48 protein-coding genes and 5 tRNA genes are annotated in these 51978 nt (G+C 60.2%); 25 read left to right on the plus strand and 28 right to left on the minus strand.

The window, feature by feature from the left end:
* Window positions 1–56: 56 nt before the first annotated feature.
* Both KGB24_RS17590 and KGB24_RS17595 read right to left on the minus strand, forming a co-directional pair.
* On the minus strand, window positions 57–992 hold the full coding sequence (locus KGB24_RS17590) for a 1-aminocyclopropane-1-carboxylate deaminase/D-cysteine desulfhydrase (RefSeq protein ID WP_223414995.1): 936 nt from the start codon (window positions 990–992) through the stop codon (window positions 57–59).
* A gap of 181 nt (window positions 993–1173) precedes the next feature.
* Complete coding sequence (locus KGB24_RS17595) at window positions 1174–3213, minus strand: FAD-dependent oxidoreductase (RefSeq protein WP_223414997.1); 2040 nt, start codon at window positions 3211–3213, stop codon at window positions 1174–1176.
* 282 nt (window positions 3214–3495) lie between these two features.
* Between KGB24_RS17595 and KGB24_RS17600 the strand changes: the two genes are divergently transcribed.
* The 15 genes from KGB24_RS17600 to KGB24_RS17670 all read left to right on the plus strand — a co-directional run bounded on the left by KGB24_RS17600 (window position 3496) and on the right by KGB24_RS17670 (window position 18884).
* The gene (locus KGB24_RS17600) at window positions 3496–4167 is read left to right on the plus strand and encodes a GntR family transcriptional regulator (protein WP_008029632.1); all 672 of its coding nucleotides are present in this window, start codon (window positions 3496–3498) and stop codon (window positions 4165–4167) included.
* Between the two features lie 114 nt (window positions 4168–4281).
* Entirely contained in the window at window positions 4282–5214 is a 933-nt protein-coding gene (locus KGB24_RS17605; protein WP_223414999.1) for a 4-hydroxyproline epimerase, read from the plus strand.
* Window positions 5211–6326: an NAD(P)/FAD-dependent oxidoreductase gene (locus KGB24_RS17610; RefSeq protein WP_223415000.1), complete on the plus strand. Its 1116-nt coding sequence runs from the start codon at window positions 5211–5213 to the stop codon at window positions 6324–6326. The genes KGB24_RS17605 and KGB24_RS17610 overlap by 4 nt, the downstream gene beginning before the upstream one ends.
* Window positions 6319–6555 carry a 2Fe-2S iron-sulfur cluster-binding protein gene (locus KGB24_RS17615; RefSeq protein ID WP_008024651.1) on the plus strand — a complete coding sequence of 79 codons (237 nt, stop codon included), beginning with the start codon at window positions 6319–6321 and terminating at the stop codon, window positions 6553–6555. The genes KGB24_RS17610 and KGB24_RS17615 overlap by 8 nt, the downstream gene beginning before the upstream one ends.
* Window positions 6552–7808: an FAD/NAD(P)-binding oxidoreductase gene (locus KGB24_RS17620; protein ID WP_223415001.1), complete on the plus strand. Its 1257-nt coding sequence runs from the start codon at window positions 6552–6554 to the stop codon at window positions 7806–7808. Before KGB24_RS17615 ends, KGB24_RS17620 begins: the two co-directional genes overlap by 4 nt.
* 74 nt (window positions 7809–7882) lie before the next feature.
* Window positions 7883–8632 (plus strand): AraC family transcriptional regulator, encoded by a 750-nt coding sequence (locus tag KGB24_RS17625; RefSeq protein ID WP_192229187.1) that lies wholly within the window; start codon window positions 7883–7885, stop codon window positions 8630–8632.
* Window positions 8633–8861: 229 nt separating this feature from the next.
* Complete coding sequence (locus KGB24_RS17630) at window positions 8862–9680, plus strand: transporter substrate-binding domain-containing protein (RefSeq protein ID WP_008024648.1); 819 nt, start codon at window positions 8862–8864, stop codon at window positions 9678–9680.
* A gap of 10 nt (window positions 9681–9690) precedes the next feature.
* Window positions 9691–11469, plus strand: coding sequence for an aconitase X (locus KGB24_RS17635; RefSeq protein WP_223415002.1), 1779 nt, complete (start codon window positions 9691–9693; stop codon window positions 11467–11469).
* Window positions 11462–12127 (plus strand): amino acid ABC transporter permease, encoded by a 666-nt coding sequence (locus tag KGB24_RS17640; RefSeq protein WP_008024646.1) that lies wholly within the window; start codon window positions 11462–11464, stop codon window positions 12125–12127. The genes KGB24_RS17635 and KGB24_RS17640 overlap by 8 nt, the downstream gene beginning before the upstream one ends.
* 10 nt (window positions 12128–12137) lie before the next feature.
* Window positions 12138–12788 carry an amino acid ABC transporter permease gene (locus KGB24_RS17645; RefSeq protein WP_008024645.1) on the plus strand — a complete coding sequence of 217 codons (651 nt, stop codon included), beginning with the start codon at window positions 12138–12140 and terminating at the stop codon, window positions 12786–12788.
* A complete protein-coding gene (locus KGB24_RS17650) occupies window positions 12781–13503 on the plus strand; it encodes an amino acid ABC transporter ATP-binding protein (protein ID WP_008042626.1) in 723 nt (240 codons plus the stop codon). Before KGB24_RS17645 ends, KGB24_RS17650 begins: the two co-directional genes overlap by 8 nt.
* A gap of 119 nt (window positions 13504–13622) precedes the next feature.
* Window positions 13623–14651, plus strand: a complete 1029-nt coding sequence (locus tag KGB24_RS17655; protein WP_192229185.1) for a trans-3-hydroxy-L-proline dehydratase — start codon at window positions 13623–13625, stop codon at window positions 14649–14651.
* 128 nt (window positions 14652–14779) lie between these two features.
* Window positions 14780–15697, plus strand: coding sequence for a dihydrodipicolinate synthase family protein (locus KGB24_RS17660; protein ID WP_008024642.1), 918 nt, complete (start codon window positions 14780–14782; stop codon window positions 15695–15697).
* 71 nt (window positions 15698–15768) lie between these two features.
* Window positions 15769–17166 carry a fosfomycin efflux MFS transporter AbaF gene (gene abaF / locus KGB24_RS17665; RefSeq protein WP_192229184.1) on the plus strand — a complete coding sequence of 466 codons (1398 nt, stop codon included), beginning with the start codon at window positions 15769–15771 and terminating at the stop codon, window positions 17164–17166.
* A 137-nt stretch (window positions 17167–17303) separates the two neighbouring features.
* Window positions 17304–18884: an aldehyde dehydrogenase (NADP(+)) gene (locus tag KGB24_RS17670; RefSeq protein ID WP_223415003.1), complete on the plus strand. Its 1581-nt coding sequence runs from the start codon at window positions 17304–17306 to the stop codon at window positions 18882–18884.
* Between the two features lie 39 nt (window positions 18885–18923).
* Here KGB24_RS17670 and KGB24_RS17675 read toward each other — a convergent pair whose 3' ends face one another.
* On the minus strand, window positions 18924–19931 hold the full coding sequence (locus KGB24_RS17675; RefSeq protein WP_008024639.1) for an Ldh family oxidoreductase: 1008 nt from the start codon (window positions 19929–19931) through the stop codon (window positions 18924–18926).
* A gap of 264 nt (window positions 19932–20195) precedes the next feature.
* Between KGB24_RS17675 and KGB24_RS17680 the strand changes: the two genes are divergently transcribed.
* Together KGB24_RS17680 and KGB24_RS17685 are read left to right on the plus strand one after the other, a co-directional pair.
* The gene (locus tag KGB24_RS17680) at window positions 20196–21326 is read left to right on the plus strand and encodes a carbon-nitrogen hydrolase family protein (protein WP_223415004.1); all 1131 of its coding nucleotides are present in this window, start codon (window positions 20196–20198) and stop codon (window positions 21324–21326) included.
* 3 nt (window positions 21327–21329) lie between these two features.
* On the plus strand, window positions 21330–22370 hold the full coding sequence (locus tag KGB24_RS17685) for an AraC family transcriptional regulator (RefSeq protein ID WP_223415005.1): 1041 nt from the start codon (window positions 21330–21332) through the stop codon (window positions 22368–22370).
* A gap of 349 nt (window positions 22371–22719) precedes the next feature.
* Here KGB24_RS17685 and KGB24_RS17690 read toward each other — a convergent pair whose 3' ends face one another.
* From KGB24_RS17690 to tig, 8 genes are all read right to left on the minus strand, one after another.
* Complete coding sequence (locus KGB24_RS17690) at window positions 22720–23553, minus strand: DUF2242 domain-containing protein (protein WP_223415006.1); 834 nt, start codon at window positions 23551–23553, stop codon at window positions 22720–22722.
* Window positions 23554–23783: 230 nt separating this feature from the next.
* Entirely contained in the window at window positions 23784–25655 is a 1872-nt protein-coding gene (locus KGB24_RS17695) for a SurA N-terminal domain-containing protein (protein WP_223415007.1), read from the minus strand.
* A 102-nt stretch (window positions 25656–25757) separates the two neighbouring features.
* A tRNA-Leu gene (locus KGB24_RS17700) sits at window positions 25758–25835 on the minus strand.
* Window positions 25836–25888: 53 nt separating this feature from the next.
* Complete coding sequence (locus tag KGB24_RS17705; RefSeq protein WP_002552737.1) at window positions 25889–26161, minus strand: HU family DNA-binding protein; 273 nt, start codon at window positions 26159–26161, stop codon at window positions 25889–25891.
* Window positions 26162–26308: 147 nt separating this feature from the next.
* Complete coding sequence (gene lon / locus KGB24_RS17710; protein WP_008034103.1) at window positions 26309–28705, minus strand: endopeptidase La; 2397 nt, start codon at window positions 28703–28705, stop codon at window positions 26309–26311.
* A 162-nt stretch (window positions 28706–28867) separates the two neighbouring features.
* Entirely contained in the window at window positions 28868–30151 is a 1284-nt protein-coding gene (gene clpX, locus KGB24_RS17715) for an ATP-dependent Clp protease ATP-binding subunit ClpX (RefSeq protein ID WP_007946893.1), read from the minus strand.
* A gap of 112 nt (window positions 30152–30263) precedes the next feature.
* Entirely contained in the window at window positions 30264–30899 is a 636-nt protein-coding gene (clpP, locus tag KGB24_RS17720) for an ATP-dependent Clp endopeptidase proteolytic subunit ClpP (RefSeq protein WP_008034105.1), read from the minus strand.
* A 93-nt stretch (window positions 30900–30992) separates the two neighbouring features.
* On the minus strand, window positions 30993–32303 hold the full coding sequence (gene tig, locus KGB24_RS17725) for a trigger factor (RefSeq protein WP_032832734.1): 1311 nt from the start codon (window positions 32301–32303) through the stop codon (window positions 30993–30995).
* 140 nt (window positions 32304–32443) lie between these two features.
* Here tig and KGB24_RS17730 point away from each other — a divergent pair, with 140 nt between their 5' ends.
* On the plus strand, window positions 32444–32659 hold the full coding sequence (locus tag KGB24_RS17730) for a hypothetical protein (RefSeq protein WP_223415008.1): 216 nt from the start codon (window positions 32444–32446) through the stop codon (window positions 32657–32659).
* Between the two features lie 45 nt (window positions 32660–32704).
* Here KGB24_RS17730 and KGB24_RS17735 read toward each other — a convergent pair.
* The 4 genes from KGB24_RS17735 to KGB24_RS17750 form a co-directional block, all read right to left on the minus strand.
* Window positions 32705–32780, minus strand: a tRNA-His gene (locus KGB24_RS17735).
* A 77-nt stretch (window positions 32781–32857) separates the two neighbouring features.
* Window positions 32858–32942: transfer RNA gene (locus KGB24_RS17740), tRNA-Leu, on the minus strand.
* Window positions 32943–32996: 54 nt separating this feature from the next.
* Window positions 32997–33072, minus strand: a tRNA-His gene (locus KGB24_RS17745).
* A 32-nt stretch (window positions 33073–33104) separates the two neighbouring features.
* Window positions 33105–33181, minus strand: a tRNA-Arg gene (locus KGB24_RS17750).
* 275 nt (window positions 33182–33456) lie between these two features.
* Between KGB24_RS17750 and folD the strand changes: the two genes are divergently transcribed.
* Both folD and pbpG read left to right on the plus strand, forming a co-directional pair.
* Complete coding sequence (gene folD / locus KGB24_RS17755) at window positions 33457–34311, plus strand: bifunctional methylenetetrahydrofolate dehydrogenase/methenyltetrahydrofolate cyclohydrolase FolD (protein WP_008034109.1); 855 nt, start codon at window positions 33457–33459, stop codon at window positions 34309–34311.
* A gap of 238 nt (window positions 34312–34549) precedes the next feature.
* Window positions 34550–35488 carry a D-alanyl-D-alanine endopeptidase gene (pbpG, locus tag KGB24_RS17760; RefSeq protein ID WP_008034113.1) on the plus strand — a complete coding sequence of 313 codons (939 nt, stop codon included), beginning with the start codon at window positions 34550–34552 and terminating at the stop codon, window positions 35486–35488.
* Window positions 35489–36437: 949 nt separating this feature from the next.
* Here pbpG and KGB24_RS17765 read toward each other — a convergent pair.
* The 3 genes from KGB24_RS17765 to KGB24_RS17775 form a co-directional block, all read right to left on the minus strand.
* Window positions 36438–36632 (minus strand): hypothetical protein, encoded by a 195-nt coding sequence (locus KGB24_RS17765; RefSeq protein ID WP_223415010.1) that lies wholly within the window; start codon window positions 36630–36632, stop codon window positions 36438–36440.
* A 19-nt stretch (window positions 36633–36651) separates the two neighbouring features.
* Complete coding sequence (locus tag KGB24_RS17770; protein ID WP_008033692.1) at window positions 36652–36858, minus strand: DUF6021 family protein; 207 nt, start codon at window positions 36856–36858, stop codon at window positions 36652–36654.
* A 96-nt stretch (window positions 36859–36954) separates the two neighbouring features.
* Window positions 36955–37683, minus strand: a complete 729-nt coding sequence (locus KGB24_RS17775) for a peptidase C39 family protein (RefSeq protein ID WP_223415012.1) — start codon at window positions 37681–37683, stop codon at window positions 36955–36957.
* A gap of 167 nt (window positions 37684–37850) precedes the next feature.
* Here KGB24_RS17775 and KGB24_RS17780 point away from each other — a divergent pair, with 167 nt between their 5' ends.
* Window positions 37851–38021: a hypothetical protein gene (locus tag KGB24_RS17780; protein WP_177318192.1), complete on the plus strand. Its 171-nt coding sequence runs from the start codon at window positions 37851–37853 to the stop codon at window positions 38019–38021.
* An 82-nt stretch (window positions 38022–38103) separates the two neighbouring features.
* Here KGB24_RS17780 and KGB24_RS17785 read toward each other — a convergent pair whose 3' ends face one another.
* Both KGB24_RS17785 and KGB24_RS17790 read right to left on the minus strand, forming a co-directional pair.
* Entirely contained in the window at window positions 38104–38853 is a 750-nt protein-coding gene (locus KGB24_RS17785) for a TerC family protein (RefSeq protein ID WP_008044163.1), read from the minus strand.
* A 29-nt stretch (window positions 38854–38882) separates the two neighbouring features.
* Window positions 38883–39125 carry a hypothetical protein gene (locus KGB24_RS17790; protein WP_008033695.1) on the minus strand — a complete coding sequence of 81 codons (243 nt, stop codon included), beginning with the start codon at window positions 39123–39125 and terminating at the stop codon, window positions 38883–38885.
* A gap of 135 nt (window positions 39126–39260) precedes the next feature.
* Here KGB24_RS17790 and nhaR point away from each other — a divergent pair, with 135 nt between their 5' ends.
* The gene (gene nhaR, locus KGB24_RS17795) at window positions 39261–40160 is read left to right on the plus strand and encodes a transcriptional activator NhaR (RefSeq protein ID WP_008033698.1); all 900 of its coding nucleotides are present in this window, start codon (window positions 39261–39263) and stop codon (window positions 40158–40160) included.
* Between the two features lie 3 nt (window positions 40161–40163).
* On the opposite strand, the gene KGB24_RS17800 is transcribed toward nhaR, so the two are convergent.
* Entirely contained in the window at window positions 40164–41318 is a 1155-nt protein-coding gene (locus KGB24_RS17800) for an MFS transporter (protein WP_008033699.1), read from the minus strand.
* Between the two features lie 279 nt (window positions 41319–41597).
* On the opposite strand from KGB24_RS17800, the gene sstT reads away from it, so the two are divergent.
* On the plus strand, window positions 41598–42830 hold the full coding sequence (gene sstT / locus KGB24_RS17805) for a serine/threonine transporter SstT (protein ID WP_008033700.1): 1233 nt from the start codon (window positions 41598–41600) through the stop codon (window positions 42828–42830).
* Window positions 42831–43821: 991 nt separating this feature from the next.
* Here the strand turns inward: sstT and KGB24_RS17810 are convergent.
* Genes KGB24_RS17810 through KGB24_RS17830 form a run of 5 tightly spaced genes read right to left on the minus strand, consistent with a single transcriptional unit; the run spans window position 43822 to window position 47935 of the window.
* Complete coding sequence (locus tag KGB24_RS17810; RefSeq protein ID WP_008030762.1) at window positions 43822–44331, minus strand: DUF1993 family protein; 510 nt, start codon at window positions 44329–44331, stop codon at window positions 43822–43824.
* A 40-nt stretch (window positions 44332–44371) separates the two neighbouring features.
* The gene (locus KGB24_RS17815; RefSeq protein WP_223413809.1) at window positions 44372–45892 is read right to left on the minus strand and encodes an ArnT family glycosyltransferase; all 1521 of its coding nucleotides are present in this window, start codon (window positions 45890–45892) and stop codon (window positions 44372–44374) included.
* Between the two features lie 3 nt (window positions 45893–45895).
* Window positions 45896–46174, minus strand: a complete 279-nt coding sequence (locus KGB24_RS17820) for a lipid-A-disaccharide synthase N-terminal domain-containing protein (RefSeq protein ID WP_008030764.1) — start codon at window positions 46172–46174, stop codon at window positions 45896–45898.
* On the minus strand, window positions 46171–46911 hold the full coding sequence (locus KGB24_RS17825) for a glycosyltransferase family 2 protein (RefSeq protein ID WP_223413810.1): 741 nt from the start codon (window positions 46909–46911) through the stop codon (window positions 46171–46173). Before KGB24_RS17825 ends, KGB24_RS17820 begins: the two co-directional genes overlap by 4 nt.
* Window positions 46912–46957: 46 nt before the next feature.
* Window positions 46958–47935: an NAD-dependent epimerase gene (locus tag KGB24_RS17830; protein ID WP_223413811.1), complete on the minus strand. Its 978-nt coding sequence runs from the start codon at window positions 47933–47935 to the stop codon at window positions 46958–46960.
* Between the two features lie 309 nt (window positions 47936–48244).
* Between KGB24_RS17830 and KGB24_RS17835 the strand changes: the two genes are divergently transcribed.
* Window positions 48245–48892 (plus strand): YceH family protein, encoded by a 648-nt coding sequence (locus tag KGB24_RS17835; RefSeq protein ID WP_008030770.1) that lies wholly within the window; start codon window positions 48245–48247, stop codon window positions 48890–48892.
* Between the two features lie 139 nt (window positions 48893–49031).
* Here the strand turns inward: KGB24_RS17835 and KGB24_RS17840 are convergent, their stop codons facing one another.
* Window positions 49032–49550 carry a cupin domain-containing protein gene (locus KGB24_RS17840; protein WP_008042813.1) on the minus strand — a complete coding sequence of 173 codons (519 nt, stop codon included), beginning with the start codon at window positions 49548–49550 and terminating at the stop codon, window positions 49032–49034.
* A 215-nt stretch (window positions 49551–49765) separates the two neighbouring features.
* Window positions 49766–50584 (minus strand): shikimate 5-dehydrogenase, encoded by an 819-nt coding sequence (locus KGB24_RS17845; RefSeq protein WP_223413813.1) that lies wholly within the window; start codon window positions 50582–50584, stop codon window positions 49766–49768.
* Between the two features lie 245 nt (window positions 50585–50829).
* Between KGB24_RS17845 and KGB24_RS17850 the strand changes: the two genes are divergently transcribed.
* On the plus strand, window positions 50830–51195 hold the full coding sequence (locus KGB24_RS17850; RefSeq protein WP_008030776.1) for a hypothetical protein: 366 nt from the start codon (window positions 50830–50832) through the stop codon (window positions 51193–51195).
* Window positions 51196–51978: the final 783 nt, after the last annotated feature.

A 51978-nucleotide genomic window follows, 5' to 3' on the forward strand; every position in this document is an offset into this window, starting at 1 on the left:
ATGGTGTGTCAGTCGACACCTTTTTAACTGACACACCATCGCGAGCAGGCTCGCTCCTACAGGGGTATGAGTTGCGACGAAAATCCGCGGCGGCCCTGCAAGCCGCCGGTGTGGATAAAGATCAGTCGCGTACCCTGTGCGAATCGTCCGGCTTCGACTTGCTGCTTGAGCGCCAGCAGCGCTTTGCCGGTGTACAGCGGTTCAAGGGGAATGCCGCTCGCCCGTTCGGTTTGCTCGATGAATTCCACCAGCAATGGATCAACTTTGGCGAAACCGCCGCGACTGGCATCCAGCAATTCATAAGCCGCATTCTGCAAGCCCGCTTCCTGCACGATCGATACGATTTGCTGCGCCACGCCATGATCGTCGGGCACCGCCAGCGCGCCATAAACCGGATGATCCCCCGCTTCAGCCAACGCCAGGCCGGCCAGCGTGGTGCCCGTTCCGCAGGCCAGCCACCAGCCGTCGTAGTCGCTCCAGCCCAGACCGTTCAGTTGCGCGCCGACCATCGACATCAGTTGCATGCAGCCCTTCGCCCCCGACAAACCGCCGCCACCTTCCGGCACCGCAAACAGATCAGGGTATTGCGCCTGCCAGGGTTCCCAGAAACCCGCATCATGCCGCGCGCGATAACCGCCATAACCGAGCCAGTGCAACTGCATGCCGAAGGCTTGCAAGTCGCTCACTGTGGGCGTTTCCTGCGGATGGCCGCGCAATAAACCAACGGTCGTGAAACCGAAGCGCTTGCCGGCGGCAGCCAGTGCGTGAAGATGATTGGAGTGAGCACCGCCGAGGCTGATGATGCCTTTGGCAGCGGCAAGGTCAGCCGCTTTGAGGTGTTCGATGAGCTTGAACCACTTGTTGCCGCTGATCAGCGGGTCGATCTGGTCCAGGCGCAGGATGGCGACTTCGATGCCGGTGCTTTCGAGCCAGTCGAGATGAAGGTGGTCGAGGGGGGCTTTGGGGAGCCAGTCGTTGGGCGGGAGAAGCATTGGTGCTGGCTCTGGGTAAAGAGCCGGCATATTAGCAGCCTTGAGGACGCCTTCGCGGGCAAGCCTCGCTCCTACAGGTGCTGTGTCGTTTATCAATTTTGTGAACGACACAGCACCTGTAGGAGCGAGCGGGCGGCGATCCGACTTGCCCGCGAAGGCCATTGGCACGCTGGACCTGCTGTTAAAGCTCAGCAGCCAACCGCGAACCCTGATTGATCGCCCGCTTCGCATCCAGCTCCGCCGCCACGTCCGCGCCGCCAATCAGATGCACGTTCTGCCCTGCCGCAACCAACCCGTCTTGCAACTCGCGCAACGGATCCTGCCCGGCGCAGATCACGATGTTGTCCACCGGCAGCACTTGCGGCTCGCCGGTTTCGCCGATGCGGATGTGCAAACCTTCGTCGTCGATCTTCAGGTATTCGACGCTGTTGAGCATCTGCACTTGCTTGTTCTTCAGACCGGTGCGGTGAATCCAGCCGGTGGTTTTGCCCAGGCCATCGCCGACCTTGGATTTCTTGCGTTGCAGCAGGAACACTTCACGCGCCGGTGCATGCGGCTCAGCCTTGATGCCGGCGACACCGCCACGCGCCTGAAGAAGCGTGTCGATGCCCCACTCTTTCCAGAACGCTTCACGGTCCAGGCTGGTGGCAACGCCCTGATGCACCAGGAACTCGGACACGTCGAAACCAATCCCGCCCGCGCCGATCACGGCGACCCGTTTGCCCACCGGCTTACGCTCAAGAATCACGTCCAGGTAGCTCAACACCTTGGCGTTCTCGACGCCCGGAATCGCCGGCACACGCGGCGCGATGCCGGTGGCGAGGATGATTTCGTCGTAACCGCCTTCAACCAGTTTCGCCACATCGACCCGAGTGTTCAGGCAGACCTCGACGTTGGTGGTTTGCAACTTGCGGTTGAAGTAGCGCAGGGTTTCAAAGAACTCTTCCTTGCCCGGCACGCGTTTGGCGATGTTGAACTGACCGCCGATTTCGCTGGCCGAATCGAACAGCGTCACCTGATGACCACGCTCGGCAGCCACGGTTGCGGCCGACAGACCCGCAGGGCCGGCACCGACCACGGCGATTTTCTTGATCTGCTGCACCGGCAGGTAGTTGAGTTCGGTTTCATGGCAGGCCCGCGGGTTCACCAGGCAAGTGGTCAACTTGCCGCCAAACGTGTGATCGAGGCACGCCTGGTTGCAACCGATGCAGGTGTTGATTTCATCGGCACGGCCCTCAGCGGCCTTGTTGACGAAATCGGCGTCGGCGAGGAACGGCCGCGCCATGGAGACCATGTCGGCATCGCCTTCGGCGAGAATCTGCTCGGCGATTTCCGGGGTGTTGATGCGGTTGGTGGTGATCAGCGGAATGCTCACCGAGCCGCGCAGCTTGGCGGTGACTTTGCTGAACGCCGCACGCGGCACTTTGGTGGCGATGGTCGGAATCCGCGCTTCGTGCCAGCCGATGCCGGTGTTGATGATGGTTGCACCGGCCTGTTCGATGGCCTTGGCCAGGGTCACGATTTCTTCCCAGCTGCTGCCGCCTTCCACCAGGTCGAGCATCGACAGGCGGAAGATAATGATGAAATTCGGGCCTACGGCTTCGCGTACACGGCGGACGATTTCCACCGGCAGGCGCATGCGGTTTTCGTAGCTGCCGCCCCAGCGGTCGGTGCGGTGGTTGGTGTGAGCCGCGAGGAACTGGTTAATGAAATAACCTTCGGAGCCCATGATCTCGACGCCGTCGTACTCGGCTGTTTGCGCCAGGGTCGAGCAGGTGACGAAATCGTTGATCTGCTTCTCGATGCCTTCCTCGTCCAGCTCTTTGGGCTTGAACGGGTTGATCGGCGCCTGAATGGCGCTCGGCGCAACTTGCTTCGGGCTGTAGGCATAACGGCCGGCATGCAGGATCTGCATGCAGATCTTGCCGCCCGCCTCGTGCACCGCGCGGGTCACGATCTGATGCTTGAGCGCTTCTTCGAGGGTGGTCAGTTTGGCCGCGCCGGAATACACACCGCCTTCGTCGTTCGGGCCGATACCGCCAGTGACCATCAGGCCGACACCGCCACGGGCGCGCTCGGCGAAGAAAGCAGCCATGCGTTCAAAGCCGCCGGGCTTTTCCTCAAGACCGGTGTGCATCGAACCCATCAGGGTGCGGTTGCGCAACGTGGTAAAACCCAGGTCCAACGGAGCCAACAGGTGCGGGTAATGAGCGGCGGTCATCGGTAACTCCACAACGAGCGTTCACGGAAAAAGTGTGGGCGCTCTTTGGCGCCCCTCTGTCATGTGTAACAGACTATGAGCACTCCCCCGGCCGCTCAATGACCGAAACTGACAACTTAATGATCCAAATGCGCAACGGCCCGGGTATAGGACGTTTGCGCCATCTCCTCTGCAATTAACCCCGGGGAGTCAGGGTGCGGCTGTCGAAAGGCAGCGCAAGTGCACTGAACCCAATGAAAATTCGTATACCATATCTCCAACTCAATCCGAACGACTGCCGCCGTGACCCTACCCAAATTCAATGCTCCAGACTTGGGCAATGCGCCTTCGACATCTGAAATCATCACCCGCCATCTGCGTGACGCCATCGTCGCCGGGCATTTCGCCGAGGACGAGCCGATTCGCCAGGACGACATCGCCCGGCAGTTCAACGTCAGCAAGATCCCGGTGCGTGAGGCCCTCAAGCGCCTGGAAGCCGAAGGTCTGGTGATGTTCCAGCGCAATCGCGGGGCGATGGTCACACGGGTGTCCGATGCCGAGCTGGCGCAGATGTTCGAAGTGCGCATGTTGCTCGAAGACAAGGTGCTTCGCCTGGCCATTCCCAACATGACCGAAGACACCTTCGCCCGGGCCGAACGCATCTGCCAGGAGTTCGTCGGCGAAGATGATGTGGGACGTTGGGCCGAGCTCAATTGGGAACTGCACGCCTGCCTCTATGAACCGGCACAACGTCCGTTTCTGGTGAGCCTGATCCGTTCGGTGAACGACAAACTGGAACGTTACCTGCGCATGCAAATGAGCCTTTCCGCAGGCAAGGAGCGCGCCGATCACGAACACCGGGAGATCCTCGAAGCCTGTCGCGCCGGTGACGTCGACCGGGCGGTGAAGCTGCTGGACGAACACATCGCCGGGGTCTGCAAAACCCTGTTCGAGCACCTGCCCCACCACCACTGACAGACCGCGACACTGTGCCGATTTCGTCATCGGCACCGGGTAAAACCATCAAGCCTGCAAGCCCCCGCACGGGCCACTCTTGCGTTCACTCATCTGAACGGACGTGGCCCACTCATGAAACGTATCACCGTGATTGACTCCCACACCGGCGGCGAACCCACCCGCCTGGTGACCTCCGGTTTTCCCGAATTGGGCAACGGCAGCATGGCCGAACGTCTTCAACGGCTGGCTGAACACCATGACCAATGGCGCACCGCCTGCGTGCTCGAACCGCGAGGCAGTGATGTGCTGGTCGGCGCACTGCTGTGCGAACCGGTTGACCCAGCGGCGTGTGCCGGGGTGATCTTCTTCAATAACTCGGGTTACCTCGGCATGTGTGGCCACGGCACCATCGGCCTGGTGGCGTCGCTTGCTCACCTTGGCAAAATCGGACCGGGCGTGCACAGCATCGAAACGCCGGTCGGCACGGTGCAGGCAACCTTGCACGATGACCACTCCGTCAGCGTGCGCAACGTGCCGACTTACCGTTATCGCAAAGCCGTGGCGTTGCAGGTGCCGGGAATTGGCGAGGTGGTCGGTGATATTGCCTGGGGTGGCAACTGGTTTTTCCTGATCGCCGAGCATGGTCTGCGCATCACCAGCGACAACCTTGATGCGTTGACCGCCTACACCTTCGCCGTGCAGCAAGCACTGGACGTTCAAGGGATACGAGGCGAAGACGGCGGGTTGATCGACCACGTCGAACTGTTCGCCGAGGATGAGCAGGCCGACAGCCGCAACTTTGTGCTCTGCCCCGGCAAGGCCTACGACCGCTCGCCTTGCGGTACCGGCACCAGTGCAAAACTGGCGTGCCTGGCGGCCGATGACAAATTGCAGCCGGGCCAGATCTGGCGCCAGGCGAGCGTCATCGGCAGCGAGTTCGAAGGCTCCTACGAACAGCACGGCGAGCGCATCGTACCGACGATTCGTGGCCGCGCCTTCATCAGCGCCGAGGCCAGCCTGATCATCGACCAGGACGACCCGTTCGCCTGGGGCATTCGTCCATGAGCCAAGGCCTGGTGGCCGATGTCATCGTGATCGGTGCCGGCATCATCGGTGCCGCGTGCGCCCAGGCGCTGGCCCGGCGCGGCTTGCGCGTGCTGGTGCTGGACGCTGGTTTGCACAGCGCGACGGCCGCCGGTATGGGCCACTTGCTGGTGCTCGACGACAACCCGGCCGAGCTGGCCCTGAGCCAATACTCGCTGCAACGCTGGCGCGAACTGGCGCCGGACTTGCCGCAAGGCTGCGCTTACCGCAGCAACGGGACGTTGTGGCTGGCAGCCAATGCCGAAGAAATGGCCGTGGCCCACAGCAAATATCTGAACCTTCAGACCCAGGGCGTTGCCTGCGAGTTGATCGCTCGTAACGCCTTGCGCGCCCGTGAACCTGAACTGCGCGAAGACCTCGAAGGCGGTTTGTTGATCAACGGCGACGGCATTCTCTACGCTCCGGCGACCGCCAACTGGATGCTCGACACCGCCGACATAGAACAACGTCGGGCGCGGGTCAGCGAGGTCGATGGCAATCGCGTGCGACTTGATGACGGCCAGTGGTTGAGCGCTGAAGCAGTCATATTGGCCAATGGCATCCAGGCCAACGACCTGTGCCCCGAGTTGCCGATCGAGCCGAAAAAAGGCCACTTGCTGATCACCGACCGCTACCCCGGCAAGGTCACCCACACGCTGGTGGAGCTGGGTTATGTCACCAGCGCCCACAACGCCACAGGGCCCTCGACCGCCTGCAACATTCAGCCCCGGCCGACCGGGCAACTGTTCATCGGCGCCTCGCGACAATTCGGCACCACCGACCCACAAGTCGAAGGCTGGATGCTCGCGAAAATGCTCAAGCGCGCCACCGAGTACATGCCGGGGCTGGCTCAGCTCAACGGCATCCGCGCCTGGACCGGCTTTCGCGCCGCCAGCCCCGACGGGCTGCCACTGATTGGTGAGCATCCATCACGCAAAGGTTTGTGGCTGGCAGTCGGTCACGAGGGACTGGGGGTCACCACGGCCCCCGGCACCGCCGATTTGCTGGTCGCGCAACTGTTCAATGAGACGCCGCCATTGGCGGCGCAAGCCTATCTGCCGCAACGTTTTCTCGGGGAGGCCGTGTATGCCTGATTTGGTCCTGGACGGCCGCACCCTGCGGGTCGCCGAAGGTACGACTGTCGCCGCGGCATTAGCCTTGGCCAGCGACGGTTGCAGTCGCACTTCGGTCAGCGGTCAGCGGCGCGCACCGCTGTGCGGCATGGGCATCTGCCAGGAATGCCGGGTGACCATCGACGGACGCCGCCGACTGGCCTGCCAGACGCTGTGTCATGACGGCATGCAGGTGCGGACCCGACCATGAACGAATTCGCCGACTTACTGATCATCGGTGCCGGCCCCGCCGGCATGAGCGCCGCCCTCGCCGCCGCGCCCAGTGGCGCACGCATTATCGTGCTCGACGACAACCCGCTGCCGGGAGGCCAGATCTGGCGCGACGGGCCTCAGGCCAGCCTGCCGAATCAGGCACGGCAGATGCGCGAGCGCCTGCATGCCAACAGCAACATCCGACACCACAGCGGCACTCGTGTGATCGCCTGTTCCGGCCCCAAACAATTGCTGGTGGAAGACGCCGATCACGGATGGCAGATCGGCTACGACAAACTGATTCTGTGCACCGGCGCCCGTGAGTTGCTGCTGCCCTTCCCCGGCTGGACATTGCCGGGTGTGACGGGGGCCGGAGGACTCCAGGCGTTGATCAAGGGCGGCCTGCCGGTGCAGGACGAACGCGTGGTGATCGCCGGTAGCGGGCCGTTGTTGCTGGCCAGTGCGGCCACCGCGAAACACAACGGCGCCCACGTGCTGAGTATTGCCGAGCAAGCCTCCTCGGTTGCGGTCACCGGGTTCGCCCTGCAACTGCCACGCTGGCCGGGCAAGCTTGTGCAATCCTTCAGCCTGTTTGATCGTCATTACCGCACCGGCTCCCACGTCGTGGCAGCCTTGGGTAATGAACGGCTGGAAGGTGTGCGTCTGCGGCAACAGGGCAAAATCGTCGAACTGGCCTGTGATCGCCTGGCCTGTGGTTTCGGCCTGATTCCCAATACACAACTCGGTCAGGCGCTGGGTTGCACACTCGACGGCACGGCGCTCGCGGTCGATGCCTGGCAAGCCACGAGCCTTGCCGATCATTACGCCGCTGGCGAATGCACCGGTTTCGGCGGCAGTGAACTGGCGTTGGTCGAAGGTGCCATTGCCGGGCATGCCGCCGTCGGTAACACCGCAGCGGCACGCCAATTGTGGCCGCGTCGGACGCGTTGGCAGGGTTTCGCCAAGGCGTTGAACAACGCGTTCAGCCTCAGCCCGCACCTCAAGTCACTGGCGCAGGCCGACACGCTGGTCTGTCGCTGCGAAGACGTGCCCTACGCGGCACTGGCCGGGCACGCTGACTGGCGTGCGGCAAAACTGGCCAGCCGCTGCGGCATGGGCGCCTGTCAGGGGCGAGTGTGTGGCGGCGCCTTGCAGTACCTGTTCGATTGGCAACCCTCGGCCCCGCGACCGCCGTTCAGCCCGGCACGAATCGAAACCCTGATGTGCCTGGACGACACCCCGCCCGCGTAAACGCTCGCTCCGGGGTTTCGGGGGCACTGCCGAGTCTTTATGATCCCGGTAGTTGCCACCAGGCCCCCAGCGCTATGTTCCCCTTACTCAATCAGTTCAAACCCTGCGATTTGCCCACGCTGCTGAGCAGTCTGCAGCCCATCGCGACGCTGCTCGACACCCTGGCAGACGTGGTGTTCTTCATCAAGGACAGCGAGGCGCGCTATGTCTTCGTCAACCAGACCCTGGCTCGACGGTGTGGTTTCAAGCACAGCGGGCAACTGCTCGGGCTGACGGCAGACCAGGTCTTCCCGGCACGATTTGGACCGCTGTACACCGAGCAGGATCGGCGCGTGCTGTCCACCGGCCGTGAACTGGCGGATCAACTGGAACTGCACCTGTATTTCGGCAACCAGCCAGTCTGGTGCCTGACCCACAAACTCGCCCTGCATGACGAACAAGGGCGGATCGTCGGCCTCGCCGGCATTTCCCGCGACCTGCAACTGCCCCAGTCCAACCATCCGGCGTTCCAGAAACTGGCAGCGGTGGACGCACACATTCGCCGTCATTTCGCCCGACCGATCAGCCTGGCCGAACTGACGGCCATCGCCGGTTTCTCTGTGGCGCAACTGGAACGCCATTGCAAACGGGTGTTCCAGCTCACGCCACGGCAGATGATCCACAAGTCCCGCCTGGAAGAAGGCTCGCGCCTGTTGCTCGACACCGACCTGCCGATCACCGAAATCGCTCTGCGCTGCGGCTACACCGACCACAGTGCGTTCAGCCGCCAATTCCGCGCCCTCACCAGTCTTTCGCCAAGCCAGTACCGCGATAGCCGTCGTTAAAATGTTCCTTTAAGGGGCGCTGCGCACCCTGCGTGCTCCCTTCCGTAACACCTCCTTGACCCACACCGTCGTAGCGTTGCCCCGCTCGCTTGCGCTGAGCCGCCCTGCTTCAAGGGTTGGCAAAAATTCGGCGGCAAAAGCAAAACCGGCACGGCCATTGCTATTGTTAATATCGTATACGAAATCCCCAATACGATATTCAACAGCACTTCCACAGAACGAGGCCTCTATGAAAAACCCCGCATTTGCCGTAGCCCTCAGCGCTGTTCTCAGTACCTCCTTCATTGCCACCGCGCAGGCTGACAAGCTCGACGACATTATCGGTTCCGGCAAGCTGCGCTGCGCCGTGACCCTGGACTTCCCGCCCATGGGTTTCCGCGATGCCAGCAACGCTCCTGCCGGTTTCGACGTGGACTATTGCAACGACCTGGCGAAGATCCTCGGGGTCGAGGCCGAAGTGGTGGAAACGCCGTTCCCGGACCGCATTCCGGCGCTGATCTCCGGACGGGCTGACGTGATCGTCGCCTCGACTTCCGACACCCTCGAACGGGCCAAGACCGTTGGCCTGACCGTACCGTACTTCGCCTTCCAGATGGTCGTGCTGACCCGCGACAACACTGGCATCAACAGCTTCAACGACATCAAGGGCAAAGCGCTGGGCAACACCAGCGGCACTTTTGAAGCCATCGCGCTGGAGGGCGATGTGAAGAAATGGGGCAGCGGCACCTTCCGCGCCTACCAGTCACAAAACGACACGCTGCTGGCGGTGGCCCAAGGTCACATCGACGCCACGGTGGTGACCAATACCGTGGCCGCCGCGACGATCAAGTCGGGCAAATACAAAAACCTGAAAATCGCCGGCAACGCGCCTTACACCATCGACTACGTGTCCCTGGGTGCCAAGCGCAATGAGTACGGCCTGCTCAACTACCTCAACCTGTTCGTCAACCAGCAGGTGCGCAGCGGTCGCTACAACGAGTTGTTCACCAAATGGGTCGGCACTGAAATCCCGCCGACTGACCTGACCGTGCCAAAGGTCTACTACTAAGGTGTCCGGCATGCCTGGGTCCACTGCTCTCATCGGTCGTAACCTAGTCCCGGGCTCCGCCCAGGGCGCGCTGCTGTTTGCCGATGTCGGGCTGAGCTTCTGGGGCGGCGTCGACCCTTGTACGGGTGAAGTCATCGACCGTCACCATCCGCTCAGCGGCGAACATCTGCGCGGTCGTGTGCTGGCCATTCCCAGTGGTCGAGGTTCGTGCACCGGCAGCAGCGTGCTGATGGAGTTGATCAGCAACGGTCATGCACCGGCCGCTTTGGTCCTGGTCGAAGCCGATGAGATTCTGACCTTGGGCGTGCTGGTGGCACAGACCATTTTCGAGCGTTCCCTGCCGGTGCTGTGCATCGGCCGGGAGGCCTTCGCTACCTTGCGCGGCAAAGCCTTCGCCCGAGTCGAAGGCGCCTCGCTGGCGATGTTCGATCACGTGCCCATCGATGGCTGGCAGCCAACCGAAACACTGATGCACACAGGCGAAACCCACGAGTCGATTGAGCTCACCGGGTTCGACCGTTCGCTGCTCGACGGCGAGCATGGCAAAGCCGCGCAGATGGCCATGCAGATTGTCCTGCGCATGGCCGAACTGCAAGGCGCCCACCAACTGGTGGATATCGCTCAGGCCCACATCGACGGTTGTATTTACACGGGCCCGGCGAGCCTGCGTTTTGCCGAACAACTGGTGCACTGGGGCGCAAAGGTTCGCGTGCCCACCACCCTCAATTCAATTTCCGTGGACCAGCGCCGCTGGCGAGAGTTGGGCATCGACCCGTTGCTCGGCGAACCGGCCAGCGCCTTGGGCGATGCCTACATGGCGATGGGTGCGCAGCTCAGTTTCACCTGTGCCCCCTACTTGCTCGACACCGCACCGAAGGCCGGCGAGCAGATCGTCTGGGCTGAATCCAACGCGGTGGTCTACGCCAACAGCGTGCTTGGTGCGCGCACGTTGAAGTACCCGGATTACCTGGATATCTGCATCGCCCTGACCGGACGCGCGCCCCTGATCGGTTGTCATCTGGAGGCACCACGCAAAGCCCGCCTGCGCGTTGAATTACCGGACCTGGGCGAACTCGACGATGCGTTTTACCCCTTGCTCGGCTACCACATTGGTGCCCTCGCGGGCAGTCGGATCCCGCTGGTGTTCGGGCTGGAACAGTACCAGCCAGACCTCGACGACCTGAAAGCCTTCGGCGCAGCGTTCGCCACCACGTCGGCCGCGCCGTTGTTTCATATCGCCGGGGTCACACCGGAAGCACTCGACCCTGCACAAGCACTGGAAGCCGGCGTCCCGATACCTGTGGAAACAATCCGCCTGGCGGACCTGCTGGGCAGTTGGCGCGAGCTCAACAGTGCCCGTGACAACCGCGTGGAGGTGGTCTCGCTGGGTAACCCGCACTTCTCGCTCAGCGAGTTCGCCCGACTCGCGCGGCTGTGTCACGGCCGGCACAAACACCCCGAGGTGGTGCTCGCCATCACGTGCGGTCGTGCGGTGCTGGAACAGGCGCGCGACGCCGGACACATCGGCGTCATTGAAGCCTTCGGCGCCACCCTGGTGACGGACACCTGCTGGTGCATGCTCGGTGAGCCGGTGATTCCGCCAGCCGCCACAACCTTAATGACCAACTCGGGCAAATACGCCCATTACGCACCGGGTCTGGTGGGGCGAAAAGTGCACTTCGCCAGCCTCGCCGAGTGCGTTGAATCCGCTTGCACCGCCAGCGCCAGCGGGCGACTGCCGAGCTGGTTGCAACCTGCCTTGCTGATGGAGAGCCTCGCGCATGTTTGATTACACCTTCCAATGGCGCGCCACCCTGCGCGCCTTGCCGGACATGCTCGCCGGCGCCTGGGTCACGTTCGAGACCGCCGCGCTGTCGATGATTTTCGGCGTATTGATCGCCCTGGCCCTGACAGTCATGCGTGAAACCAGACACCCGCTGCTGCGCGGCATCGGCAACGGCTGGGTGTCGATTGCCCGTAATACCCCGTCGCTGTTCCAGATCTACATCCTGTACTTCGGCCTCGGCTCAATGGGCCTGCACGTCAGCTCCTGGCTCGCGTTGTTGGCCGGGATCACCTTCAACAATGCCGGCTATCTCGCGGAAAACTTTCGCGGCGGGCTCAAGGCGGTGCCCGGCACGCAGGTGCGGGCTGCGCGCTCGCTGGGCATGAGTGCCTTCCAGGCCTACCGGATGATCATCGTCCCGCAACTGTTGCGGATCGTGTTCTACCCGTTGAGCAACCAGATGGTCTGGGCGGTGTTGATGACGTCGCTGGGGGTGATTGTCGGGCTCAACAACGACCTCACCGGCGTGACCCAGGACTACAACGTCAAAACGTTCCGCACCTTCGAATATTTCACCATCGCCGCGGTGCTGTATTACCTGATTGCCAAGGCGATCGTCGCGACAGCCCGGCTGATGGCCTGGCGGCTGTTCCGTTACTGAGGACGTGACTATGTTTTCCACCGGTTTTTCCTGGAACGACCTGCTGTTCCTGCTTAACGGCGCCTGGATCACGCTGCAACTGACTTGCTGGGCGATCCTGCTCGGCACGTTCGCCGGGCTGGTGTTCGGCCTGCTGCGTGCGCTATTGCCACGGGCCAGCCTGCCACTGGCGTGGGTGCTGGACGTGTTTCGCAGCGTGCCGCTGCTGATCCAGTTCGTGCTGTTCAACTCGCTCAAGAGCATCGTCGGCCTGAACATCAGTGCTTTCAGCGTGGGCTGCATCGTGCTCGGGGTTTACGCCGCCGCTTACTTCACCGAGATCGTGCGCGGCGGCGTGCTGTCGGTACCGCTGACCCTGCGCCGGGCCAGCCGTTCGCTGGGCCTGAGTTTCTTCCAGGACCTGCGCTGGATCGTCCTGCCGATGGCCTCGCGGGTGGCCTTCCCCGGCTGGCTGAACCTGGTGCTCGGGGTGATGAAAGACACCGCGCTGGTGATGTGGATCGGCATCGTCGAACTGCTCCGCGCCTCGCAAACCATCGTGACCCGCATTCAGGAACCGCTGCTGGTGCTGTGCATCGCGGGCCTTATCTACTACGTCATGAGCCTGGTGGTCGCACGCCTCGGCGCTCGTCTGGAAAGAAGGTGGCAAGAAAATGATTGAGATCGACAACGTACACAAATCCTTCGGCGACCTTGATGTGGTCAAGGGTGTCAGCCTGACCGTGAACAAGGGCGAAGTGGTGTCCATCATCGGCGGCTCCGGCTCGGGAAAATCGACCCTGCTGATGTGCATCAATGGCCTGGAACCGATCCAGAAAGGCAACATCCGCGTGGATGGCGTCGAGGTGCATCACCGCGCAACCGACCTCAATCACCTGCGGCAGAAGATCGGCATCGTGTTCCAGCAATGGAACGCCTTCCCGCACCTGACCGTGCTGGAAAACGTGATGCTCGCGCCGCGTAAGGTCCTGGGCAAAAGCAAGGCCGAAGCCGAGGCGCTGGCCGTGCAGCAACTGACTCACGTTGGCCTGGGCGACAAGCTCAAGGTGTTCCCCGGCAAGCTTTCGGGCGGCCAGCAACAACGCATGGCCATTGCCCGCGCCCTGGCCATGTCACCGGACTACATGCTGTTCGACGAAGCCACCTCGGCCCTCGATCCACAGCTGGTCGGCGAAGTGCTGGACACCATGCGCATGCTCGCCGAAGACGGCATGACCATGGTGCTGGTGACGCACGAGATCCGCTTCGCCCGTGACGTGTCCGACCGCGTGGCGTTCTTTCGCAATGGCCTGGTGCATGAGATCGGCTCGCCGGATCAGGTGATTGGTAATCCGGTACATGCCGAGACCGCGGCGTTTCTCAAATCGGTGAAATAACCATCGGCCCCATCGCGAGCAGGCTCACTCCTACACTGGATCTCTGCCACACAGAAAATCCCCTGTAGGAGTGAGCCTGCTCGCGATGAGGCCTGCATAGACAACAAAAGGAGCAAACCATGCGCTCATCGAAAGTCATCCACATCGTCAGCTGCCACGCCGAAGGCGAAGTCGGCGACGTGATTGTCGGCGGCGTCGCACCACCGCCCGGCGCCACAGTCTGGGAACAATCACGCTGGATCGCCAGGGATGAAACCCTGCGCAACTTCGTGCTCAACGAGCCGCGTGGCGGGGTGTTCCGCCACGTCAACCTGCTGGTGCCGGCCAAGGACCCGCGGGCGCACATGGCCTGGATCATCATGGAACCGGCGGATACCCCGCCGATGTCCGGCTCCAATTCCCTGTGCGTGGCCACCGTGTTGCTCGACACCGGTATCGTGCCAATGACCGAACCGCAAACCCGGCTGGTGCTCGAAGCCCCCGGCGGCCTGATCGAGGCCGTGGCCGATTGCCGTGACGGCAAGGTCGAACGGGTGGAAATCAAAAACGTGCCGTCCTTCGCCGATCGCCTCGACGCGTGGATCGAAGTGGAAGGTGTCGGCTCCCTCAAGGTCGATACCGCCTATGGCGGTGACAGCTTTGTGATCGCCGATGCCAGGGAACTGGGTTTTTCAATCCGCCCCGATGAAGCCGCCGACCTGGTGGCGGTCGGGCTGAAAATCACCCGTGCCGCCAACGAGCAATTGGGCTTTGTGCATCCATTGAACCCTGAGTGGTCGCACATTTCCTTTTGCCAGATCGCCGCGCCCGTCGTCCACGAAAACGGCATCGCCACCGGCGCCAATGCGGTGGTGATTCAACCGGGCAAGATCGACCGCTCGCCGACCGGCACGGGTTGCTCGGCGCGCATGGCGGTGTTGCACGCCAAGGGATTGATGCGCGTCGGCGAGCGCTTTATCGGTCGCTCGATCATCGGCTCCGAATTCCACTGTCGGATTGACTCACTGACCGAAGTGGCCGGACGCCCCGCTATCTACCCCTGCATTTCCGGCCGGGCCTGGATTACCGGCACCCATCAATTGCTGCTCGATCCGAACGATCCGTGGCCACAAGGCTATCGACTGTCAGACACCTGGCCCGGTGCCTGAACACTCTGAAGCACTGACCACCCCGACCGACGGCTGACAAAAACCCCACAAACCTGAAAAAAGCACTAGCCGAATTTTTTCATTTTAAATATCGTATACGAAATACAATAAACAACCCGGAGGCAACAATGAGCAAGCGAATTAACTGGAGTGGCGTCTTCCCCGCGGTGACCACTCAATTCAACGATGACTTCTCGATCAACCTGGATAAAACCCATCAGGTGATTTCCAACGTGATCCGCGACGGCGTGTCGGGCCTGGTGGTGTGCGGCTCGGTAGGCGAGAACACTTCGCTGACCGCTGAAGAAAAAATCGCCGTGACCGAAGTCGCGGTCGATGCCTCGCGCGGCCGTGTGCCAGTGATTTGCGGTGTGGCCGAATTCACCAGTGTGCAAGCGGCCAAGGTCGCCAACGCCGTGCGCAAGGTCGGTGTCGATGGCGTGATGCTGATGCCGGCGCTGGTCTACGGTTCCAAGCCGTTCGAAACCGCCGAGCATTACCGCTACGTGGCGAAAAACGCCGACGTGCCGTTGATGGTCTACAACAACCCGCCGATCTACAAAAACGACGTGACCCCGGACATCCTGATTGCCCTGGCCGACTGCGACAACGTGGTGTGCTTCAAGGATTCCTCTGGCGACACCCGCCGCTTCATCGACATCCGCAACGAAGTGGGTGACCGTTTTGTGCTGTTCGCCGGCCTCGACGATGTGGTGCTGGAAAGCCTCGCCGTGGGTGCTGAAGGCTGGGTGTCGGGCATGTCCAACGTGTTCCCGAAAGAAGGCGAAACCATCTTCCGCCTGGCCAAGGCCGGACGTTATGCCGAAGCCATGCCGATCTACGAATGGCTGATGCCGATCCTGCACCTCGACGCCCGTGCCGACCTGGTGCAGTGCATCAAGTTGTGCGAAGCCATCGCCGGTCGCGGCAGTGCGCTGACCCGTCCGCCACGCCTGGCCCTGCCGGAAGAAGATCGGGTCTTCGTCGAGCAGATCATGGCCAAGGCCCTGGCCAACCGTCCGCACCTGCCGGACGTCGGTCTCTGAGTGATTGCCGGGCGGGGCTTTGCGGCCCCGGCCCGGCTACCTGTTTTTGCGCCCCTACAGGAAACGCCAGCATGCCCAACGCTCAACACGCTCACCGCGCAACCACACCCTCGGGACTCAAGCGCGTCGTGGCCGCCGCCATGGCCGGCACAGTCGCCGAATGGTATGAATTCTTCCTTTATGGCACCGCGTCGGCACTGGTCTTCGGCCAGTTGTTCTTCCGCCAGACCGACAGTCCCATCGACGGCATCATCGCCGCTTTCGCCCTGTACGCCGTGGGCTTTCTCGCCCGCCCGTTGGGTGGCCTGGTGTTCGGTCACTATGGCGACAAGTACGGCCGCAAGCGCCTGCTGCAACTGAGCCTGGTGGTGGTCGGCATCACCACCTTCTTGATGGGTTGCCTGCCCGGTTTCAACCAGATCGGCTATGCCGCACCAGTGTTGCTGGTGCTGCTGCGGCTGATCCAGGGTTTCGCGTTTGGCGGCGAATGGGGCGGCGCGATTCTACTGGTATCCGAGCATTGCCCGGACAATCGTCGAGGTTTCTGGGCCAGTTGGCCGCAAGCCGGTGTGCCGGCCGGAAACCTGGTGGCGACGGTTGCGCTGTTGCTGTTGTCGTCGAATCTGTCGGAGGAGCAATTCCTCGCCTGGGGCTGGCGCGTGGCGTTCTGGTTCTCGGCCTTCGTGGTACTGATCGGCTACTGGATTCGCACCAGCGTCGATGACGCGCCGATTTTCAAGGAAGCCCAGGCCCGTCAGGCGCAGACAAAGCAACAGCAACTGGGCGTGGTCGAAGTGCTGCGTCACCACTGGCGCTCGGTACTGGTCGGTATTGGCGCGCGGTTTGCCGAAAACATCCTCTACTACACCGTCGTGACGTTCTCGATTACTTATCTGAAACTGGTGGTGCACAAGGACACGTCCGAAATTCTGCTGCTGATGTTCGGCGCGCACCTGCTGCACTTCTTCATGATTCCGTTGATGGGTTATCTGTCTGACCTGGTCGGGCGCAAACCGGTGTACCTGACAGGCGCGATCCTCACGGCGTTCTGGGGTTTCATCGGCTTCCCGATGATGGACACCGGCAACAACTGGCTGATCATGGCGGCCATCACCCTGGGCCTGGCCATCGAGTCGATGACCTACGCGCCCTACTCGGCGCTGATGGCGGAAATGTTCCCGACCCACGTGCGCTACACCGCGTTGTCCCTGTGCTACCAGGTGGCGCCGATCTTCGCCGGCTCCCTCGCTCCGCTGATTGCGATCACCTTGCTCAACAAGTACCACAGCTCGACACCGATTGCGTTTTACCTGGTCGGCGCGTCGCTGATCTCCATCATTGCGGTCGGCCTGACCCGTGAGACGCGTGGCAAGTCGTTGCACCTGGTGGACAGCGAATCTGCCGCGCGGATCGCCGCCCTGAACGACGCCGAACCGGTGGCCGCACGCCGCAGCGATTCACTGGCCTGACGCCGCAGACCTGTAGGAGCGAAGCTTGCTCGCGAAGACGATGTGTCAGCTGACATCTCTGTTGAATGTATTACCGCCTTCGCGAGCAAGCTTCGCTCCTACAGATCCAGTCCCCAACATTCCGACAGGAGCTTTTCATGCCCCAGATCATCGGCCACAACTACATCGGTGGTGCGCGCAGTGCCGCTGGCAAGATCACCGTGCGCAGCCACGATGCCACTACCGGTGAAGCGCTGCCCTACGCGTTCATGCAGGCCACCAACGAAGAAGTCGACGCCGCCGCCCAGGCCGCCGCAGCCGCCTACCCGACCTTTCGCACATTGTCGGCTATTCGCCGTGCGGAATTTCTCGAAGCCATCGCCACGCAACTGGAGGCACTGGACGATGATTTCATCGCTCTGGTGACCCGCGAGACGGCGCTGCCGAACGGACGCATTCTCGGTGAGCGCATGCGCACCAGCAGCCAGATGCGCCTGTTTGCGCAAGTCCTGCGCCGTGGCGATTTTTATGCGGCACGCATCGACCGGGCCCTGCCCGAGCGTCAGCCACTACCACGAGCTGATTTGCGCCAATACCGGATCGGCGTCGGCCCGGTCGCGGTGTTCGGTGCGAGCAATTTCCCGCTGGCATTCTCAACCGCCGGTGGCGATACCGCTGCCGCCCTGGCCGCTGGTTGTCCGGTGGTGTTCAAGGCCCACAGCGGGCATATGGCGACTGCCGAACTCGTGGCCGACGCGATCATCCGTGCCGCCGAGCAGACTGACATGCCCAAGGGTGTGTTCAACATGATCTACGGTTCTGGCGTGGGCGAAACCCTGGTCAAACATCCGGCGATTCAGGCTGTCGGTTTCACGGGGTCACTCAAGGGCGGCCGCGCGTTGTGCGACATGGCCGCGGCACGAGCGCAGCCGATTCCCGTGTTCGCCGAAATGAGCAGCATCAATCCAGTGCTGGTATTGCCCGAAGCACTGCAAGTGCGGGGCGAGAAAATTGCCAGCGAACTCGCCGCCTCCGTGGTGCTCGGCTGTGGCCAATTCTGCACAAACCCGGGACTGGTGATCGGTATTCGCTCGCCAGCGTTCAGCGCCTTCACCCAATCGCTGAGCGCCGTGATGGCCGGGCAACCGGGGCAGACCATGCTCAACTTCGGCACGCTCGACAGCTACGCCAACGGTGTGCAGGCGTTGCACGCGCACCCGAACATCACTCACCTGGCCGGTCGCGATCAACAGGGCACACAGGCGCAGCCGCAACTGTTCAAGGCTGACGTGAGTCTGTTGTTCGATGGCCACCCGCTGTTGCAAGAAGAAGTGTTCGGTCCGGCGACAGTGTTGGTGGAAGTGGCCGACAAAGCCGAACTGCAACGGGCACTTCAACACTTGCACGGGCAACTCACGGCCACGCTGATTGCTGAAGCCGGCGACCTGCAAAATCACCCCGGGCTGTTACCGCTGCTGGAGCAAAAAGTCGGCCGGGTGTTGTTCAACGGTTACCCGACCGGCGTCGAAGTCTGCGATGCGATGGTGCATGGCGGGCCTTATCCGGCCACCTCAGATGCGCGCGGCACCTCGGTCGGCAGCCTGGCCATCGAGCGTTTCCTGCGCCCGGTGTGCTACCAGAATTGTCCTGACGCGCTTCTGCCCGACCCGCTGAAAAATGCCAACCCGCTGAGCATCGCTCGCCTGGTCGATGGCAGCAGTCAACGCACGCCCCTGTAAAAAAAACGCCACCGGTTTACCGGTGGCGCACGCTCTCACTCATCCCAGCAGCGCTTTCAGATCGTTGTACAACGCCTCGGGAATCTCGACGCCCTCCACCAGGCTACGCGCTCGCGCCTCATAGCGCCGTTGCGAGGGCAACCGTGCGCCCTGCCCTTCAATACTCTCAAACAAGACCTCGGCACGGGCCAGATGCTGTTCGGTGGCTTCACCGAGAAAACGTCGTGGATCAAGGGCAATGATCAACTCGCCGTGGTACGGCGACGACTTGCTGCCGGCGTCGTAAGCCAGTGACTCGGCGCTGGTCAGGTCGCCGATCAACGGCCCGGCGATCAGCTCCACCATGGCCGCCAGCGCCGAGCCTTTATGCCCACCGAACGTCAGCATCGCGCCCGCATCGAGCACCACGTTGGCATCGGTGCTTGGCTGGCCCTGCGCGTCCACACCCCAGCCCTCGGGAAGCGCTTTGCCGGCGCGCCGGTGCAACTCGATATCGCCACGGGCAATCGCGCTGGTGGCGAAGTCGAACACGAACGGGTCCTTGCCCGAGCGTGGCCAGCCGAACGCAATGGGATTGGTGCCAAACACTGGCTGGCTGCCGCCCGCTGGCGCCACCCAGGCATGGCTGGGATTGCAGGCCAATGCCACGAGGCCGGCCGCCGTCAGTTGCTCGATCTCAACCCACAGCGCAGAGAAATGCACGCAGCGATTGATTGCCAGCGCAGCGATACCGTTTGCCCGGGCTTTCTGCGCCAACAACGGCAGCCCCGCCTGGAACGCCAATTGTGAAAAACCACCCGCCGCGTCCACGCGCACGATCGAAGGCGCTTGATCGATGACCTGCGGCTCGGCATCGGCCGCCACTTTGCCTGCCCTGAGTGAGTTGACGCAGCCCAGGATCCGATACAAACCGTGGGAGGCGCAGCCATCGCGCTCGCCGGCAATCACTGTGGCTGTCACCGCCTGAGCGTGGGCAAGGTTGAAACCGTTGTGCAGCAAGATCGATTCGGCCAGCTCGCGAGCTTCGGCCAGGGACAGACGGATCATAATCATCTCCTTGAACAGACCGTCCAGCCTGACCCGTTCCAGCCGTCACGGCTTGATCGCTTTAGGCCGACGCCATGACGAATTCGGCACATATCGATCATTGCGATGCGTCTTTGCATTGGCTCGGCATCGTCGGCCATCATTCGCTGCAAAACCGCAAAAAAATCAAAAAAACCGCCCCTCAACGCGTTGTTTTACCGTAGCCTCGTCCCCCATCCTGAACGCCAATCATGAACCCTGCACACGGCCACTAACTGTTTTCCCATGCGCAAACTTCTGTACCTGACTTTCTCCATGGCATTGATTGCCGCCTTGACGACCTACGCCATGTGGGCCGCGGATCGTCCGGCGGGTCATTACCTGTCGGACTTGCGCATCGATCTCGCCATCGATCAGGGAACGCCTGCCGATCGTGGCAACCTGCTGGGCATCCAACCCGAACTGTTTCCCACCGACTACCAAAGCACCGAACGCTTGCACCGCAAACTCGCAGCCTATTTGCAGAAAGCCCAGGAACAGGGGCTGCTGAATGAAAAAACCATCGTCGTGCTGCCCGAACATGTCGGCACCTGGCTGATGGTCAGCGGCGAGAAAGACGAGTTGTATCAAGCCACCACGCTCAAGGAAGCCATGAACTGGCTGGCGGTGAGCAACCCGCTGAAGTTCATCCGCGCGCTGATCGGCGCCAAGGGTGACAACCGCCTCGACGATGCGCACCTGCGCATGAAAGCCAAGAGCATGGCCAAGGATTACCAGGCCCTGTTTGGTGGGCTGGCAAAGGAATTTCACGTGACGCTCGTGGCGGGCTCCATCGTGCTGCCCGAACCAAGCATCATCGACGGCACCCTGAAAATCGGCCGCGGTGCGCTGTACAACAGCAGCGTGGTGTTCGGCCGCGACGGGCTGCCGATTGGCCAGCCACAGCGCCAGATGTACCCAATCAACGATGAAAGCGATGTGATCCAGGCGAATGGCGAACACACGCTCAACGTCGTCGACACCCCGGCCGGACGCCTGGGCGTGTTGATCGGCAGCGACAGCTGGTACCCGGACAACTACCGCCAACTCGACGATCAGGGCGCGCAGCTGGTCGCGGTCCCGGCGTTCGTCATCGGTCGCGGCGCCTGGGACAAGCCATGGCGCGGCTACAAGGGTCTGTCGGCGCCCGATTCCGTCAGCCTCAAGACTGGCGAACTGAGCGAGGGTCAAGCCTGGCACCGCCTGACACTGACCGCTCAACCGCCCGCCAGCCAGGCCATCGCCGGCATGAGCGTGTTCCTGCGCGGGCAGTTCTGGGATCAGGGCAGCGCCGGGCAAAGTTTTCTCAGCAGCAATGGACAGCATTTCGCCGGTGGAAATTTCCGTGGCGCGCGCTTGCTGAATCTTTGGTTGTAAACCATGAAACCGTTGCCGATGCGTCTGGGCGATCTGTCGGTGGGCTTTGTTCACAGCCTGGCCGACGCGGTGCGCAGTCACGGCATTGATCCCCAGCCCCTGCTCGACCAGTATGGCCTGGACCCCGCCCGGCTTGGCGAAGCCTGCGCCCGGCTGTCGATCCCGCGCTACATGCGCCTGGGCCACGGCGCCATCCAACTGACCGCCGACCCGGCACTGGGTTTACGCATGGGCCAACTCAGTCGCCTGAGCCAGGCCGGCCTCGCCGGGGTTACCGCCGCGCAGGCACCGACAGTACGCGAAGCGGCACGTTGCCTGATTCGCTTCGAAGCCTTGTACGGCTCCAACTATCGCGGTCAATCGAGTTTCCACGAAGATGCCCAAGGCGCGTGGCTGCGGTTCTATTCCATCAGCCCTTACAACGCCTATAACCGCTTCGTGGTGGATTCGATCATCGCCGGCTGGTTGCAACAATTGTCCAGCGTCAGCCCGGTTCCCTTAAGCGCTGAGCGCATCGAGATCGAGTTCGACGAGCCGGATTACCGGGACGCTTATGCGGTGCTGGGGGATTGCCCGATCCAGTTTGGTGCCGAGCAGAACCAACTGCGCCTGAGTCTGGCCAGCCTCGCTCAGCGCAACCCGCTGCACTGCCCGAGTACGTGGCGACACCTGCTGCAATTGTGTGAACGGGAACTCGAACAACTGACACGCACCCGCAGCCTGCGTGAACGCATCATTCAGTTGCTGGGGCCGTTGCTCAGTGGTGGCCGGGAACCCGACCTGGAAGAAGTGGCGGCACGCCTGAAGCTGCCTACCTGGACCTTGCGCCGCAAACTCACCGAGGAAGGCACGCAGTTTCGTGCAATTCTCAACGACACTCGTCGCGACCTGGCCATGACCTACATTCGTGACACCGAACTGGCGTTCGGTGAAATCGCCTACCTGCTGGGCTTTGCCTCAGCCGAAGCGTTTCAACGTGCTTTCAAACGCTGGAGCGGTCAGACACCCGGCGAGTTTCGCCGCAGTCACCGCCAGTCGGCCTGACGCTTACAGCTCGGTAGCGTCTTCGGCCGGTTCCAGCGGGTCCAGTTCAAAAGCCTGGAACTCGAGCAGCTCTTCTTGATAATCGTCCATTTTGAATCCCCCATCGCTCATTGAAAAAACGCTTGAATAAATGACCTGCACCTTGAGCATAAAGTGCCCGCGTGAAAGAAAAATGACGCAGGCACGACGCTCCGTCGCTACTGAATAAAACGTAGCAGGTGGTCAGGAATTTATCACAGGATTTTTCGATACAGGCCATCGGAATGTGGCCTGGGTTGACGCGGATCAAACTTGAACACGATTCCGGGATCGACAGGCTGCGAGCCGATCCCGGAGCGTCAGCCACCGATTATTGGCTGGTCACAGGCATGGCAGGAATCGGTTCGCTCGGAGGAGGCAAATTCGACTGCGCCGGTGGCGTGACGTTTTCCGTCGACGGTGCCGCCGACTCAGCGTTCTCGACCGGTAGAACCGGTGCGGGCTCAGGTGGCGGTGCAACCGGTTCCGCAGCAGGTGCCGGCGCAGGCTCGGCTACCGGAGCTGGAGCTGGAGCTGATTGAGCGGCAGAGGCCGGCTCAGGCGCCGGTGCGGCCTTGGCTTCAGGCACGCCCAGATCGGTTTTCGGCTTTTCGACGATGTGCGCGGCTTTTTTTGCTTCCGGCGGCAGGAACAATTCCACCAGGGCGAAGAAACGCTCATAGAACTTAGCCGACGAGACGGTTTCGCTGGCGACCTTGACCATCGAGTCGTCGGACGAACCGATCGGCATCGATACCGAACCCAACACACCCACACCGAGGCTGGCGGAGTTGTTGGTCTTCTTCAGCGCATAGCGATCCTGCAAGGCGTTGGCGAACATGGTCGCGTGATGGCCTTCGCTGCCATCATCGGCACAGACCACACTGAAGCTGATCTCCATGTGGGTCTCGCCAGTCTGCTGAAAGCTCTTGTGACCACTGATCAGCTTCGGGTCGTTGCTGGTGATGATGTAACCCTGGCTGAGCAACGCGCGACGGGCGGCTTCGCAGGATTGCGCATCGGTGACCGGGTAATTGCGCGAAAAGGTTCCGGAGTCGTCGAAGTTCTCATGCTCATAGATCGGGGCTTTTTTCGAAGAGCAACCGGCCGCGACGGCCAGCACCAACGCCAGCCCGACAACCCGCACGGGAAATGATTTAAACATTGAGCATCCTGAGAAAAACAGTCCGGGGCGTATTGTGCAACAGATCGATGCTTAGCGTCGCATCGATTAGTGTCTTGAAACAGTTACAAGTGTAATGACTGCCATTTACAGGAAAAAGTCGCCCGGAAAAACCTCAGCCGACGGACAGCCCCTGCCCGCTTTTTCTGCGCCCACAAAAAACCCCGGCGGTTTGGCCGGGGTCTTTGTGTCGCGGGAAACTCAGTCAGGCATCAGAAACGCTTGATGTCCGCTTCGGCTTCCAGCTGCTTGCGGTAGGCCGCAAAATCTTGCTGGCCAATGCGCGAGGCGAGGAAGCGACGGTATTGAGCCTTCTCTTCTTCGGTCGGCGCAGCGGCTTCGTTGACGCCGTTCAGACGCACGATCACCAGGCTACCATCGGCCAGGGTCACGCTGCTGAAGGTCGGCTTGTCTTTGGCAACCGGCTTCGGCATGCGGAACAACGCTTGCAGCACAGTCGGGTCGATCCCTTCCTGAGCGCGATTCACCGCAGCGGTGACTTTCCAGCTCTGACCGTCAATCGCCTTGTCCAGCGGTGTCTTGCCTTCGCGCAGGCCGGCAATCAGCTCATCAGCCTTGGTCTTGGCGGCAGCACTGGCGTGCTCCTTGGCCAATTGCCCACGGATGGCGGCAGACACGCTTTCCAGCGGCAGTTGCGCAGGCTTCAGGTGTTCCTTGGCGCGCAACACGATCACGGTTTCCGGATCGAGTTCGATGGCTGTGCTGTTGGCACCCTCATCCAGCACTTCAGGACTGAACGCGGCAGCGATCACCGCACGGTTGGCTGCAACGCCGTCGCCACCTTCCCGGCCGAACGGCTTGGAGGTGTGAACGGTCAGTTTCAGGTCCTGTGCCGGCTGGACCAGATCGGAAGATTCGAACGACGAGTCTTCCAGTTGCTTGGTCGCCTCGACGAAACGCTGCTCGACTTGCTGAGTTTTCAGCTCTTTGGTCAGCTTGTCTTTCAGGCTGGCCAGGGTCGGAACTTCCGGCGCCTCAACACCCAACAGCTTGATCAGGTGGAAGCCGAAATCAGTACGAACCGGGGCCGAAACCTGGTCCTTGGCCAACGCATACAGCGCGGTTTCGAACGCTGGGTCGTAGACGCCAGGGCCTGCGTAACCGAGGTCACCACCGTTGTTCGCCGAACCTGGATCCTGGGAGAATTCCTTGGCCAGGGCCTCGAACTTCTCGCCTTTGGCCAGACGGGCCTGAACTTCTTCGATCTTGGCCTTGGCTTGCGCCTCGGTCACCTTGCCGTTCACTTCGATCAGAATGTGCGCCGCCCGACGTTGCTCGGACAGGTTGGCGATTTCTTTCTGATACGCCGCTTGCAGGTCTTCGTCTTTCACCGCGACCTGATCAAAGAAGGAAGACTTCTTCAACTCGAGGTAATCGATGATCACCTGATCCGGCGTCATGAATTCCTTGGCGTGTTCGTCGTAGTAGGCCTTGACCTCATCGTCGGTCAGCTTCACAGCCGCCGGGTCAGCCTTGACGTTCAGGGTAGCGAAATCGCGGGTCTGTTTTTCCAGACGGGCGAAGGCCAGCACCTGTGCGTCGGTGACGAAACCGCTGCCTGCCAAGCCAGCGCGCAGTTGGCCGATCAGCATTTCCTGAGCCAGCATCTGGCGGAATTGCATGCGGCTGTAGCCGAGCTGACGAATAACCTGATCGAAACGCTCGGAGCTGAACTTGCCGTCCACCTGGAACTCAGGGGTTTGCAGGATCACTTGGTCCAAAGCCGCTTCGGAAAAAGCGAATTTCGAGTTTTCTGCGCCTTGCAGCAGCAGCTTGCGGTCGATCAAGCCTTTGAGGGCCGATTCGCGCAGCATTTTTTCGTCGAGCAAGGAAGCATCGAAATCCTTGCCCAGCTGTTGCATGAGTTGACGGCGTTGCATATCGACCGCCTGGCTCAGCTCGTTCTGGCTGATTTCTTCGCCGTTGACCTTGGCCGCATCGTTACGATGGGTGGTGGCCTGAAAAATGGCGTCGAAACCGGTCAAAGCCATCAGTGCAACGATGACCCCGATAATGGTCTTGGCAATCCAGCCTTGTGAATTGTCCCTGATATTCTGCAGCATGCGTCCCCCAGAAACGGTTGAACTTCAAAATTAGGCAACCGTGGAGCGTGGGTAGAATCCGGATAGAAGAAAGGCGCATCCGAGGATGCGCCTTCTCGTAACTGGCGGAGCGGACCAAGGGTTCGAACTTGCGACCCTCGGTGTCTCGGACCGGCAACTTGCCGACTGGACTACCGCTCCGCTGCCAGGTCAGGCATGACCCCGACCCGGATAGGCAAAAACCTGAATCGAACTTAGTTGACAGCTTCTTTCAGTGCTTTACCGGCTTTGAAACCTGGTTTTTTGGCTGCTGCGATTTCCAGTGTCTTACCGGTCTGTGGGTTACGACCAATGCGAGCTGGACGATCAGTCACGGAGAAAGTACCGAAACCAACCAGAACAACAGAGTCGCCAGCCTTGAGAGCGCCAGTGACGGATTCGATTACAGCGTCCAGCGCACGGCCAGCAGCAGCTTTCGGGATATCAGCGGATGCAGCGATAGCATCAATCAGTTCCGACTTGTTCACTCTAAGTCCCCTTATATCTATTTGAGTATGATTCTAAGTTTTTTGGTGAAAGCAAAAACGAGTGCTGAATGGCCTACAGACACTTAAGAGCCGCTTTATAACAAGGGCTCTAAAAAGCTGTCAACAAGCCCTCCAGGCAAATGCGTACTAATGCGTGCTAATTCTTTCCTTAGAGTCAGACTCGCGTTTTTCATCCTTTGCAACTATCTCCGGAGCTACATCGGGCAAGGGCTCCGGCGCGTATTGCAGCGCAATTTGCAGGACCTCGTCAATCCATTTAACCGGTTTAATCTGCAGATCTTGCTTGATATTGTCAGGAATTTCCTTCAGATCGCGTACGTTCTCTTCAGGAATGATCACCGTCTTGATCCCGCCACGGTGGGCAGCAAGCAGTTTTTCTTTCAGACCGCCAATCGCCAGCACTTGACCGCGCAAGGTGATTTCACCCGTCATGGCCACGTCAGCGCGCACCGGGATCCCGGTCAACGCCGACACCAGGGCCGTGCACATGCCTACACCGGCGCTAGGGCCGTCCTTCGGGGTCGCCCCTTCCGGCATATGGATGTGCGTGTCGCGCTTCTCGTGGAAGTCCAGGGGAATGCCCAGGCTCTTCGCGCGGCTGCGGACAACGGTCAAGGCAGCGGTGATCGATTCGACCATCACGTCACCCAGCGAACCGGTCTTGATCAACTGGCCTTTGCCCGGTACGACAGCAGCTTCGATGGTCAGCAATTCGCCGCCCACCTGAGTCCATGCCAGGCCGGTCACCTGACCGATCTGATCCTGCGATTCAGCCAGGCCGTAGCGGAATTTACGCACGCCCAGGAAGTGCTCCAGCATGTCGGCAGTGACCTTCACCGAGAAGCGTTTTTCCAGTGCATGTTCTTTGACCGCCTTGCGGCAAACCTTGGCAATCTGGCGCTCCAGCCCACGCACACCGGCTTCGCGGGTGTAGTAGCGGATGATGTCGCGGATCGCTTCAGCGTCGAATTCCAGCTCGCCTTTCTTCAAACCGTTGGCAGTAATCTGCTTCGGCGAAAGGTATTTGACGGCGATGTTGATTTTCTCGTCTTCGGTGTAACCCGGCAGACGAATCACTTCCATCCGGTCGAGCAGCGCCGGTGGAATATTCATCGAGTTCGAGGTGCACAGGAACATCACATCGGACAGGTCGTAATCGACTTCCAGATAGTGATCGTTGAAGTTGTGGTTCTGCTCCGGATCGAGCACTTCCAGCAACGCCGACGCTGGATCGCCACGCATGTCGCTGCCCATTTTGTCGATTTCATCGAGCAGGAACAGCGGGTTGCGGACGCCCACTTTTGTCATCTTTTGAATCAATCTTCCTGGCATCGAACCGATATAAGTCCGGCGATGACCACGAATTTCCGCTTCATCGCGCACACCACCGAGGGCCATGCGCACGAATTTACGGTTGGTGGCGTGAGCAATCGACTCCGCCAGCGAGGTTTTACCCACGCCAGGAGGACCGACCAGGCACAACACCGGGCCACGAATCTTCTTCACGCGCTTCTGCACGGCGAGGTATTCGAGGATGCGTTCTTTGACTTCTTCCAGGCCGTAGTGGTCGGCGTCGAGGATGTCTTCGGCACGCGCCAGGTCCAGACGCACTTTGCTCTGAGCCTTCCACGGCACCTGAACCAGCCAGTCGATGTACGAACGCACCACGGTCGCTTCCGCGGACATTGGCGACATTTGTTTCAGCTTGTTCAGTTCGGCCTGGGCCTTGGCCAAGGCGTCTTTCGGCAGGCCGGCTGCATCGATGCGCTTTTTCAGCTCTTCGATTTCGTTATGGCCTTCGTCGCTGTCGCCGAGCTCTTTCTGAATGGCCTTCATCTGCTCATTCAGGTAGTACTCGCGCTGGCTGCGCTCCATTTGTTTTTTGACGCGACCGCGAATGCGTTTTTCGACTTGCAGCAGGTCGATCTCGGCATCCAGCAGCGCCAGGACGTGCTCGACCCGGGCCGACAAATCGATGATTTCGAGAATTTCCTGCTTCTGCTCGATCTTCAGGGCCATGTGCGCGGCCATGGTATCGACCAGGCGGCCTGGCTCGTCGATGCTATTGAGCGACGACAGGACTTCAGCGGGGACTTTCTTGCCCAGCTGCACATATTGTTCGAACTGAGCCAGCAGGCTGCGGACAAACACTTCCGACTCGCGCTCAGGCGCATCGACTTCATCGATCAAGGAGACTTCGGCACGGCAGTGGCCGTCCACTTCGCTGAAGCGCTCCACGGCGCCGCGCTGCTCACCTTCGACCAGAACCTTGACCGTGCCGTCAGGCAACTTGAGCAACTGCAGAACGGTAGCGATCGTACCTACGCGATAAAGTGCTTCTTCACCGGGATCGTCGTCAGCAGGGTTTCTCTGGGCCAGCAGAAGGATCTGCTTGTCGCCCGTCATCGCTGCCTCGAGGGCTTCGATGGATTTCTCGCGCCCCACGAACAGCGGGATAACCATGTGCGGATAAACCACAACATCACGCAATGGCAGGAGAGGCAATTCGATGGTTGTCTTCATGATTTCGCCTCTACGGCGGCCATAAGGCCGTAAACAGATGGAAGTAAGCTTGAAACCAAGATGGGGGCTGCCTTGAAAAAAAACAAGCGCAAAGAGGACGTTAAAAATGCTTTAAAAGAAAAGGGGCCCGAAGGCCCCTTCTTTATTCCAGCTGCGTGACGCTTAAGCGTCTGGCGCGGCCTTGGCAGCCGGCTCACTGTTTTCGTAGATATACAGTGGCTTGGACTTGCCTTCTATAACGCTTTCATCGATCACTACTTTACTCACCTCGGACTGCGAGGGGATTTCATACATAGTGTCGAGCAATACACCTTCGAGAATCGAGCGCAGTCCACGGGCACCGGTCTTGCGTTCCAGGGCACGTTTGGCGACCGATTTGAGTGCGTCAGCCCGGAATTCCAGGTCCACGCCTTCCATCTCGAACAGCTTGGCATACTGTTTGGTCAGAGCATTTTTCGGCTCGGTGAGGATCTGCATCAATGCAGCCTCATCAAGCTCGTCCAGCGTGGCAAGAACCGGCAGACGACCGACGAATTCCGGGATCAGACCGAACTTGACCAGATCGTCAGGCTCGACTTCACGCAGGGATTCACCGACTTTCTTGCCTTCTTCCTTGCTGCGCACTTCTGCGTTGAAACCGATGCCGCCCTTGGTGGAACGGTTTTGAATAACCTTTTCCAGACCAGAGAATGCGCCGCCGCAGATGAACAGGATGTTACGGGTGTCAACCTGAAGGAATTCCTGCTGCGGATGCTTGCGACCACCTTGAGGCGGAACGGAAGCGACCGTACCTTCGATCAGCTTGAGCAGGGCCTGCTGCACGCCTTCACCGGAAACGTCCCGGGTGATCGACGGGTTGTCAGACTTGCGCGAGATCTTGTCGATCTCATCGATGTAGACAATGCCCATCTGGGCTTTTTCTACGTCGTAATCGCACTTCTGCAACAGCTTCTGAATGATGTTCTCGACATCTTCACCCACATAACCCGCCTCGGTGAGGGTGGTTGCGTCGGCGATGGTGAACGGAACGTTCAACAAGCGGGCCAGTGTTTCGGCAAGCAGGGTTTTACCCGAGCCTGTCGGGCCGATCAGCAAGATGTTGCTCTTGCCGAGTTCGACGTCGTCATTCTTTTTGTCACGCTGGTTCAGGCGCTTGTAGTGGTTGTACACCGCTACAGCCAGAACCTTTTTTGCACGCTCCTGACCAATCACGTACTGATCAAGGATGCCGCTGATTTCTTTAGGCGAAGGCAATTTATGCGCGCTGCTTTCCGCCTGGGCTTCCTGCACCTCCTCTCGGATGATGTCATTGCACAGGTCGACGCACTCGTCGCAGATAAAGACCGAGGGGCCGGCAATCAATTTGCGCACTTCATGCTGGCTTTTGCCACAGAAGGAGCAATAGAGCAGCTTGCCGTTGTCCTCGCCGTTGCGGGTGTCAGTCATTCGTTCGATCCAAATCCGATAGGCTTGCAACACAAGATGAAGGCTATTGCGGGCTTTTTCAAGCCCGCTGGTGATCGGACCAGCCGACCCGCCTTATTTTGAGCTGCTTATATTAAGCGGGGCGCTGGGTGATCACTTCATCGATCAACCCGTATTCACGCGCGGCTTCTGCACTCATGAAATTGTCGCGGTTGGTATCGCGCTCGATCTCTTCAAGCGTGCGCCCGCTATGCTTGGCCATCAGCGTGTTGAGACGCTCACGAATGAAGAGGATTTCCTTGGCATGGATTTCGATATCCGAAGCCTGCCCCTGGAAACCGCCCAGTGGCTGGTGAATCATCACGCGTGAGTTCGGCAGGCAGTAACGCTTGCCAGGAGCACCTGCGGTCAGCAGGAATGCGCCCATGCTGCAGGCCTGACCGATACAGGTGGTCGACACGTTAGGCTTGATGAACTGCATGGTGTCGTAGATCGACATGCCCGCCGTCACCGAACCGCCCGGGGAGTTGATATAGAGATGGATGTCCTTGTCCGGGTTTTCCGCTTCAAGGAACAGCAGCTGCGCACAAATCAGGTTGGCCATGTAGTCCTCTACCGGACCCACCAGAAAGATCACCCGCTCCTTGAGAAGACGCGAGTAAATGTCGTAGGCGCGCTCGCCACGAGCAGACTGCTCGACAACCATCGGGACCAGGCCGCCTGCGGCCTGGATATCAGAGTTCTGCTGAATATACGAATTACGGAACATGCTCTGCAGTCACTCCCAAATAGTTATGTCTTGAATACGCATAAGCCAGCACGAAGGCTGGCTTATGGTGTGTGCTTCTTACCGCAGAAAAGATCAGTCGGCTTGTGGAGCTTCTACCGGCTTGACCGCTTCTTCGTAAGAGACCGATTTGTCGGTCACGCTAGCTTTCTGCAGAACAGTATCCACAACTTGCTCTTCCAGCACAACCGAACGGACTTCGTTCAGTTGCTGCTCGTTCTTGTAGTACCAGGACACAACCTGCTCAGGCTCTTGGTAGGCCGAAGCCATTTCCTGGATCATTTCACGAACGCGGGCTTCGTCAGGCTTGAGGTCGAATTGCTTGACCACTTCAGCCACGATCAGACCCAGAACAACGCGACGCTTGGCTTGCTCTTCGAACAGCTCGGCCGGCAGTTGGTCAGGCTTGATGTTGCCGCCGAACTGCTGAACAGCCTGCACGCGCAGACGGTCAACTTCGTTGGACAGCAGAGCCTTTGGCACTTCGATCGGGTTGGTGGCCAGCAGACCGTCCATTACCTGATTCTTGACCTTGGATTTGATTGCCTGACGCAGCTCACGCTCCATGTTCTTGCGAACTTCGGCGCGGAAGCCTTCCAGACCGGTTTCCTTGATGCCGAATTGAGCGAAGAACTCTTCGTTCAGCTCAGGCAGTTTTGGCTCGGAAACAGTGTTCACAGTCACGGTGAACTCAGCGGTTTTGCCCGCCAGGTCCAGGTTCTGATAGTCAGCCGGGAAGGTCAGGTTCAGAACGCGCTCTTCGCCGGCTTTAGCGCCAACCAGACCGTCTTCGAAACCCGGGATCATGCGGCCGGAACCCAGAACCAGCTGAGTGCCTTTGGCGGAACCGCCAGCGAACACTTCACCGTCAACCTTGCCGACGAAATCGATGTTCAGTTGGTCGTCGTTCTGAGCGGCGCGATCGGCCACTTCGAAACGGGTGTTCTGCTTGCGCAGCACGTCCAGCATTTTGTCCAGATCGGCGTCAGCCACGTCAGCGCTCAGGCGCTCAACGGTGATGCCTTCGAAACCGGCAACGGTGAACTCTGGGAACACTTCGAAAATCGCGACGTATTCCAGGTCTTTGCCAGCTTCCAGGGATTTCGGCTCGATCGAAGGAGCGCCAGCCGGGTTCAGCTTTTGCTCAACTACGGCTTCGTAGAAAGAGGACTGGATGACGTCGCCGACAGCTTCCTGACGTGCATCAGCACCAAAACGGCGCTTGATTTCGCTCATCGGCACTTTGCCTGGACGGAAACCAGCGATCTTGGCCTTTTGGGCGGTCTGCTGCAGACGCTTGTTGACCTGAGTCTCGATGCGCTCAGCCGGCACGGTGATGCTCATGCGGCGCTCAAGAGCAGAAGTATTTTCAACAGAAACTTGCATGGATATTCCTCGTTGCACAGACGTTGGCCGGCCGTTTCCGACCCCAGAATCAAGGGCATGCATTCTAGTAGGTCAAACTCAAGAAGTCACCCTACTGAAAACGGGTAACAACGCAGCAGGCAATTTATAGGTGCGAATGCATGAATGCATCTCGCCCCGGTGGCAAATACAGCCAATCATGCCAGGGCTCTGCGCCAACCCTTCTATATATAGAAGCGATTGCCAGGCATCCCCTGACAGCCGATCTCGCGAGCAAGACCGGCGAGCAGCACGGCATCATCGAGAAACAAAAATACGACGAAACGCCCTGCGCCTGCGACCCAGAACCTGCAGTCGCGAAACACTCGAACCACTAAAACAAAAAAGGCGCCAGACTGTTAAATCTGGCGCCTTTCGGAATATGGGGTGGACGATGGGGATCGAACCCACGACAACGGGAGTCACAATCCCGTGCTCTACCAACTGAGCTACGCCCACCATATTGCGTAACAAAGAAGCCAAACAACTTCTTCGTTGAGCTCCAGCCAAGCCAGCGGCCTGAATGAAGCTTTATTTGGTGCGGATGAAGAGACTCGAACTCTTACGCCTCGCGGCGCTGGAACCTAAATCCAGTGTGTCTACCAATTCCACCACATCCGCATGTAGCCGTTAAAGCAAAGGCGCCAGACTGTTAATCTGGCGCCTTTCGAAATATGGGGTGGACGATGGGGATCGAACCCACGACAACGGGAGTCACAATCCCGTGCTCTACCAACTGAGCTACGCCCACCATATCGCGTTACTTGTGCCAAAGCTGCCTAATGGCGCACCCGGCAGGACTCGAACCTGCGACCATCCGCTTAGAAGGCGGATGCTCTATCCAGCTGAGCTACGGGCGCCTTGTTAATCTGTACCCTTGAAGGACTACAAACTAAGTGCTTTCCAGCCTTGCAGAATCGTAATTCCACTCGACCTTCTTAACCAGTGCTAGGCTGTGCCCGACAAGTGCGACGAATAGTATAGAGCCCCCCGTAGGGCGTCAAATCCTTTTTAAAAAAAATTCATTTAATTAAAGGGGTTAGCGGAATTTGCAGACCAAGCGCCTTTGCCCTCACCTCATGACATGCGAGAATGCGTTCTCTTTTTTTCCCCTCTCGATGGTTAATCACGCGCAATGACTGCACAACTAATCGACGGCAAATCGATCGCCGCCAGCCTGCGCCAGCAGATCGCCAAACGCGTTACCGAGCGTCGCCAGCAAGGCCTGCGCACTCCCGGTCTCGCGGTGATCCTGGTCGGCAGCGATCCTGCCTCTCAGGTTTATGTCTCGCACAAGCGTAAAGACTGTGAAGAGGTCGGCTTCATTTCCCAAGCCTACGACCTGCCTTCCGAAACCACTCAAGAAGCGCTGACCGCCCTGATCGATCGCCTTAACGACGACCCGGCAATCGACGGCGTTCTGCTTCAGCTTCCGTTGCCTGAACACCTGGACGCGTCCAAATTGCTGGAACGCATTCGTCCGGACAAAGACGTCGACGGCTTCCATCCTTATAACGTCGGTCGTCTGGCCCAGCGCATTCCGCTGCTGCGCCCTTGCACGCCCAAAGGGATCATGACCCTGCTGGAAAGCACCGGGGCCGATCTTTACGGGATGGACGCAGTGGTCGTCGGCGCCTCCAACATTGTCGGGCGACCGATGGCGATGGAATTGCTGCTGGCCGGTTGCACCGTGACCGTTACCCACCGCTTCACCAAGGATCTGGCAGGCCACGTCGGTCGTGCCGATCTGGTGGTGGTCGCCGCCGGCAAGCCGGGCCTGGTCAAGGGTGAATGGATCAAGGAAGGCGCGATCGTGATCGACGTCGGCATCAACCGTCAGGAAGACGGCAAACTGGTCGGCGACGTGATCTACGAAACCGCCCTGCCCCGCGCTGGCTGGATCACCCCAGTACCGGGCGGCGTCGGCCCGATGACCCGCGCCTGCCTGCTGGAAAACACGCTGTACGCCGCGGAAACGCTGCACAGCTGAGTTCACGCCTCGATCCAGGCAACGAACAAAAGAACCCCGCCAATGGCGGGGTTCTTTTTGCCCGGGGAATGACACGACCACTCGCCGGAAACCTGCTGTTTTGTAGGGCTTTTCAAGGACTTTGACTTGTTGATTGAACAACCATCGACAGTTCTTCAGCCATACTCCTAAAATGCGTCGTTTTTAAAGCAACAGCCCGTTACAAAACGGCTAATCCACACCTTATGAGTCTGCCAGCGTGAAAATCCGTCTTTCCATCCTGAGCCTATTTTTTGTATTTACAGGGACGTTCATCACGCCAACGGTCAATGCTGCTGAAACCACCGCGGCACCTCGAGATACGAAACAACTCAAGCTGGCTTCCGGCAGCTCTTTGCTGCTGGATATGCAGACCAACAAAGTCATCTATGCCAGCAACCCCGATGTGGTTGTTCCTATCGCCTCCGTCAGCAAATTGATGACCGGTCTTGTCGTGGTTGAAGCCAGGCAGAACATGGACGAGTACATCAATATCAACATCAGCGATACGCCAGAAATGAAAGGCGTGTTTTCCCGGGTGAAACTCAAAAGCGAATTGCCGCGCAGGGAAATGCTGCTGATCGCGCTGATGTCCTCGGAAAACCGCGCAGCCGCGAGCCTGGCCCACCACTATCCGGGCGGCTATGTCGCATTCATTGCCGCGATGAACGCCAAGGCCAAGGCGTTGGGCATGACCAGCACCCACTTCGTCGAACCGACCGGCCTCTCCCCTCGTAACGTTTCTACCGCACGCGACCTGAGCAAATTGCTGATCGCGGCGCACAAGTACCCGTTATTGACCGAGTTGAGCACCACCAAGGAAAAAACCGTCTCGTTTCGCAAACCCAATTACAGCCTGGGTTTTCGCAACACCGACCATCTGGTCGGCAAGCCGAACTGGGACATCAAGTTGACCAAAACCGGCTTTACCAATGAAGCCGGCCACTGCCTGGTGCTGGTGACCAGCATGGGTAATCGTCCGGTGGCGCTGGTGATTCTCGATGCGTACGGCAAGTACACGCACTTCGCCGATGCCAGTCGTATTCGCAACTGGGTCGAGACCGGCAAGGGCGCCAACGTTCCGTCTGAGGCCTTGCAGTACAAGTCGGAAAAGAACCTCAAGCACCGTCAGAGTGGTGTGGTTGAGGCTTCGAAGTAGTTGGGGATATATCCGTTTCTTCGGTAACGGCGGCTTATGGTTTCGCCCTTACGGCGAGTCACTTGGAAAAGCCCCAAGTAACCAAGGGCTCTTGCCCCTTTCGTTCGGTGCCTCGCTAATGCTCGGCATGCCCTCGCTCCGGTCCTGCTCCGTGGGCCCGCCGCCATCGGCCATCCATGGCCGGGGGCGGCTAACCCGGCATCCATGCCGGGTTGCCCACTGCGCAGAACCTCCACTCGGCCTCTCGAGGGGGCGCTCAGATCAAAAGCTGAAGGCGAGCTAACGCTCGGCCTGATGAGTGGTGAGAAGCAAAAGCGTATGGGATTCCCTGTAGGAGCCGGCTTGCCGGCGAAAAGCGTCTAGGCGACGCGTTCATTCAGACAGCCCGCGTTATCGTTGACGTCCATCGCTGGCAAGCCAGCTCCTACAATTTTGAATCGTGTGAACCCAATCCCTTGTAGGAGCCGGCTTGCTGGCGATGGCGGTGGGTCAGTCGACGTTTGTATTGGCTGGACGGACGCTATCGCCAGCAAGCCGGCTCCTACAGGGATCGGTGTATATATCCGGAATGAGTGAACGCAGCAGAGAAGGCGAACGCGGACGACTGAGAGCCAGGTCGGCTTTCAGGCCGCCTCGGCGGCTGTGGCGGTGGTCGCCCCCTCGAGAGGCCGAGTGGAGGTTCTGCGCAGTGGGCAACCCGGCATGGATGCCGGGTTAGCCGCGCACGGCCAGGGATGGCCGATCGCGGCGGGCCCACGGAGCAGGACCGGAGCGAGGGCATGCCGAGCCTAGGCGAGGCACCGAACGAAAGGGGCAAAAGCGCTTTGGTTACTTTCCGCCGGGCCGCGCAGGCTTTTCGAAAGTGACTCGCCGTAAGGGCGAAACCAATAGCCGCCGTTACCGCAATAACGGATATACCCCCAACCCACTGAACGCCAAACCGAAAACCTCAATCATTCGGCAATGGCATCTGATCATCATCCGGAACACCATCCCCCGCACTCGGATCCCTTGGCGTCACCACCGGCCTGACCAATGGATCACGCATCGGACGGTCCGGATCCATCACCGGATCAATATCATCCTCCACAGTGGTTGGAACACTGTCCGGACGCTTGTCGTCAAAACTCGAATCAATAGACATACGCACCTCACACAAAACGTCAGGGTTTCAAATTCGCGAGCGGGTCGTAAGGTTTGGCGGGAGCCTTGCCCGCCTCGCCCGGTTTAACATCCCTGGGCGCCCTGGCAGGTCCGATGGGGTCGACCTGAGGGTCGGCAAGGTCCGGCGAATCCGGATCGAAACCCAACTCATTGCCTGAAGAATGCTCGGACGAGTGCGGGCCGGAGGGTGAAGTGGGATGTGTCATGGACGCCTCCTTGGGACGGCCCCGGAAACATCCGGGCCCTTATCCTTTAGAGGCCAATCGCAAGTGGCAGTGCCGGGCAGATGACGAACGGGAAGCTTACTGCGAAGTCAGCGCCTTCTTCGCACGGGCAGCGGCCTGCTCCTGGCCGGCCTGGGCCAAGTCGTTCGCCGCTTTCAACCAACGCGACTGATCAACGTTGGCCGGAATCTGCTCCGGTTTCTGGATCAGCACCGCCCAACCACCCGCATCCTTGAACGACGACTCAAACGAGCTGAAGCTCATCAACTCCCGTCGATTCAATCCCGAGCGCAGCAACACAGTCCGCTTCTGACGGTTGTACCCGGCGAGAATGGCGTAACGCGGTTCAGCCCAGAACGCCGAGCCTTCAGTGAAGCGCACCATCACCGGGTAACCCGCCGCAACCTGGGTCAGCAACGCAGGCAAATGGCTGTCGAGTGGGTAAACGACCATCCCGTACTCGCGGGCGAGGTTCTGCATGTTCTGCTGCAATTGCGTTTCGGCGCCCGGCAGGTGCAAAGGCTTTTCGAGCAACCCCGGGGTAATCACGATGCCCTGCTGGGCCAACAGACTGGCCAGCACTTGGGGTCCGCTTTGAAAGCTTTGCCCACGGTAGAACGTCCCGCTGAGTTCCACGCGTTCCGGCAGACGCTTGACCTCCGGCGCCACACTGCCCGCGCAGCCAGCCAGACCTGCAACACAGCCAACAATCAGGGCTGCCGTTCGAATTCGCGAAAATACCCGCACCATCATCACTCTCTTGTTCAGACGCCAGGTGTCCGTGCTCCCGGCTTGGCCGTTGATCATAGGACGCCGCGCGACAGCGGTATAGCCTTAACCGGCAGTTGATTGCGTTCGATAGAGCGAACTGATTGGTCGGCAACGACCTTTGGTCAATAGCCTGCAACATGGCAGCGACTAGACTGTCACTTGCAAAGCGTGTGTGCCCGAAGCAGGGCGAAGAGGAGGCACTGATGAGCCTGACAATGACCATTGTGATGTTGATTTTCAGTTGGCTGGCTGTTGCCGCCGCCATGTTGTGGGGAGTCCTGCGAATTGCCCGCAGGCACCATCACCACCCCGCCCAGCCGGCTCGGGTGACGAAAACCGACAAACCGGTTGCACGTCACGCCACTGCGCACTGACGGGCACTTTTTAATACCCCCGAATACAAAAGGCCGCCTGGACTCTTGCGAGTGCAGGCGGCCGTTTTCGTTTCAGCCCAGGTTACGCTTCAGCGGCAATGCGCTTCTGCTTGGCCCGTCGCGACATCATGTTCAAGCCTTCAATCGTTGCCGAGAACGCCATGGCTGCGTAGACGTAGCCTTTCGGTACGTGGGCGCCGAAGCCTTCGGCGATCAGCGTCATGCCGATCATGATCAGGAAGCCCAGTGCCAGCATCACCACCGTCGGGTTGTCGTTGATGAACTTGGCCAATGGGTCAGCCGCCAACAACATCACCAGCACCGACACCACCACCGCGATGATCATGATCGGCAAATGCTCGGTCATACCGACAGCGGTAATGATGCTGTCGATGGAGAACACCATGTCCAGCATCAGGATCTGACCGATCGCGGCGGCAAAGCCCAGGGTCACGGTCGAGGTCGCCGACTTCGGATCTTCCGGCGCCGGGTCCATGCTGTGATGGATCTCGGTGGTCGCCTTCCACAACAGGAACAGGCCGCCGGCGATCAGGATCATGTCCTTCCAGGAGAACGCGTGGCCGAGGATCTCGATCACCGGCTCAGTCAACTGGACGATGAACGCGATGGTGCTCAGCAGTGCCAGTCGCAGGATCAGCGCCATGCCGATACCAATGCGCCGCGCCTTCTGCCGATGCTGTTCCGGCAGTTTGTTGGTCAGGATCGAGATGAAGATCAGGTTATCGATGCCGAGCACGATTTCCATCACCACCAGCGTGGCCAGGGCGACCCAGGCGGTGGGGCTTGCAGCAAGTTCTAAAAGGTATTCCATGGGTCAGTCCTGACTCGTTTTAAGACGGTTTAGATTTCCTGGGACGACGATTCGGTTTTCTCTTTATCGTCGCCCGATGATTCTTTCTTGCTGACCAGCCCGCCGGTGGCATCGCTGAGCGCTTGCTCGGCGGCTTTGTGGGTGTCGTCAATCGCTTGCTTGGCGGATTCGGCAGCCTTGCCCATCAGTTGCTGAGCGCTTTTTTCGGCCTGGTCGCAACCGGCCAGCACCAGTAAAGACGCAATCAACAGTGCCGTGGTTTTAAGCTTCATGATGCTTTCCTCGATAGAACAAAACGGGCCGAAACGATGGCCCGCTGATAGCGAGGCATTCTAGGGAGGCAAACACTTCAGGAAAATTCGTATTTTTAGCGGTTATACTTCGGTTTTAACGAACTGTAGGTCGCCATGCTCAACTATCGACAACTGCATTACTTCTGGGTCGTGGCCAAGACCGGCAGCATCGTGCGCGCCTGCGAACAGCTGAACCTGACGCCGCAGACCATCAGCGGGCAGATTTCCTTGCTCGAACAAACCTACGGTATCGAGTTGTTTCGTCGGGTTGGCCGACAGCTGGAGCTCACCGAAGCCGGCCGCCAGACCCTGCCCTACGCCGAGCAAATGTTTCAGCTCGGCGGTGAATTGGAGCTGATGCTGCGGGCGCAACCCAATGAGCAGCAGATTCTGTTTCGGGTTGGCGTGGCTGACGTGGTACCCAAATCCATCGTCTATCGCCTGATCGCGCCGACCATGGAGCTGAGCGAACCGCTGCGCATTACCTGCCGCGAAGACAAACTTGAACGCTTGCTCGCCGACCTGGCGATTCAGCGCCTGGACCTGGTGATTTCCGACAGCCCGATGCCGTCGCACCTCGACATCAAGGGCTACAGCCAGAAACTCGGGGAATGCGGGATCAGTTTCTTCGCCACCGCCGAACTGGCGGCGCAGTACGGTCAGGATTTCCCACGCAGCCTGCACGGCGCACCGCTACTGATTCCGGGGCCGGAAACCGTGGTGCGCAGTCGTTTGCAACGCTGGTTTGCCGAGCAGCAGATTCAGCCGCGCATCGTCGGCGAGTTCGACGACAGCGCGTTGATGCAGGCCTTCGGTCAGTCCGGCAGCGGGATTTTCATCGGCCCGAGCGTGATTGCCGATGAAGTGAAGCGTCAGTGCGGCGTGGAATTGATTGGCCAGACCGACGCCGTGACCGAGTCGTTCTACGCCATTTCGGTGGAGCGCAAGGTCAAGCACCCCGGCATCGTTGCGATTACCGAAGGTGCCCGACGCGAGCTGTTCACCGAGATATGAGGGTCAGGCGCAGACTTCGCGGGGTTTGAAGGTCATCAGCGCCATGGCCAACAGGATCGAGATCAGAATAAAACCCGCCGCCGCAAAGCCAAGCCCACCCAGGCCAACGCTGTCGATCACCCGGCCACCGACCATCGCGCCCAGACCGATACCGAGGTTGGCGCCGGCAATGTTCAGCGACGCGGCAAACGCCGGCGCTTCGGGCGCGGCTTTCATCAAACGCACATGGCTGACCAGGAACAACGCCGCTTGTGTCACGCCCCAAATGCCCATTGCTGCCGCCAGACCCAGCGGCGAATGGATGTTCGGCACCAGCGTCACCATGCCGGCGATCATGAACGCGCAGAACGTCACGGAAGCAATCAGCGGATGACGATCCACCGCGCGACCGCCCAACGAGTTGCCGATCAGGCCCACCGCGCCGAAGCCCATCAGGCACCAGCCCACTACAGTGCCGTTGAAACCGGCCAGCCGCTCAAGAATGTCCGCCAGATAGGTGTAAGCGGTGAACATGCCGCTGAACACCAGGATCGACAGCAACACGTGCCCGATCATCAACGGGCTGCGCAGGATCTTGAACTGTGAACGGAAGCTCACCTGATGCTGATGCAGACTGGTTTTCGGCAAGTAGATAAACAGCAGCAACGCCTTGGCAAACGCGATCACCGCCAGAATGCCGAAGGCACTGCGCCAGCCGAACGCATCGGAAATCAACGTACCCACCGGAATGCCGAACACCGTCGCGCAAACGATGCCGAAACCGATCTTGGCAATGGCGCGTCCGGCGTAATCCGGCCCGACGATGTCCACCGCCGTTTCACTGGCCAGGGCCCAGAACACTGGTAGCCCGAGTGCGGGGATCAACCGCGCAACGGCCATCACCCAGATGTTCGGCGCAAACGCCGCGAGGGTGTTGGCCAGACCGAACATGATCAACACCGAAATGAACAGCTTGCGCCGTTCGAACCGGGCGAAGTACGCGGTCAGGAACGGCCCGAACGCGGCGACAGTGAAGGCGAACAACGTCACCAGCAAACCGGCCTGGGGGATGGTCACTTCAAGATCCCGGGCGATTGCCGGCAACAGGCCGACGATGATGAATTCCGTGGTCAGCACCGTGAAACCGGCGGCGGACAACAGAAGGATGGGCAACAGCATGCAGAACTCCAGAAAACGACAACACCAGCGATAGCCCGAAGGCTCACTGGCAGACATGAAAATGAGGATGCGCAATCTTAACAGAGTGTTTCCAAAGGCGGTTGCACGAACCTGCACATCGCGTTTAACAGGCGGGTGGCAGATCGTCACAGGTCTGAGGGATGCGGACGACGCTGTGATAAAGTCCGCGCCCTGCGATTCGTACACCCTGTTCATCCGCCCTTTAATGGCCGCGATGTCGCGACACACCGCACCTAATAAAATCAGAGATGCCGTTTTATGACCGCTTCATCCCCTTCGCTATTGCAACGCTTGAAACGCTTGAGCCTGGTTACGCAAATCATCATCGGCCTGCTCGCCGGGATTGCCCTGGCGCTGGTTGCGCCGGACGTGGCGAAGTCCACTGCGTTCATCGGCAAAGTGTTCGTCTCGGCGCTGAAAGCCGTCGCGCCGATTCTGGTGTTCGTGCTGGTCATGGCGTCGATCGCCAACCACAAGCACGGCCAGGAAACACACATCCGCCCAATTCTGTTTCTGTACTTGCTGGGCACGTTTGCGGCGGCCGTGGTCGCGGTCGTGGCCAGCATGATGTTCCCGTCGAGCCTGGTGCTGTCCACCCACGACGTCGCGGTGACCGCGCCGGGCGGTATCGGTGAAGTGCTGCAAAGTCTGCTGCTGAGCGTGGTGGATAACCCGGTCAGCGCGCTGATGAATGCCAATTTCATCGGTATTCTGGCGTGGGCCATCGGCATGGGCGTCGCCATTCGCCATGCCGGTGACACCACGCGTGAAGTGCTCGGCGACTTGTCCAACGGCGTGACCCTGATCGTGCGCCTGGTGATCCGTTTTGCGCCGCTGGGGATTTTCGGCCTGGTGGCGTCGACCCTCGCCACTTCCGGTTTCGGTGCCTTGATCGGCTACGCGCATCTGCTGGCGGTGTTGCTGGGTTGCATGCTGTTTGTGGCGCTGGTGATGAACCCGGTGATCGTGTTCTGGAAGCTGCGTCGCAACCCGTATCCGCTGGTGATCATGTGCTTGCGTGAAAGTGGCATCACGGCGTTTTTCACCCGCAGTTCGGCGGCGAATATTCCGGTCAATCTGGAACTGAGCAAGCGCCTGGGTCTGCATGAGGACACTTATTCGGTTTCGATTCCGCTGGGTGCGACGATCAACATGGCGGGTGCTGCGATCACCATTACTGTGCTGACCCTGGCGGCTGTGCATACGCTGGGTATTGCCGTGGACATTCCGACTGCCATCTTGCTGAGTGTCGTCGCGGCGATTTGTGCCTGTGGCGCTTCGGGTGTGGCGGGTGGTTCGTTGTTGTTGATTCCACTGGCGTGCAGTCTGTTCGGCATTCCGAGTGAAATCGCCATGCAGGTGGTGGCGGTTGGTTTCATTATTGGTGTGTTGCAGGATTCGGCGGAGACTGCGCTGAATTCTTCGACTGATGTGCTGTTTACGGCGGCGGCTTGTTTGGGTGAGGACGAGAAGGCTCAGCGTTTGGCGTGACGCGTGGTTTGGTGGCTGTTTGGATTTTGGGCATATCCGTTTCTTCGGTAACGGCCACTTAGGGTTTCGCCCTTACGGCGAGTCACTTGGAAGAGCCCCAAGTAACCAAGGGCTCTTGCCCCTTTCGTTCGGTGCCTCGCCTAGGCTCGCCATGCCCTCGCTCCGGTCCTGCTCCGTGGCCCCGCCGCCATCGGCCATCCATGGCCGGGGGCGGCTAACCCGGCATCCATGCCGGGTTGCCCACTGCGCAGAACCTGCGCTCGGCCTCTCGAGGGGGCGCTCAGATCAAAAGCGGAAGGCGAGCTAACGCTCGGCCTGATGAGTGGTGGAAAGCAAAAGCGCACATCGCCCCCTGTAGGAGCCGGCTTGCCGGCGAAAAACGTCGGGGCAACGCGTTCATTCAGACAGCCCGCGTTATCGTTGACGTCCATCGCTGGCAAGCCAGCTCCTACAATTTCAAACCGTGTGAACCCAATCCCGTGTAGGAGCCGGCTTGCTGGCGATAGCGTCCGTCCAGTCAATAAATGCGTCGACTGACCCACCGCCATCGCCAGCAAGCCGGCTCCTACAGGGGGATGTGCAAGGAAGTGTGCGCACGACCGAAGAGCCAGGTCGGCTTTCAGGCCGCCTCGGCGGCTGTGGCGGTAGTCGCCCCCTCGAGAGGCCGAGCGCAGGTTCTGCGCAGTGGGCAACCCGGCATGGATGCCGGGTTAGCCGCCCCCGGCCATGGATGGCCGATGGCGGCGGGCCCACGGAGCAGGACCGGAGCGAGGGTATGCCGAGCCTAGGCGAGGCACCGAACGAAAGGGGCAAAAGCGCTTGGTTACTTGGCGCTCTTCCAAGTGACTCGCCGTAAGGGCGAAACCAATAGCCGCCGCAACCGAAAAAACGGATATGCCCCCAGACAAAAAACCATAACCCCACTCCCACAAGAACAATAAAAAGCCCGCCAAGGCGCAAACCTTGGCGGGCTTTTTTGTACCCGGGCGGTTTAGAACGCGCCCATGTAATCGCGCTTGCCCACTTCCACACCGTTATGACGCAGCAATGCGTAAGCGGTGGTGACGTGGAAGAAGAACTGCGGCAGACCGTAGCTCAGCAAGTAAGCCTGGCCGCTGAAGCGCTTCTCTTTCGGCGTGCCCTGACGGGTGATGATCTCGATGCCTTCCTTGCCATTGATCTGCTCAGGCTTGATCTCGCCAATGTAAGCCAGAACCTTGGTCAGCAACGCTTGCAGCTCGGCGAAGGTGGTTTCAGTGTCGTCGTACTTCGGCACTTCGATCTCGGCCAGACGCGAAGAAACACCCTTGGCGAAATCAACGGCGATCTGCACCTGACGCACCAGCGGGAACATGTCCGGGTACAGACGGGCTTGCAGGAAAGCGTTCGGATCAATGTTCTTGGCGGTGGCGTGGGCTTCGGCCTTGTTCAGAACGTCGCTCAGGGCATTGAGCATTTGTTTGAAAACAGGGACAGAAGCGTCGTACAGGGAAATGGTCATGGCAGTCTCGTGTGGTGACAGGAGTGAAACGTGGGGTCGATTATAGCGATGCACGGTCCCAGGTGAAGCGATAGATATGGGCCGGCGGACCAGGATGGCAATTGCCGTTGTCGGCGTCGGCACCGACGATCGACCATTGCGCCCGGGAGGTCTCGCCCAACTCGCGGGCAGCCTGCGGATTGAAGCACTGACCGAGTTGTTCATCCGGCACCAACGCGTACGCCTGCGGATGTTCACGCAACCACTGCGCCGCCTGCTCGACCGTTGAACCGATCATGCCGAAATGCACGATCGGCTGCCTTGCGAACAACCAATGGCCCTCGCGCCAGTGGACCAACACCAGGTCTGCGCCCCGAGTCATGGTCGCCGCCTGCGCCATCAACGCCTCGTGGGGATTGGCGCCGTCCTTGACCGGCTCGATGAACCCTCGGGCGAACCACAGCGTGAACCAGATCACCGCCACCCCCTGAAAAATCCGCGAACCCAGTTGGCGTTGACGGAACCAGCGCCTGAGCAACCACGGCATCAGCGGCGCGGCGACCAGCACCAATCCCGGCAGCGCCGGATAAATGTACAACTTGCGCTTGCCGCTGCTCAGGCAGAAAAACAGCACCACCAGCACCACCCACCCCAGCAGCACCAACACGCGGCCATCGCGCTTGCGTAATTGCCGGCGCCAGGCGGGGATCAGCCACGGCAGCGCGAGCACCAGCGGCAACCAATATTGCGGAATGACGCTGACGAAGAAGTACCAGAACGGCTCCCGGTGATCCCAGGCGGCCGCATAACGCCCCGCCGTCTGGCGCAGCAGGATTTCCCGCACGTAGGCAATTTCCTCAGCACCGCCATTGAGCACGATGGACAGCGCCAAGGGCAGCAGCCAGATGCCCACGGCACCGAGCAGCACCACAACACCCAGGCACCATTTGCGCGCTTCGCCCGGCATCGCCACCACGCCGGACCAACCTTTGCGCACCGCGTAGGCATACAGGATCAGCATCAACGCCGGCACAAAGCCGACCCCTTTGGTGATCACGCCGATCCCCATCGCCGCACAGCCCACGTAAAACCAGCGCCAGGCCGGCCCGAGCAGCAGGTGTCGGGCCAGACCGTACAGGCCCAGCGAGGTGAACAGGATCAGAAAACTGTCGATCTGGCCGGTGCGCAAAATGCTGTAGGTCTGATAGGTCGCCAGGTAAAGCAGCGCGGCCGTCCGACCGGCTCGCTGGTTCCAAAGCCTGCGACCCAAGTCGTAGAGCATCGCCGTGACCGAGGTGGCAGACAGCAGCCCCGGAAGGTAAAGGGCAATGGCGGGCATCCCGGTGATCCAGGTGAAAAACGCCACGGTCCACATGAATATCGGTGGTTTATCGCCGTAAATCTCGGCAGCGCGATGGGGAATCAACCACGACCCGTTATGCAGCATCTCCAGCGCCACGCCGAGGAAGCGCTCCTCGTCCACATTCTGCGGCTGGCGCAACCCGAGCCCTGCGCCGACCAGCAACAGAGCAAGCAGCATCAGCCCCAGGCATTCGACGCCGGGTGAAAGGGTTCGGCGCATGGGTCAGTCCTTCAAGGTTTTGCTGCGGGCAATCAATTGCAGGTTGCGCAAATAGACGATGGAACCGAACGCCTGGCCGATGATGAACACCGGGTCCTGTCGATAGATGGCGTACGCGAACAACAGCGCGCTGCCGATGATGCTCAGGTACCAGAAGCTCACCGGTATCACGCTGCGTTTTTTGTATTCGCTGTACAGCCACTGCAGGACAAAGCGCCCGGTGAAGGCGATCTGGCCGCTGAAACCGACCACCAGCCACAGGGTTTCGCGGGACAGATTCATCCTTCGATCTCCTGCGGCCGGGTGTTCAGGCGTGTGCGCCGGATCAGCCACCAGACACCGATCAGGTCGAGAATCCCCACCAGCGCGCGGTCGATGTTGCCGTATTTGGAGACGCCGGCCGTGCGCGGTCGATGATTGACCGGGTGGGTGAGCATGCGGCCGTTGTGGCGCTGGATCAGCGCGGGGATGAAGCGGTGCATATGGTCGAAGTACGGCAAACGCAGGAACGCCGCACGCTGGATCAGTTTCAACCCGCAGCCGGTGTCCGGCGTCTGATCCTTGAGCATGCGTCGGCGCAACCTGTTGGCAAACCGCGAAGCCCAGCGTTTGCTGGCAGTGTCGCGGCGGTTGACCCGGTGCCCGGCGACCAATTGCAGGTCGGCAGCTGCCGGCTCACGGCGCACCAGCGCCAGCATGCCGGGGATGTCCGCAGGGTCGTTTTGCCCGTCACCATCGAGGGTCGCCAGCCATTGGCCACGGGCGGCGAGCGCGGCGTGATAGAGCGACGTGCTCTGCCCCAGCGAACGTTCATGTTGCAGGATGCGCAGCGTGTTCAGCCCGTTTTGCCGGGTCTGCCGCAACGCCTGCAACGTGGTGTCAGTGCTGCCATCGTCGACGACGATGACTTCATACGCTTCATCCGCCAGCGCGACGCGGATTTCTTCCAGCAGCGCGGTGAGATTGCTCGCTTCGTTCTTTGCCGGAATCAGCACGGATACAAATAAGTCCTGGCTCATGGAGGCCCCTGTTTTCCTGAATTTTTTATGTTCGAAGATCAACGCTTCAGCGCTGATAAAAGTGGCGATACCACTTCACGAATTGCCCGACGCCGGCCTCGACCGTCACGTGCGGACGAAAGTCGACCCACTGCGCCAATGCCGACACATCCGCCCAGGTCCTGTGCACATCGCCCGCCTGCATCGGCATCAAGTTGCGCCGGGCAGGCCGGCCCAGCGCCGCCTCCAGGCATTCGACGAAATCCAGCAGCGCCACCGGCGTGCCGCGCCCGATGTTGAAAATCCGGTTGACGCCCTCCCCGGCGTTCTCCGGCAACGGCGGGCGTGGACGCAGGCGGACGATGCTTTCGACGATGTCGTCGATGTAGGTGAAATCCCGCGACATCAAGCCCTGGTTGTAGAGGTCGATGGGGCGATCGTTGAGGATCGCGTCGGTGAACTTGAACAGCGCCATGTCAGGGCGGCCCCAAGGTCCGTACACGGTAAAAAACCGCAGGCCGCTGGCCTGGAGCCCGTAGAGATGGCAGTAGCTGTGAGCCATCAGCTCATTGGCGCGCTTGCTCGCCGCGTACAGCGAAACGGGGTGATCGACGGCGTCTTCGACGCTGAATGGCAACTTGCTGTTGGTGCCGTACACCGAACTGCTCGAGGCATAAATCAGATGGTCCGGGCGATGGTGCCGGCAGGCCTCCAGCACATTCAAAAACCCTGTCAGGTTCGATTGCGCGTACACGTCCGGGTTGTCCAGCGAGTAGCGAACACCCGCCTGGGCCGCCAGATGGATGACATCTGTGAAGCGGTGTTCCTTGAACAACGCCATCAAGGCAGGTTTGTCGACGATATCCAGCGTCTGGAAACGAAAGCCCGACAAGGCTCGCAGCTCCTTGAGCCGAGCGTGTTTGAGCGCCACGCTGTAGTAGTCGTTGAGGTTATCAATGCCGACCACTTCAAGGCCTTGCTCACACAGGCGCTTGACCGTGTGAAAACCGATGAAACCCGCAGCGCCGGTAACCAGTACGGTCATGGCAGGTGCGCGCCGATCAGCGCATTATTGCCAGTCGATTCCAACGTCAGCGTCATGCCTTGCTCCCGGTTGCAGTCAGTAAGGCCAGTGACGTCGTCGATACGCTCTGACGCCGCGCCCCTCAGGCGCGACCGTCATCGCGCGGCCATGCATACGGTGCCCGTCGAATTGTAAAAATCGCGTTATGGATTGATGTAGCTTTTATGACCATTGCCGGGGGACGCGACGAATTCAGTTGCCATTGGCGCCCGCCCATCTAAAGTGCATGCCAGCTGAAGAAGAATATGAATCAGGTAAGGACGCAGCATCATGAGCATTGAGCAAGAAACAACCTTCGACGAGCCACGGCTCAACAGCACGGAAATCCGCATTCTGGGTTCGCTGATCGAGAAACAGGCCACCAGCCCGGAAACCTATCCGCTGACCCTCAATGCCCTGGTGATTGCCTGCAACCAGAAAACCAGCCGCGAACCGGTGATGAACCTCACCCAGGGCCAGGTCGGCCAGAGCCTGCGCGCCCTCGAAGGTCGCGGCTTCGCCAAACTGGTCATGGGCAGTCGCGCCGACCGCTGGGAGCACAAGGTCGACAAGGCACTGGAACTGGTGCCGGCGCAGGTGATTTTGACGGGACTGCTGTTTTTGCGTGGTCCGCAGACGGTCAACGAACTGCTGACCCGCAGCGGCCGCATGCATGAGTTCGAAGATGCCGAGCAGGTTGTGCATCAGCTTGAACGGTTGATTGCTCGTGGTCTGGCGCTGCTGATTCCGCGCCAGGCGGGGCAGCGTGAAGACCGTTACATGCATGCGCTGGGTGATCCGGCGGACATCGAAGCGATCCTCGCGGCACGGCAGAATCCGGTGGAGCGTGGTGGCGGCAGCGGCGTGTCGGTAGAACGCATCGAAGAGCTCGAAGCGCGGATTGCAGCGCTGGAAGAGCGCCTGGCACGCCTCGAGTAACCACAGGCGCCCCAGATCCACCTGTAGGAGCGAGCCTGCTCGCGATAGCGGTTTATCAGCTACATCACTGTTGACTGACACTCCGCTATCGCCGGCAAGCCGGTCTCGCTCCCACAGTTTGGATAGGCGGTGTTAGTAGTTACTCGCCGTCCCAGTAATCCACGCCGTCAGCCTGTCTGGCGATGGCAACGAAGCCCGAGGCATTGCCTTCGGCATCGACCTTGAAGTCGTCCATCACCGCGTACTTGCCGGAGTCCGGGTATTCGCAGATTTCCGGCGATTGCTGGGTGCTGACCGCCAAATAGCGCAGTTCTGCCTTGCTGGTGTTGATGATCTGGTGCGCTGCTTCCGGACCGCCCGGCGGGCAGGCGATCACGTCACCGGCGCGGATCGGAAAACGCTCGGCACCGAGCCGAATCTCCCCTTCCCCCGCGACGACGTAGAACATCTCCTCGTTGACCCGATGACTGTGAAACGGGCTGCCGCGCATGCCCGGTTCCAGCACGTACAAACGATAACCGAGCTTTTGCGCACCCAGTTGCTGACCGACACGAGCCATCCGCTGTTGATAACGGCCGGCAGTTTCACCGGTGGGCGCGAGGGCTTCGGGCAGCGGTTCGAGTTCGACCTGATGCAGGTTGAGGATGGGGGGATGCATGGGAAACCTCGGGCACGGTTTGATGGGGTGGCAAGTCTTGTTTTGCTGGGGAGCAGTATAGGAAATTTGCTGCGACTGACTGGATACCGAGTCGCAGCCATCGCGAGCGAGCTCGCTCCCACATTTGATCGCATTTCTACTGGAAGCACTCGGTCGAATGTGGGAGCGAGCCCGCTCGCGATGAGGCCAGTACTGCCAACAAATAGCGGAAGGCCTCAACTGCGGGCGAATTCCACCGCCTTCTGAAACTGCTCCTGCGTCGGACGCACGCCGGTGTACAACACGAACTGCTCCAGCGCCTGGATCGCGATCACTTCCAGTCCGGTGATCACCCGCTTGCCTTCGGCACGTCCCTGCACGATCAGCGGTGTTTCCGAGGGGATCGCCACCACATCGAAGACAGTCTCCGCTGCTGCGATCGTTTGCGCATCGAACGCCAGGTGATCGGCCTCAGGCCCGCCGGTCATGCCGATCGGTGTCACGTTGATCAACATTTGCGGGCGCTGGCTGCCCAGTTCGGCTTGCCATTCATAGCCCAGCGATTCAGCCAGGGCACGTCCGGCGTGCTCGTTGCGCGCCACAATCAGGCCGTTCAGGTATCCACCATCGCGCAACGCACTGGCCACCGCCTTGGCCATGCCGCCGCTGCCGCGCAGGGCAAAAGTCGACGCCTTGGGCACCTGGTGGGTTTCCAGCAACTGAGCGATGGCGATGTAGTCGGTGTTGTAAGCCTTGAGGTGGCCGTCGGTATTGACGATGGTGTTGATCGATTGAATCGCGGCAGCCGATTCGTCCAGTTCATCGACCAGCGCAATGCTGGCTTCCTTGAATGGCATCGACACGCCGCAGCCGCGAATCCCCAGGGCGCGGATACCTGCGACGGCACCGGTCAGGTCCTGGCTGCGGAACGCCTTGTAGTAGAAATTCAGGCCAAGTTGTTCGTACAGATGATTGTGAAATCGCAGGCCAAAGTTCCCGGGGCGGCCCGACAGGGACATGCACAGCTGGGTGTCTTTGTTGGGGTTCATCTGCATGAAAAATCTCCTTCAATTGCACTTTCAGATGGACGGGATTAGCCATGCCATCGCGTTCTGATCGATCATATCCGCGTACCTGCTCGTGGCAGCGAAGTTGGTAAGGAAGCCGGTACAGACCTTACACAAAATTTACCCAACGGCTGTGCTGATTTTCAGAAATACGCTGTCTTAGAAGTATCCCCGCGACAATCCTTGGGTCTATTGCAGACGCAAGCGCCGGGTCGATGAACCGAGGAACTATCATGATCCGTAAAATCCCCACAGTTGCCTTGCTGATCGGTGCTCTTGCTATCGCAGGGCAGGCAGAAGCGCATGGCGGTGGCGGGTGGCAAGGTCCAGCGGTATTTGGTGCGATCGTTGGCTCGGCCATCGTCGGTTCGGCCATCATCAATAGCGGCCGGCCGGTCTATGTGCAGCAACCGGTTTACGTGCAGCCACAGCCGGTTTACGTGCAGCAACCGCCACCGGTTTATTACCAGCCGGCACCGGTTTATGTGCAACAACCGGGTTATTACGGCCCGCCGCCGGTCTACTACGGCCCTCCCCGTGGTTATTACGGCCCGCCGCGTGGCTATTACGGGCCTCCGCATGGTTATGGCCGCTGGTGACAGGCTCACGCAGGCCTTGACTGGGTGTATATCCATTGTTTGGGTGATGGCTGATATTGGTTTCGCCCTTACGGCGAGTCACTTGGAAAAGCCCCAAGTAACCAAGGGCTCTTGCCCCTTTCGTTCGGTGGCTCGCTAAGGCTCGCCATGCCCTCGCTCCGGTCCTGCTCCGTGGGCCCGCCGCCATCGGCCATCCATGGCCGGGGGCGGCTAACCCGGCATCCTTGCCGGGTTGCCCACTACGCAGAACCTCCACTCGGCCTCTCGAGGGGGCGCTCGGATCAAAAGCTGAAGGCGAGCTAACGCTCGGCCTGATGAGTGGTGAAAATCAAAAGCGTACGCAGATCCCTGTAGGAGCCGGCTTGCCGGCGAAAAACGCCCGGACACCGCGTTCATTCAGACAGCCCGCGTTATCGTTGACGTCCATCGCCAGCAAGCTGGCTCCTACAATTTTGAATCGTGTGAACCCAATCCCTTGTAGGAGCCGGCTTGCTGGCGATAGCGGTGGGTCAGTCAACGTATGTATTGGCTGGGCGGACGCCATCGCCAGCAAGCCGGCTCCTACAGGGGATAGGTGTACATATCCGGAATGAGGGAACGCGCGCACCAAAGAGCCAGGTCGGCTTTCAGGCCGCCTCGGCGGCTGTGGCGGTAGTCGCCCCCTCGAGAGGCCGAGTGGAGGTTCTGCGCAGTGGGCAACCCGGCATGGATGCCGGGTTAGCCGCCCCCGGCCATGGATGGCCGATGGCGGCGGGCCCACGGAGCAGGACCGGTGCGAGGGCA

It is taken from the genome of Pseudomonas sp. BF-RE-25, from assembly GCF_019956105.1.
GTDB classification, from domain to species: Bacteria; Pseudomonadota; Gammaproteobacteria; order Pseudomonadales; family Pseudomonadaceae; genus Aquipseudomonas; species Aquipseudomonas migulae.

Excerpts from the sequence above, each read along its gene's own strand:
- KGB24_RS17690 (WP_223415006.1), bottom strand. The coding sequence starts at position 23,553 with ATGTTTAAATCATTTCCCGTGCGGGTTGTCGGGCTGGCGTTGGTGCTG.
- lon (WP_008034103.1), bottom strand. The coding sequence starts at position 28,705 with ATGAAGACAACCATCGAATTGCCTCTCCTGCCATTGCGTGATGTTGTG.
- KGB24_RS17660 (WP_008024642.1), top strand. The coding sequence starts at position 14,780 with ATGAGCAAGCGAATTAACTGGAGTGGCGTCTTCCCCGCGGTGACCACT.
- KGB24_RS17695 (WP_223415007.1), bottom strand. The coding sequence starts at position 25,655 with ATGCTGCAGAATATCAGGGACAATTCACAAGGCTGGATTGCCAAGACC.
- KGB24_RS17590 (WP_223414995.1), bottom strand. The coding sequence starts at position 992 with ATGCTTCTCCCGCCCAACGACTGGCTCCCCAAAGCCCCCCTCGACCAC.
- KGB24_RS17615 (WP_008024651.1), top strand. The coding sequence starts at position 6,319 with ATGCCTGATTTGGTCCTGGACGGCCGCACCCTGCGGGTCGCCGAAGGT.
- KGB24_RS17850 (WP_008030776.1), top strand. The coding sequence starts at position 50,830 with ATGATCCGTAAAATCCCCACAGTTGCCTTGCTGATCGGTGCTCTTGCT.
- KGB24_RS17645 (WP_008024645.1), top strand. The coding sequence starts at position 12,138 with ATGTTTTCCACCGGTTTTTCCTGGAACGACCTGCTGTTCCTGCTTAAC.
- KGB24_RS17670 (WP_223415003.1), top strand. The coding sequence starts at position 17,304 with ATGCCCCAGATCATCGGCCACAACTACATCGGTGGTGCGCGCAGTGCC.
- KGB24_RS17610 (WP_223415000.1), top strand. The coding sequence starts at position 5,211 with ATGAGCCAAGGCCTGGTGGCCGATGTCATCGTGATCGGTGCCGGCATC.
- KGB24_RS17845 (WP_223413813.1), bottom strand. The coding sequence starts at position 50,584 with ATGCAGATGAACCCCAACAAAGACACCCAGCTGTGCATGTCCCTGTCG.
- KGB24_RS17625 (WP_192229187.1), top strand. The coding sequence starts at position 7,883 with ATGTTCCCCTTACTCAATCAGTTCAAACCCTGCGATTTGCCCACGCTG.
- KGB24_RS17810 (WP_008030762.1), bottom strand. The coding sequence starts at position 44,331 with ATGACCATTTCCCTGTACGACGCTTCTGTCCCTGTTTTCAAACAAATG.
- clpX (WP_007946893.1), bottom strand. The coding sequence starts at position 30,151 with ATGACTGACACCCGCAACGGCGAGGACAACGGCAAGCTGCTCTATTGC.
- KGB24_RS17620 (WP_223415001.1), top strand. The coding sequence starts at position 6,552 with ATGAACGAATTCGCCGACTTACTGATCATCGGTGCCGGCCCCGCCGGC.
- abaF (WP_192229184.1), top strand. The coding sequence starts at position 15,769 with ATGCCCAACGCTCAACACGCTCACCGCGCAACCACACCCTCGGGACTC.
- KGB24_RS17785 (WP_008044163.1), bottom strand. The coding sequence starts at position 38,853 with ATGGAATACCTTTTAGAACTTGCTGCAAGCCCCACCGCCTGGGTCGCC.
- KGB24_RS17790 (WP_008033695.1), bottom strand. The coding sequence starts at position 39,125 with ATGAAGCTTAAAACCACGGCACTGTTGATTGCGTCTTTACTGGTGCTG.
- sstT (WP_008033700.1), top strand. The coding sequence starts at position 41,598 with ATGACCGCTTCATCCCCTTCGCTATTGCAACGCTTGAAACGCTTGAGC.
- KGB24_RS17675 (WP_008024639.1), bottom strand. The coding sequence starts at position 19,931 with ATGATCCGTCTGTCCCTGGCCGAAGCTCGCGAGCTGGCCGAATCGATC.
- KGB24_RS17815 (WP_223413809.1), bottom strand. The coding sequence starts at position 45,892 with ATGCGCCGAACCCTTTCACCCGGCGTCGAATGCCTGGGGCTGATGCTG.
- KGB24_RS17650 (WP_008042626.1), top strand. The coding sequence starts at position 12,781 with ATGATTGAGATCGACAACGTACACAAATCCTTCGGCGACCTTGATGTG.
- KGB24_RS17605 (WP_223414999.1), top strand. The coding sequence starts at position 4,282 with ATGAAACGTATCACCGTGATTGACTCCCACACCGGCGGCGAACCCACC.
- KGB24_RS17680 (WP_223415004.1), top strand. The coding sequence starts at position 20,196 with ATGCGCAAACTTCTGTACCTGACTTTCTCCATGGCATTGATTGCCGCC.
- KGB24_RS17635 (WP_223415002.1), top strand. The coding sequence starts at position 9,691 with ATGCCTGGGTCCACTGCTCTCATCGGTCGTAACCTAGTCCCGGGCTCC.
- KGB24_RS17840 (WP_008042813.1), bottom strand. The coding sequence starts at position 49,550 with ATGCATCCCCCCATCCTCAACCTGCATCAGGTCGAACTCGAACCGCTG.
- KGB24_RS17640 (WP_008024646.1), top strand. The coding sequence starts at position 11,462 with ATGTTTGATTACACCTTCCAATGGCGCGCCACCCTGCGCGCCTTGCCG.
- KGB24_RS17770 (WP_008033692.1), bottom strand. The coding sequence starts at position 36,858 with ATGACACATCCCACTTCACCCTCCGGCCCGCACTCGTCCGAGCATTCT.
- KGB24_RS17820 (WP_008030764.1), bottom strand. The coding sequence starts at position 46,174 with ATGAATCTGTCCCGCGAAACCCTGTGGCTGGTGGTCGGTTTCAGCGGC.
- KGB24_RS17775 (WP_223415012.1), bottom strand. The coding sequence starts at position 37,683 with ATGATCAACGGCCAAGCCGGGAGCACGGACACCTGGCGTCTGAACAAG.
- clpP (WP_008034105.1), bottom strand. The coding sequence starts at position 30,899 with ATGTTCCGTAATTCGTATATTCAGCAGAACTCTGATATCCAGGCCGCA.
- KGB24_RS17800 (WP_008033699.1), bottom strand. The coding sequence starts at position 41,318 with ATGCTGTTGCCCATCCTTCTGTTGTCCGCCGCCGGTTTCACGGTGCTG.
- KGB24_RS17765 (WP_223415010.1), bottom strand. The coding sequence starts at position 36,632 with ATGTCTATTGATTCGAGTTTTGACGACAAGCGTCCGGACAGTGTTCCA.
- nhaR (WP_008033698.1), top strand. The coding sequence starts at position 39,261 with ATGCTCAACTATCGACAACTGCATTACTTCTGGGTCGTGGCCAAGACC.
- KGB24_RS17655 (WP_192229185.1), top strand. The coding sequence starts at position 13,623 with ATGCGCTCATCGAAAGTCATCCACATCGTCAGCTGCCACGCCGAAGGC.
- KGB24_RS17595 (WP_223414997.1), bottom strand. The coding sequence starts at position 3,213 with ATGACCGCCGCTCATTACCCGCACCTGTTGGCTCCGTTGGACCTGGGT.
- folD (WP_008034109.1), top strand. The coding sequence starts at position 33,457 with ATGACTGCACAACTAATCGACGGCAAATCGATCGCCGCCAGCCTGCGC.
- KGB24_RS17830 (WP_223413811.1), bottom strand. The coding sequence starts at position 47,935 with ATGACCGTACTGGTTACCGGCGCTGCGGGTTTCATCGGTTTTCACACG.
- KGB24_RS17825 (WP_223413810.1), bottom strand. The coding sequence starts at position 46,911 with ATGAGCCAGGACTTATTTGTATCCGTGCTGATTCCGGCAAAGAACGAA.
- KGB24_RS17835 (WP_008030770.1), top strand. The coding sequence starts at position 48,245 with ATGAGCATTGAGCAAGAAACAACCTTCGACGAGCCACGGCTCAACAGC.
- KGB24_RS17730 (WP_223415008.1), top strand. The coding sequence starts at position 32,444 with ATGAATGCATCTCGCCCCGGTGGCAAATACAGCCAATCATGCCAGGGC.
- KGB24_RS17630 (WP_008024648.1), top strand. The coding sequence starts at position 8,862 with ATGAAAAACCCCGCATTTGCCGTAGCCCTCAGCGCTGTTCTCAGTACC.
- KGB24_RS17780 (WP_177318192.1), top strand. The coding sequence starts at position 37,851 with ATGAGCCTGACAATGACCATTGTGATGTTGATTTTCAGTTGGCTGGCT.
- tig (WP_032832734.1), bottom strand. The coding sequence starts at position 32,303 with ATGCAAGTTTCTGTTGAAAATACTTCTGCTCTTGAGCGCCGCATGAGC.
- KGB24_RS17685 (WP_223415005.1), top strand. The coding sequence starts at position 21,330 with ATGAAACCGTTGCCGATGCGTCTGGGCGATCTGTCGGTGGGCTTTGTT.